The organism is Sandarakinorhabdus sp., assembly GCF_031430775.1.
Taxonomy (GTDB): domain Bacteria; phylum Pseudomonadota; class Alphaproteobacteria; order Sphingomonadales; family Sphingomonadaceae; genus Sandarakinorhabdus.
The window spans coordinates 1-53,173 of the sequence record NZ_JANPCD010000195.1; the positions used below are offsets into that span (position 1 = coordinate 1).

The 53,173-nt window shown below is 64.6% G+C and carries 57 protein-coding genes and 1 tRNA gene; 31 read left to right on the forward strand and 27 right to left on the reverse strand.

Features of this window, described 5'->3' with window-relative positions; translation table 11 throughout:
* Positions 1 to 99: 99 nt before the first annotated feature.
* Complete coding sequence (locus RMQ73_RS12290; RefSeq protein WP_310498544.1) at positions 100 to 402, reverse strand: hypothetical protein; 303 nt, start codon at positions 400 to 402, stop codon at positions 100 to 102.
* 148 nt (positions 403 to 550) lie between these two features.
* On the opposite strand from RMQ73_RS12290, the gene acs reads away from it, so the two are divergent.
* Both acs and RMQ73_RS12300 read left to right on the forward strand, forming a co-directional pair.
* Positions 551 to 2,494: an acetate--CoA ligase gene (acs, locus tag RMQ73_RS12295; protein WP_310498545.1), complete on the forward strand. Its 1,944-nt coding sequence runs from the start codon at positions 551 to 553 to the stop codon at positions 2,492 to 2,494.
* A 136-nt stretch (positions 2,495 to 2,630) separates the two neighbouring features.
* Positions 2,631 to 4,718, forward strand: a complete 2,088-nt coding sequence (locus RMQ73_RS12300) for a TonB-dependent siderophore receptor (protein ID WP_310498546.1) — start codon at positions 2,631 to 2,633, stop codon at positions 4,716 to 4,718.
* Here the strand turns inward: RMQ73_RS12300 and RMQ73_RS12305 are convergent.
* Complete coding sequence (locus RMQ73_RS12305; protein WP_310498547.1) at positions 4,702 to 5,229, reverse strand: GNAT family N-acetyltransferase; 528 nt, start codon at positions 5,227 to 5,229, stop codon at positions 4,702 to 4,704. The genes RMQ73_RS12300 and RMQ73_RS12305 overlap by 17 nt on opposite strands.
* Positions 5,230 to 5,303: 74 nt before the next feature.
* On the opposite strand from RMQ73_RS12305, the gene RMQ73_RS12310 reads away from it, so the two are divergent.
* Genes RMQ73_RS12310 through RMQ73_RS12320 form a run of 3 tightly spaced genes read left to right on the forward strand, consistent with a single transcriptional unit; the run spans position 5,304 to position 8,013 of the window.
* Positions 5,304 to 5,801, forward strand: coding sequence for a GNAT family N-acetyltransferase (locus tag RMQ73_RS12310; RefSeq protein WP_310498548.1), 498 nt, complete (start codon positions 5,304 to 5,306; stop codon positions 5,799 to 5,801).
* The gene (locus RMQ73_RS12315) at positions 5,798 to 6,814 is read left to right on the forward strand and encodes a phosphotransferase family protein (RefSeq protein ID WP_310498549.1); all 1,017 of its coding nucleotides are present in this window, start codon (positions 5,798 to 5,800) and stop codon (positions 6,812 to 6,814) included. The genes RMQ73_RS12310 and RMQ73_RS12315 overlap by 4 nt, the downstream gene beginning before the upstream one ends.
* Positions 6,811 to 8,013 (forward strand): acyl-CoA dehydrogenase family protein, encoded by a 1,203-nt coding sequence (locus RMQ73_RS12320; RefSeq protein ID WP_310498550.1) that lies wholly within the window; start codon positions 6,811 to 6,813, stop codon positions 8,011 to 8,013. Before RMQ73_RS12315 ends, RMQ73_RS12320 begins: the two co-directional genes overlap by 4 nt.
* A 3-nt stretch (positions 8,014 to 8,016) precedes the next feature.
* Here RMQ73_RS12320 and RMQ73_RS12325 read toward each other — a convergent pair whose 3' ends face one another.
* Genes RMQ73_RS12325 through RMQ73_RS12335 form a run of 3 tightly spaced genes read right to left on the reverse strand, consistent with a single transcriptional unit; the run spans position 8,017 to position 10,948 of the window.
* Entirely contained in the window at positions 8,017 to 8,655 is a 639-nt protein-coding gene (locus RMQ73_RS12325; RefSeq protein ID WP_310498551.1) for an HAD-IA family hydrolase, read from the reverse strand.
* Positions 8,652 to 10,193, reverse strand: coding sequence for an ABC transporter permease/substrate-binding protein (locus tag RMQ73_RS12330; protein ID WP_310498553.1), 1,542 nt, complete (start codon positions 10,191 to 10,193; stop codon positions 8,652 to 8,654). Before RMQ73_RS12330 ends, RMQ73_RS12325 begins: the two co-directional genes overlap by 4 nt.
* Positions 10,190 to 10,948, reverse strand: a complete 759-nt coding sequence (locus RMQ73_RS12335) for an ATP-binding cassette domain-containing protein (RefSeq protein ID WP_310498554.1) — start codon at positions 10,946 to 10,948, stop codon at positions 10,190 to 10,192. The genes RMQ73_RS12330 and RMQ73_RS12335 overlap by 4 nt, the downstream gene beginning before the upstream one ends.
* A gap of 78 nt (positions 10,949 to 11,026) precedes the next feature.
* Between RMQ73_RS12335 and lnt the strand changes: the two genes are divergently transcribed.
* Positions 11,027 to 12,586 (forward strand): apolipoprotein N-acyltransferase, encoded by a 1,560-nt coding sequence (gene lnt / locus RMQ73_RS12340; RefSeq protein ID WP_310498555.1) that lies wholly within the window; start codon positions 11,027 to 11,029, stop codon positions 12,584 to 12,586.
* Positions 12,587 to 12,670: 84 nt separating this feature from the next.
* A complete protein-coding gene (gene metK, locus RMQ73_RS12345) occupies positions 12,671 to 13,891 on the forward strand; it encodes a methionine adenosyltransferase (RefSeq protein ID WP_310498556.1) in 1,221 nt (406 codons plus the stop codon).
* A 39-nt stretch (positions 13,892 to 13,930) separates the two neighbouring features.
* Here metK and RMQ73_RS12350 read toward each other — a convergent pair whose 3' ends face one another.
* The 3 genes from RMQ73_RS12350 to RMQ73_RS12360 all read right to left on the reverse strand — a co-directional run bounded on the left by RMQ73_RS12350 (position 13,931) and on the right by RMQ73_RS12360 (position 16,281).
* Entirely contained in the window at positions 13,931 to 14,218 is a 288-nt protein-coding gene (locus RMQ73_RS12350) for a putative quinol monooxygenase (protein WP_310498557.1), read from the reverse strand.
* 79 nt (positions 14,219 to 14,297) lie between these two features.
* On the reverse strand, positions 14,298 to 14,687 hold the full coding sequence (locus RMQ73_RS12355; protein WP_310498558.1) for a cytochrome c: 390 nt from the start codon (positions 14,685 to 14,687) through the stop codon (positions 14,298 to 14,300).
* Positions 14,688 to 14,691: 4 nt separating this feature from the next.
* A complete protein-coding gene (locus RMQ73_RS12360; RefSeq protein WP_310498559.1) occupies positions 14,692 to 16,281 on the reverse strand; it encodes a flavin monoamine oxidase family protein in 1,590 nt (529 codons plus the stop codon).
* Positions 16,282 to 16,478: 197 nt separating this feature from the next.
* On the opposite strand from RMQ73_RS12360, the gene RMQ73_RS12365 reads away from it, so the two are divergent.
* A complete protein-coding gene (locus RMQ73_RS12365) occupies positions 16,479 to 18,542 on the forward strand; it encodes a P-loop NTPase fold protein (RefSeq protein WP_310498561.1) in 2,064 nt (687 codons plus the stop codon).
* Positions 18,543 to 18,548: 6 nt separating this feature from the next.
* Here RMQ73_RS12365 and RMQ73_RS12370 read toward each other — a convergent pair whose 3' ends face one another.
* From RMQ73_RS12370 to RMQ73_RS12385, 4 genes are all read right to left on the reverse strand, one after another.
* Positions 18,549 to 19,112, reverse strand: coding sequence for an HD domain-containing protein (locus tag RMQ73_RS12370; protein ID WP_310498562.1), 564 nt, complete (start codon positions 19,110 to 19,112; stop codon positions 18,549 to 18,551).
* A gap of 32 nt (positions 19,113 to 19,144) precedes the next feature.
* A complete protein-coding gene (locus RMQ73_RS12375; RefSeq protein WP_310498563.1) occupies positions 19,145 to 20,872 on the reverse strand; it encodes a class I adenylate-forming enzyme family protein in 1,728 nt (575 codons plus the stop codon).
* A 103-nt stretch (positions 20,873 to 20,975) separates the two neighbouring features.
* A complete protein-coding gene (locus RMQ73_RS12380; RefSeq protein ID WP_310498564.1) occupies positions 20,976 to 22,112 on the reverse strand; it encodes an acyl-CoA dehydrogenase family protein in 1,137 nt (378 codons plus the stop codon).
* A gap of 3 nt (positions 22,113 to 22,115) precedes the next feature.
* Positions 22,116 to 23,303: an acyl-CoA dehydrogenase family protein gene (locus RMQ73_RS12385; protein ID WP_310498606.1), complete on the reverse strand. Its 1,188-nt coding sequence runs from the start codon at positions 23,301 to 23,303 to the stop codon at positions 22,116 to 22,118.
* Positions 23,304 to 23,402: 99 nt separating this feature from the next.
* Between RMQ73_RS12385 and lgt the strand changes: the two genes are divergently transcribed.
* From lgt to pgeF, 4 genes are read left to right on the forward strand one after another with little or no spacing between them, the layout of a single operon-like run.
* Entirely contained in the window at positions 23,403 to 24,260 is an 858-nt protein-coding gene (lgt, locus tag RMQ73_RS12390; RefSeq protein ID WP_310498565.1) for a prolipoprotein diacylglyceryl transferase, read from the forward strand.
* A 10-nt stretch (positions 24,261 to 24,270) separates the two neighbouring features.
* Positions 24,271 to 25,281 (forward strand): SAM-dependent methyltransferase, encoded by a 1,011-nt coding sequence (locus tag RMQ73_RS12395; RefSeq protein WP_310498567.1) that lies wholly within the window; start codon positions 24,271 to 24,273, stop codon positions 25,279 to 25,281.
* Entirely contained in the window at positions 25,278 to 25,787 is a 510-nt protein-coding gene (locus RMQ73_RS12400) for a GNAT family N-acetyltransferase (protein ID WP_310498568.1), read from the forward strand. The genes RMQ73_RS12395 and RMQ73_RS12400 overlap by 4 nt, the downstream gene beginning before the upstream one ends.
* Before the next feature lie 5 nt (positions 25,788 to 25,792).
* Positions 25,793 to 26,545 (forward strand): peptidoglycan editing factor PgeF, encoded by a 753-nt coding sequence (pgeF, locus tag RMQ73_RS12405; protein WP_310498608.1) that lies wholly within the window; start codon positions 25,793 to 25,795, stop codon positions 26,543 to 26,545.
* Between the two features lie 8 nt (positions 26,546 to 26,553).
* On the opposite strand, the gene RMQ73_RS12410 is transcribed toward pgeF, so the two are convergent.
* Positions 26,554 to 27,276 (reverse strand): methyltransferase domain-containing protein, encoded by a 723-nt coding sequence (locus tag RMQ73_RS12410; RefSeq protein WP_310498569.1) that lies wholly within the window; start codon positions 27,274 to 27,276, stop codon positions 26,554 to 26,556.
* A 182-nt stretch (positions 27,277 to 27,458) separates the two neighbouring features.
* Between RMQ73_RS12410 and RMQ73_RS12415 the strand changes: the two genes are divergently transcribed.
* The 5 genes from RMQ73_RS12415 to RMQ73_RS12435 all read left to right on the forward strand — a co-directional run bounded on the left by RMQ73_RS12415 (position 27,459) and on the right by RMQ73_RS12435 (position 29,917).
* Complete coding sequence (locus tag RMQ73_RS12415; protein ID WP_310498570.1) at positions 27,459 to 28,289, forward strand: ComF family protein; 831 nt, start codon at positions 27,459 to 27,461, stop codon at positions 28,287 to 28,289.
* Positions 28,276 to 28,533 carry a glutaredoxin 3 gene (gene grxC, locus RMQ73_RS12420; RefSeq protein WP_310498571.1) on the forward strand — a complete coding sequence of 86 codons (258 nt, stop codon included), beginning with the start codon at positions 28,276 to 28,278 and terminating at the stop codon, positions 28,531 to 28,533. Before RMQ73_RS12415 ends, grxC begins: the two co-directional genes overlap by 14 nt.
* Positions 28,534 to 28,535: 2 nt before the next feature.
* Complete coding sequence (locus tag RMQ73_RS12425; protein ID WP_310498609.1) at positions 28,536 to 29,360, forward strand: carbon-nitrogen hydrolase family protein; 825 nt, start codon at positions 28,536 to 28,538, stop codon at positions 29,358 to 29,360.
* Complete coding sequence (locus RMQ73_RS12430) at positions 29,357 to 29,770, forward strand: DUF1178 family protein (protein ID WP_310498573.1); 414 nt, start codon at positions 29,357 to 29,359, stop codon at positions 29,768 to 29,770. The genes RMQ73_RS12425 and RMQ73_RS12430 overlap by 4 nt, the downstream gene beginning before the upstream one ends.
* A 70-nt stretch (positions 29,771 to 29,840) precedes the next feature.
* Positions 29,841 to 29,917 (forward strand) — tRNA-Arg (locus RMQ73_RS12435).
* A 58-nt stretch (positions 29,918 to 29,975) separates the two neighbouring features.
* Here RMQ73_RS12435 and RMQ73_RS12440 read toward each other — a convergent pair.
* From RMQ73_RS12440 to hemE, 3 genes are read right to left on the reverse strand one after another with little or no spacing between them, the layout of a single operon-like run.
* Positions 29,976 to 31,118, reverse strand: coding sequence for a histidinol-phosphate transaminase (locus RMQ73_RS12440; RefSeq protein WP_310498574.1), 1,143 nt, complete (start codon positions 31,116 to 31,118; stop codon positions 29,976 to 29,978).
* Positions 31,119 to 31,153: 35 nt separating this feature from the next.
* Positions 31,154 to 31,603, reverse strand: a complete 450-nt coding sequence (locus tag RMQ73_RS12445; RefSeq protein WP_310498575.1) for a CopD family protein — start codon at positions 31,601 to 31,603, stop codon at positions 31,154 to 31,156.
* Between the two features lie 3 nt (positions 31,604 to 31,606).
* Positions 31,607 to 32,641, reverse strand: a complete 1,035-nt coding sequence (hemE, locus tag RMQ73_RS12450) for a uroporphyrinogen decarboxylase (protein WP_310498577.1) — start codon at positions 32,639 to 32,641, stop codon at positions 31,607 to 31,609.
* 397 nt (positions 32,642 to 33,038) lie between these two features.
* Between hemE and RMQ73_RS12455 the strand changes: the two genes are divergently transcribed.
* The 10 genes from RMQ73_RS12455 to RMQ73_RS12500 all read left to right on the forward strand — a co-directional run bounded on the left by RMQ73_RS12455 (position 33,039) and on the right by RMQ73_RS12500 (position 39,506).
* A complete protein-coding gene (locus RMQ73_RS12455) occupies positions 33,039 to 33,893 on the forward strand; it encodes a pyruvate, water dikinase regulatory protein (protein ID WP_310498579.1) in 855 nt (284 codons plus the stop codon).
* A complete protein-coding gene (locus RMQ73_RS12460; RefSeq protein ID WP_310498580.1) occupies positions 33,890 to 34,483 on the forward strand; it encodes a nucleoside triphosphate pyrophosphatase in 594 nt (197 codons plus the stop codon). The genes RMQ73_RS12455 and RMQ73_RS12460 overlap by 4 nt, the downstream gene beginning before the upstream one ends.
* Complete coding sequence (aroE, locus tag RMQ73_RS12465) at positions 34,480 to 35,301, forward strand: shikimate dehydrogenase (protein WP_310498581.1); 822 nt, start codon at positions 34,480 to 34,482, stop codon at positions 35,299 to 35,301. Before RMQ73_RS12460 ends, aroE begins: the two co-directional genes overlap by 4 nt.
* Positions 35,298 to 35,894 carry a dephospho-CoA kinase gene (gene coaE / locus RMQ73_RS12470; protein ID WP_310498582.1) on the forward strand — a complete coding sequence of 199 codons (597 nt, stop codon included), beginning with the start codon at positions 35,298 to 35,300 and terminating at the stop codon, positions 35,892 to 35,894. The genes aroE and coaE overlap by 4 nt, the downstream gene beginning before the upstream one ends.
* Positions 35,895 to 35,946: 52 nt before the next feature.
* Positions 35,947 to 36,621, forward strand: coding sequence for a DNA polymerase III subunit epsilon (dnaQ, locus tag RMQ73_RS12475; RefSeq protein ID WP_310498583.1), 675 nt, complete (start codon positions 35,947 to 35,949; stop codon positions 36,619 to 36,621).
* Between the two features lie 77 nt (positions 36,622 to 36,698).
* Positions 36,699 to 37,358, forward strand: coding sequence for a ribosome hibernation-promoting factor, HPF/YfiA family (hpf, locus tag RMQ73_RS12480; RefSeq protein WP_310498584.1), 660 nt, complete (start codon positions 36,699 to 36,701; stop codon positions 37,356 to 37,358).
* Positions 37,359 to 37,366: 8 nt separating this feature from the next.
* Positions 37,367 to 37,846: a PTS sugar transporter subunit IIA gene (locus RMQ73_RS12485; protein ID WP_310498585.1), complete on the forward strand. Its 480-nt coding sequence runs from the start codon at positions 37,367 to 37,369 to the stop codon at positions 37,844 to 37,846.
* Positions 37,843 to 38,166 carry a DUF1491 family protein gene (locus RMQ73_RS12490; protein WP_310498587.1) on the forward strand — a complete coding sequence of 108 codons (324 nt, stop codon included), beginning with the start codon at positions 37,843 to 37,845 and terminating at the stop codon, positions 38,164 to 38,166. Before RMQ73_RS12485 ends, RMQ73_RS12490 begins: the two co-directional genes overlap by 4 nt.
* Positions 38,167 to 38,353: 187 nt before the next feature.
* Positions 38,354 to 38,962 (forward strand): cell wall hydrolase, encoded by a 609-nt coding sequence (locus RMQ73_RS12495; RefSeq protein WP_310498588.1) that lies wholly within the window; start codon positions 38,354 to 38,356, stop codon positions 38,960 to 38,962.
* Between the two features lie 61 nt (positions 38,963 to 39,023).
* The gene (locus RMQ73_RS12500) at positions 39,024 to 39,506 is read left to right on the forward strand and encodes an MmcB family DNA repair protein (protein ID WP_310498590.1); all 483 of its coding nucleotides are present in this window, start codon (positions 39,024 to 39,026) and stop codon (positions 39,504 to 39,506) included.
* 21 nt (positions 39,507 to 39,527) lie between these two features.
* Here RMQ73_RS12500 and RMQ73_RS12505 read toward each other — a convergent pair whose 3' ends face one another.
* The 3 genes from RMQ73_RS12505 to RMQ73_RS12515 all read right to left on the reverse strand — a co-directional run bounded on the left by RMQ73_RS12505 (position 39,528) and on the right by RMQ73_RS12515 (position 42,072).
* On the reverse strand, positions 39,528 to 40,073 hold the full coding sequence (locus RMQ73_RS12505; RefSeq protein ID WP_310498591.1) for an ActR/PrrA/RegA family redox response regulator transcription factor: 546 nt from the start codon (positions 40,071 to 40,073) through the stop codon (positions 39,528 to 39,530).
* Positions 40,073 to 41,365 carry an ActS/PrrB/RegB family redox-sensitive histidine kinase gene (locus RMQ73_RS12510; protein WP_310498592.1) on the reverse strand — a complete coding sequence of 431 codons (1,293 nt, stop codon included), beginning with the start codon at positions 41,363 to 41,365 and terminating at the stop codon, positions 40,073 to 40,075. Before RMQ73_RS12510 ends, RMQ73_RS12505 begins: the two co-directional genes overlap by 1 nt.
* Before the next feature lie 98 nt (positions 41,366 to 41,463).
* Positions 41,464 to 42,072: an ankyrin repeat domain-containing protein gene (locus tag RMQ73_RS12515; protein WP_310498610.1), complete on the reverse strand. Its 609-nt coding sequence runs from the start codon at positions 42,070 to 42,072 to the stop codon at positions 41,464 to 41,466.
* 64 nt (positions 42,073 to 42,136) lie between these two features.
* Here RMQ73_RS12515 and RMQ73_RS12520 point away from each other — a divergent pair, with 64 nt between their 5' ends.
* From RMQ73_RS12520 to RMQ73_RS12530, 3 genes are read left to right on the forward strand one after another with little or no spacing between them, the layout of a single operon-like run.
* Positions 42,137 to 42,736 carry an SCO family protein gene (locus tag RMQ73_RS12520; protein ID WP_310498593.1) on the forward strand — a complete coding sequence of 200 codons (600 nt, stop codon included), beginning with the start codon at positions 42,137 to 42,139 and terminating at the stop codon, positions 42,734 to 42,736.
* Positions 42,726 to 43,163, forward strand: a complete 438-nt coding sequence (locus RMQ73_RS12525; RefSeq protein WP_310498594.1) for a YcgN family cysteine cluster protein — start codon at positions 42,726 to 42,728, stop codon at positions 43,161 to 43,163. Before RMQ73_RS12520 ends, RMQ73_RS12525 begins: the two co-directional genes overlap by 11 nt.
* A gap of 31 nt (positions 43,164 to 43,194) precedes the next feature.
* Complete coding sequence (locus RMQ73_RS12530; RefSeq protein ID WP_310498595.1) at positions 43,195 to 43,947, forward strand: SprT family zinc-dependent metalloprotease; 753 nt, start codon at positions 43,195 to 43,197, stop codon at positions 43,945 to 43,947.
* A gap of 57 nt (positions 43,948 to 44,004) precedes the next feature.
* Here the strand turns inward: RMQ73_RS12530 and RMQ73_RS12535 are convergent, their stop codons facing one another.
* From RMQ73_RS12535 to lptB, 8 genes are all read right to left on the reverse strand, one after another.
* Entirely contained in the window at positions 44,005 to 45,813 is a 1,809-nt protein-coding gene (locus RMQ73_RS12535; RefSeq protein ID WP_310498596.1) for a M2 family metallopeptidase, read from the reverse strand.
* A gap of 57 nt (positions 45,814 to 45,870) precedes the next feature.
* Positions 45,871 to 46,623 carry an alpha/beta hydrolase gene (locus RMQ73_RS12540; protein ID WP_310498597.1) on the reverse strand — a complete coding sequence of 251 codons (753 nt, stop codon included), beginning with the start codon at positions 46,621 to 46,623 and terminating at the stop codon, positions 45,871 to 45,873.
* Positions 46,620 to 47,354 carry a hypothetical protein gene (locus RMQ73_RS12545; RefSeq protein ID WP_310498599.1) on the reverse strand — a complete coding sequence of 245 codons (735 nt, stop codon included), beginning with the start codon at positions 47,352 to 47,354 and terminating at the stop codon, positions 46,620 to 46,622. Before RMQ73_RS12545 ends, RMQ73_RS12540 begins: the two co-directional genes overlap by 4 nt.
* The gene (locus RMQ73_RS12550) at positions 47,351 to 48,124 is read right to left on the reverse strand and encodes a DsbA family protein (RefSeq protein ID WP_310498600.1); all 774 of its coding nucleotides are present in this window, start codon (positions 48,122 to 48,124) and stop codon (positions 47,351 to 47,353) included. Before RMQ73_RS12550 ends, RMQ73_RS12545 begins: the two co-directional genes overlap by 4 nt.
* A complete protein-coding gene (locus RMQ73_RS12555; RefSeq protein ID WP_310498601.1) occupies positions 48,121 to 49,467 on the reverse strand; it encodes a M48 family metalloprotease in 1,347 nt (448 codons plus the stop codon). The genes RMQ73_RS12550 and RMQ73_RS12555 overlap by 4 nt, the downstream gene beginning before the upstream one ends.
* A gap of 77 nt (positions 49,468 to 49,544) precedes the next feature.
* Positions 49,545 to 49,967 carry a hypothetical protein gene (locus tag RMQ73_RS12560; protein WP_310498602.1) on the reverse strand — a complete coding sequence of 141 codons (423 nt, stop codon included), beginning with the start codon at positions 49,965 to 49,967 and terminating at the stop codon, positions 49,545 to 49,547.
* A complete protein-coding gene (gene rpoN / locus RMQ73_RS12565) occupies positions 49,964 to 51,463 on the reverse strand; it encodes an RNA polymerase factor sigma-54 (RefSeq protein ID WP_310498603.1) in 1,500 nt (499 codons plus the stop codon). Before rpoN ends, RMQ73_RS12560 begins: the two co-directional genes overlap by 4 nt.
* 29 nt (positions 51,464 to 51,492) lie before the next feature.
* Positions 51,493 to 52,263 (reverse strand): LPS export ABC transporter ATP-binding protein, encoded by a 771-nt coding sequence (gene lptB, locus RMQ73_RS12570; RefSeq protein WP_310498604.1) that lies wholly within the window; start codon positions 52,261 to 52,263, stop codon positions 51,493 to 51,495.
* A gap of 159 nt (positions 52,264 to 52,422) precedes the next feature.
* Between lptB and RMQ73_RS12575 the strand changes: the two genes are divergently transcribed.
* Entirely contained in the window at positions 52,423 to 53,157 is a 735-nt protein-coding gene (locus tag RMQ73_RS12575) for a sulfite exporter TauE/SafE family protein (RefSeq protein WP_310498605.1), read from the forward strand.
* Positions 53,158 to 53,173 lie beyond the last annotated feature (16 nt).

Below are 53,173 nucleotides of genomic sequence, written 5' to 3' on the forward strand. Positions count from 1 at the left end.
CATCAAAGCAGAGGCTGGAAAAGCCGATGCAGGACTCTGGGGCATCCCTCGCCATTGGGCGAGGGATGCCATCAGATCAAGCCCGCAGCGGCCCGCGTGCTATTTGCTGCTCTCGGGATCGCCCACCGGCTCGACATCCACGGTCGGCACCTTGATGGTTTCTTCCTTGGTGCCGACATCGATCTTGGCGGTATCGACGTCGAACGACGGGGTCTGGCCACCCTTGGCCGAGACGTTGACGTCCGGCAGCTTGGTGGTGCGCGTCTGGTCGATATCAACCAGACCAAAGGCAAAGGCGGCGACGACGATGCCGACCAGCACGAGTACGCCGATCAACCAACCGGACGTGCCGCTGCGGGCGGGGGGAAGGCGGCCATCGGGCCGGGGGGTGTCTTCTGCCATGATCGATTCCAATATTGGGGCCACGGACCATGTGGCCCGAATTCAAATAACGCGTGCGGCCTGCCCATGGTTCCCCTGCGAGACTGTGGTTGATAGAGTGGGCCATCACCTTTGGCGCCCGAGCGCCGGGCCGGAAACTGGGGAAACCATGTCCGACACTGTCCATCCCGTCACGCCAGCCGCCCTGGCCCATACCCGCACCACGGCCGCACAATATCAGGCACGCCATGCCATGAGCCTATCGGACCCGGATGGCTTCTGGCGCAGCCAGATCGACCGGCTGGACTGGCTGAAGCCGCCGACACTCATGGGCAACTGGTCCTGGGATCCCGTCGATATCCGCTGGTTCGAGGACGGCGTGCTCAACGCGGCGGCCAACTGCCTCGACCGGCACGACCGGGATGCGATCGCCATCGTCTGGGAGGCCGACGACCCGGCCACGCCCGGCCGCACCATCAGCTACGGCGAGCTGACCGACGAGACCTGCCGCATGGCCAATGCGCTGGTGGCGCTGGGCGTCGAAAAGGGTGACTGCGTCACCATCTACATGCCGATGATCCCCGAAGCGGCGATGGCAATGCTGGCCTGTGCGCGTATCGGCGCCGTCCACAGCGTCATCTTCGGCGGCTTTTCGGCCGAGGCCATTGCCGGCCGGCTGGATGACGCACAAAGCCGTTTCATCATCACCGCCGACGAAGGCCGCCGCGCCGGCAAGGCCGTTACCCTGAAAGCCATGGTCGACGCTGCGCTGGAGAAACACCCCGAGGTGGAAGCGGTGCTGGTCATCCGCCACACCGGCGGCAAGGTGACCATGCATCCTGAGCGCGACCATTGGTGGCATGACCTGCGCCCGCAGCTGCCGGTGACCTGCACGCCCGAGCCAATGAACGCGGAAGACCCGTTGTTCATCCTCTACACCTCCGGTTCGACCGGCAAACCCAAGGGCGTGCTTCACACGACCGGCGGCTACCTGCTTTGGGCGAACCTGACGTTCGAGACGGTGTTCGATTATGCCCCGGGCGAACTCTTCTGGTGCACCGCCGATGTCGGCTGGGTCACGGGACACAGCTATATCGTCTATGGCCCGCTGAGCGCCGGGGCCAGGGTGCTGATGTTCGAAGGCGTGCCAAGCTGGCCGGCCAGCGACCGTTTCTGGCAGGTGATCGCCAAGCACAAGGTCAACATTTTCTACACCGCGCCCACCGCGCTGCGCGCCGTCATGCGCGACGGCGACGCGCCGGTGGAAAAGCATGACCTGTCGTCGCTGCGGCTGCTCGGCACGGTGGGGGAGCCGATCAATCCCGAAGCCTGGAACTGGTATCACCGCGTTGTCGGCAAGGGCGCGCTGCCCATTGTCGACACCTGGTGGCAAACCGAAACCGGCGGCGCGATGATGACACCGCTGCCCGGCGCAACACCGCTCAAGCCCGGATCGGCGGCCATGCCCTTTTATGGGGTCGAGCCGGCACTGGTGGATACCGAAGGGACCGTGATCGCTCGCGCCCAAGGCGAGGAAATCAGCGGCAATCTGGTCTTGCTGCGGTCATGGCCCGGCCAGGCGCGCACAGTATATGGCGACCATGAACGGTTCACCCAGACCTATTTCACCGCCTATCGCGGCAAATATTTCACCGGCGATGGCGCCCGGCAGGATGCCGATGGCTATTGGTGGATTACCGGCAGGGTAGATGACGTCATCAACGTGTCGGGGCACCGGATGGGCACTGCCGAAGTCGAATCGGCACTGGTCGCGCACCCGCATGTCGCCGAAGCCGCTGTTGTCGGATTTCCGCATGATATCAAGGGACAGGGCATCTATGCCTATGTCACGCTCAACGCCGGCATCGTGTCCGATGACGCGCTCCTGGCTGAGCTGAGGCAGACCGTGCGCCGCGAAATCGGCGGCATCGCCGTGCCGGACCATCTCCACATCACCCCGGCCCTGCCCAAGACACGCAGCGGCAAGATCATGCGGCGCATCCTGCGCAAAATCGCCGAGAATGACTTTGGCGCGCTGGGGGACACGAGCACCCTGGCGGACCCGGGCGTGGTCGATGCGCTGGTGACCGGCCGGCTCAATCGTCCGGATTGAGCCGTGATGTCGGCGCGCGCGCCGGATGGGCGCTGCAAGCGGAGGTTTTTTGTTCCACTGCGACAGATTCGCACTTGTGCTGATGCAAATCATTCGCAATAAGAACGGCGATTGATAATCATTCGCAGGTGTTCTGATGCGTATCCGCTCCATTCTTGTCATTGCCCTCATGGGCGTCAGCCAATCAGCGTTGGCCGAGGAAATGCTGGAGGCCGACGGCCTGATCACGGTGACCGCCACGCGCGATGCCGGTTATCAGGTCAAATCGACGGGAACGGCCACCCGAACCGATACCCCGCTGCTCGATGTGCCGCAGGCGATCAACGTGCTGACGCGGCAGCGGTTGGACGACCAGGCGCTGCTGAGCGTGCAGGACGCGCTGCGTTATGTGCCGGGCGCGGTCGGCGCGCAGGGCGAAGGCAACCGCGACCAGATCGTGCTGCGCGGCAACAACAGCACGGCCGATTTCTTCGTCGATGGCGTGCGCGATGACGTGCAGGTCTTCCGCGACTTCTATAACATCGAACGGCTGGAAATCCTCAAGGGTTCCAATGCAATGACTTTCGGGCGTGGCGGCGGCGGCGGTGTTGTCAACCGAGTCACCAAGACCCCCGGCGACACGGCCTTTTACGCTGGCGACGCGTCTGTCGATACCTGGGGCGGATGGCGGATGGGCGGCGATATCAACCAGCCGCTGGGCGGCGGCGTGACGGCGCGGCTGAACGCCTTTACCGAAACCGGCTTCAACCACCGCGACACCTATCGCCTCGACCGCTGGGCCGTGAACCCGACGCTGGCCTTTGCGCTGGGGACGCGCGGCACATTGGTGCTGGGCTATGAACATGCCCGCGACGACCGAACGGCCGACCGCGGCGTACCGTCCGTCGCCGGGCGGCCCGTCACCGGCTTTCGTGACACATTCTTTGGCGACGCCGTGATCAACAACAGCCTGTACAATGTCGATGCCCTCACGCTGGCGGCGAACTACGACCTGGGCGAAAATGTCACCATTCGCCACCGCACCCGCTTTGCCGATTACGACAAGACCTACAGCAATGTCTTTGTCGTCTCGGCGGTGAATGCAGCAAGCCAGGTCGCCATCGAGGCCTATCGCGACGATATCCAGCGCCAGAACCTGTTCAGCCAGACCGACATCGTCTGGAAGGTTTCGACAGGCAGCATCGACCATGTCGTGCTCGGCGGCGTGGAATTCGGCCGCCAGACCAGCGACACCCAGCGGATCAACGGGTTCTTTGACCCGGTCATCAATACGGCGCGCATCAATGTCGGCCTTGCCGACCCGTTCGTGACACCGCCGGTGTTCTTCCGTTCCGGCCTGGGCAGCGGCGCCCGCGACAATCGCGGCCGCGCCGACATCGCCGCCGGCTTCATCCAGGACCAGATCAACATCGGCGACCATGTCCAGATCCTCGCCGGGCTGCGCTACGACCGCTTTACCCTGACGGTGGACAACAGGCTGACGGCCACGCGCTTTGCACGCACCGACAATCTCTGGTCGCCGCGCCTCGGGCTGGTGCTCAAGCCCGCCTCGTCCGCGTCGATCTATGCCAGCTACAGCCGTTCCTATCTGCCGCAATCCGGCGACCAGTTCACCAATCTTGATCCCACTCTGGCCGCGCTTGAGCCGGAACGTTTTGAAAATATCGAAATCGGCGCAAAATGGGACATCACGCCGGCACTGAATGCCAGCATCGCCGTCTATCAGTTGACTCGTGACAACACGCGCGCGCCCGGCCCGGTGGCCGGGCAGACCGTGCTGACCGGCACCCAGCGCAGCCGGGGCATCGAGCTTTCGCTTGACGGCAAGATCACCGATCACTGGCAAGTTCAGGGCGGACTGGCGCTGCAGGAGGCGCGCATCCGCACCACGACGGTGAACGCGCCCGCCGGTCGCCATGTGCCGCTGGTGCCGGAATTCCAGGCCAGCCTGTGGAACCGTTACGACGTATCGGACCGGCTGGGCGCCGGTATCGGCATCGTCCATCAGGGCAAGAGCTTTGCCGGCATCAGCAACAGCGTTGTCAAGCCGGCCTATACCCGCCTCGATGGCGCGCTGTTCGTGCGGCTGACCGAAAACCTCGATGCGCAGGTCAATGTCGAGAATATCTTCAATACCGGCTATTTCCCCACCGCCCACACCGACAACAATATCTCGACGGGCGGGCCGCGCGCGGCACGGTTCACGGTCAGGGCGCGGTTCTGACCCGCTGCCAAAGCCCGACCGGCGCGGCCTTGTAGAACGCGCTGCCGTAAAGCGAAAATCCGGCGCGGCGCGCGAGCGCGATGGAAGGCGCGTTGGCGGGATTGATCATGGCGGTGATGCGCGCAAACCGCTGCTCGCCCCAGGCAAGGGCACAGGCAACCGCTTCGCCGGCAAGGCCTTGGCCGTGCACAGCGGACTGAAAGCTCCAGGCTGCTTCCGGGCCGCCCAAGGCCGGCACGCCGGTGCGCTGGCCATCCAGAAAGCCGACATCGCCGATGTGCCTGTCACCGTCCGCGCGCGTCACCGCCCAGATGCCGAAACCGAGCAACTGCCAATGGCCCGCATAGCGCAACAGCCTGTTCCAGCTGTCTTCCCGGCTGAACGGCCGGCCGCCGAAATGGGCAACAACGGCCGGGTCAGACCATTGCTGCACGATCGATTCGAAATCATCGAGACGGTGGGGCCGTAGCCGCAGCCGCGCGGAAACCAGGGTCGGGGGCTCTGTCGTCACCGCAGCAGACTATGCCGGGTGCCGCGCGCGGCGCAATGGCCAGCCGACAATCGCCGTGATAGCGCACCACCACAATGATTCGCCGTGCCCACCCCGATGATCTTGCCGCGCTGGCCGCCGTCGAAACATCAGCGGCGACGCGTTTTGCCGGCACGGCCATGGCCTTTGTGATGGACCATGGCACGACGCCGGCCGACGCTCTGGAAAGCGCGATGCACGCCGGTTGCCTGTGGGTGGCGGATGACGGTCAGCTACAGGGTTTCCTGCTTGCCGAGGCGATAGCGGAATGGCTGCATATTCTTGAATTGTCGGTTTCCCGCCCGGCGCAGGGCCGCGGGCTGGGCCGAGCAATGCTGGCAGCAGCAGTTGCGGCAGCGCCGGCATTGGGGTGCGAACGGCTCAGCCTGACAACCGACCGGTTTCTGGAATGGAACGGGCCATTTTATGCGCGGCAGGGCTTTGCCGAAGTCGGCAAGGACGGCCTGCCCGACTGGCTGGCGGCGCTGCCGGCGCGCGAAGCGGCATCAGGCCTTGATCCGGCGCGGCGCTGCATCATGATGCGAGCGCTGTGAACGACACGCTTGAACGATTGGCACGCTGGCTGCCCGGCGCCGGCCTGATGCTGGCGCCGCATTCCGGGCTGGAGCGGCTGGGCGGCGGCATCGCCAATCGCAACGAAGCAATCGTATTGACGAGCGGTCTGGCCGTGCTGCGCCGTCCGCCCCCCGGCGTGCTGGCGGCCGGCGCCAGCGACATGGGGCGCGAGGCCCGCGTATTGACCGCGCTGGCGCCGCATTTCGCGCTGGCGCCGCGTTGCCTGGCCTTTTGCGCCGACGCCGATGTGCTGGGCACACCGTTCCTGATCCTGGAACGCCGACCCGGCGTGGCGATTGGCGGCGATTTGCCAGAAGGTGTCGCGAACGGCCAACCACTCGTCGAAGCCACGCTGACCGCCATGGCGGCACTGCACGCGCTCGATCCGGCTGCCATCGGTCTTGGCGATCTCGGCAAGCCGCAGGGGTTCTGGGCGCGGCAGCTCAAGGGCTGGACAGCGCGGGCCGAGGCGACCTGGCCAGACGGGATGCCGCACGATGCCCGGGCGCTGATCGCCGCGCTGGTACGCGGCCTGCCGGCGGACAATGACGAAGCCGTACTGTTGCACATGGACCTCAAGCCAGACAACCTGCTCGTCGATCACGTGACGCTCCAGCCGCATGCGATGATCGATTGGGACATGGCGACGCGCGGGCCGCGCGCGTTCGACCTGGCAATTCTGCTGTCCTATTGGGTGGAGCCCGGCGATCCTATGGCCGTGCAAATGCTGGGCGCCGTGCCATCGCTGCTGCCGGGCATGCCGGACCGGTCTGCGATTGCCGCGCGCTATACCGCCATCGCCGGGCGTGACCCCGGTGGGCTGGTCTGGCCGCTGGGACTGGCGCGGCTGCGGCTGGCAACGGCCTGGATGCAGCTTTATCGCAAATGGCAGCGCGGTGAGGTCAGCGGAACGCGCTATGCGGGGTTCGAGAGCCTGGCCGCCGCGATTCTGGGCCATGGACGTGACACATTTGAAAAGGGCCTGATGTGACCGATTTTACGCTTTCCCCCGAAACCCAGGCCTTGGCCCGGCGCGTCCGCCAGTTCGTTATCGATAAAATTGTGCCGTTCGAGCGCGACCCGCGGCTGACCCAGCATGGGCCGAGCGACAGTTTGCGCGATGAACTGGTGGCGCTGGCCCGCGCCGAAGGCCTGCTGACGCCGCAGGCACCCGTGGACCTCGGCGGCATGGGGTTCGACCATGCCACGCAGGCTGCCGTGTTCGAAGCCGCCGGCTGGTCGACGCTTGGCCCCGTCGCCATGAACTGCGCGGCGCCCGACGAAGGCAATATGTACATTCTGGGCCGCATCGCCCGGCCAGACCAGATCGCGCAGTTCCTGGCGCCTATGGTGCTTGGGCATCGGCGATCGGTGTTCGCCATGACCGAGCCGGGCGGCGCCGGCAGCGACCCGTCGCAACTGTCCACCACCGCCGTGTTCAACGGCAACGACTATGAAATCAATGGCCTGAAATGGCTCATCACCGGTGCCAATGGCGCGAAAACCTGGATCATCATGGCCAATGTGCCTGAAAATCCCCATGGCGCCCATGGCCCGACGCTGTTCCTGTGCGAAGGCGACACCCCGGGAATCCAGATCGAGCGCGTCATGGATTCCATGGACCGCAACTATGTCGAAGGCCATGCCGTCGTGCGCTTTGCCGGACTGCGGCTTGGGCCGACGCAGGTGCTCGGCGAGGTCGGCTCGGCGCTGCGCTATGCCCAGATGCGGCTGGCGCCGGCGCGCCTTACCCATTGCATGCGCTGGCTGGGCGCGGCCGCACGCTGCCAGGATATCGCCATTGCCCATGCCCGGACGCGTACGGCGTTTGGCAAGGCGCTGATCGAGCATCAGGGCGTCAACTTCATGATCGCCGACAATGAAATCGCCATGCATCAGGCGCGGCTGGCCATCCGTCATGTCGCCTGGCTGCTCGACAACGACGTCCGCTGCCGGCACGAAAGCTCCATCGTCAAGGCCAGCATCTCCGAAGACCTGTTCAAGGTTGCCGATCGCTGCGTGCAGATTCTGGGCGGCATCGGCGTCACCAGCGAGACGGTGGTGGAGATGATCTTCCGCGATATGCGCGGCTTCCGGCTTTATGATGGCCCGACCGAGGTGCACAAATATGCCATCGCGGTCCAGATCATGCGGCAGGGCAGCGCCTTTGCGGATCCGGTTGGCTGGTAGGGTTCAGGCCCCGATTGCTGCCAGCAGGTCCAGGCCCGTTGCCGCCGACAAGTCGGCAAGCGCCTGTGCCTCGCCGGTCACCTTGATGGCGGTCATGCCAAGCGCGGCAGCCGGTTTGCAGTTGATGCCAAGGTCATCGAGATAGACACAGTCGTCCGGCGCCACACCCAGCGCCGCGCACATCATCAGGTAGATGCGCGGATCGGGCTTGCGAAGCCCGGCCTTGGACGATTCGATGACATGGTCGAACAGCGCCAATATGTCATGGACGCTGCTGCCCCAGCCGATGTCGTCATCGCTGGCGACGTTGTTGGTGATGCAGCCCGCCTTGAACATGCGCTTGCAGGCCTTCAGCGCCGCGACCATGCCCGGCCTGACATCCCCGGCCAGCAGCGGCAGCACATCACGGCCCGGCACCGGATGGCCAAGCGCGGTCGATTCCGAAAGGAACATCGCATCAAAGCCGGCCAGGCCGATTTCTGCACGTTCGAGCAAGGCCCAGGCGTTGCTGTCGGGGTTGGTGGCATTGACCGTGCGGATCAAGCCAACCGGCAAGCCGTGCGCGGTTTCGTAACGGGCAAATGCCTCGAACGGCGACGACGTGATGACCCCGCCGAAATCGAAAATCACGGCCTTGATCATGGTGTGTCCCTTGTGATTCCGATGCGCGCCGCCAGCCAGGCTGCGGCCTCCTCGGGTGACTTCTTGTCGGTTTGTCGATCGGCCTGCCAATTGGCCTGCCGCATCGCCTCGACCGGAATGCGCCCTTCGAACAGCTTCAGCTTCGCCGCCAGATCATCGCGCCCCGGCGCCACCAGCAAAAGCGCATCATAGGCCGGCAAGGCGCCGCGATCATCGGTCAGCAGAACCAGGTCGGACCCGGCAATGGTGCCATCGCTGGAATAGGCCGTGACGACTTCGGCCGAACCGTCGTTCAGCGCCGCCATCATCAGCACTGGCGTATAGGCGTTTATGCCGGAAAAACGCAGCCCATAGGCTTTTTGCAGCGCGGCCCATTCCACGCGCTGCTGGAATTCCAGGTCGGTGGCGAGGCGCAGGCTCCGCCCGCTGGCGACAAGATCGCTGATGCTGCGGATGCCGAGCCGCTCGGCCTCGCTGCGCTTCATCGCCAGCGCATAGGCATTCTCGAACCCCAGCCGCGCCGCGACCGTAACCCCGTACCGGCGCTTGAGTTCGCGCGTCAGGACCGGCAGCATGACCGCGCGCGGCACGATATCGCTGCGCCCCAATGCTTGCGTCCACAGCGTGCCCGAATAATCGATGGCAATGTCGATACCCCCCGAAGCCAGGCTGCGAAAGGCGATGCCGGACCCCAGGCCTGTGCGCACGCTGACCGGAATCCTGTCGGCCCGCAGCCTGTCGGCAACCAGCTCGGCAAGGATGAACTGTTCGGAAAACGTCTTGACGCCGATGGCAACGGGCCGGGCGGTCTCGGTGGGCCGGGTGTGCCACCACCAGCCGGCGACACCGGCAACGAGCACGCCGATCAGTACGATCCCGCGCGCCGCTGGCGCCCATCGCCGCTCCGACATGCCTTGCTGGCACCAGCCCAGCGCCGCATCGACCGTCAGCGCCAGCCCGGCAGACGCGATGCAGCCCGTCAGCACCAGCGGCCAGTCCTGCAACTGCAACCCGGCAAAGATGAGATCGCCCAGGCTTTTCTGGCCCACCATTGTCGCCAGCGTCGCGGCGCCGATCGTCCACACTGCGGCTGTCCGAAGTCCGCCCATCACCACCGGGGCGGCCAGCGACAGCTCGATATGGAACAGCACCTGACGCCGCGTCATGCCCATCGCCAGCGCCGAATCGCGCACGATGTCCGGCACGCTCGCCAGCCCGCCGGCACCGCCGCGCAGCAGCGGCAGCAGGGCATACAGGGTCAGTGCCAGCAACGACGGCAACAACCCCAGTGCCGGCACTTTCAGCCCTGTGGTCTGGCCAATCAGCAACAGCATCGGATAAAACAGCGCCAGCAACGCCAGCGCCGGCACCGTCTGCACCGCCGATGCCACCGCCATCACCGATCTGCGCAGCCAGGGCCGCGAAGGCATCGCCAGCACCAGCGGCGCTGCCACAAGCACGCCGATGCCCAAAGCAGCGGCGCTCACGGCCAGATGCGCGGCCATGGCCGATGGCAAGGCGGCAATCGGATCGCTCATAGCGCCGCCAGCCGCCGCGCCTGGTCCATCGGCGCAGCAATCAGGGTTTCCACAGCGGGATGGGCGCTGGTGGCGATATCATGCGGGCTGCCATCGGCGGCAATCCGGCCCCGGTCCATCACGACGATCCGGTCGGCCCGCAACAATGCATCGGCCAGGTCATGCGTGACGAGCAGCGTCGTCAACCCTTCGGCACGGTGCAGCGCCTCCAGCCGGTCACCCAGCGCCATCCTTGTGTCCGGGTCCAGCGCGCCAAAGGGTTCGTCCAGCAGCAACAGCCGTGGACGCGCCGCCAGGGCGCGCGCCAGCCCGACGCGGCTGGCCTGCCCGCCCGACAATTGGGCCGGCCAGCGCCCCGCAAGGCTGCGCGGCAATTCGAGCATGTCGAGCAGATCATCGACGCGCGCTGCCGTCTGCGCCTTGTCCCATCCCATCATCCAGGGGACTGCCGCGATGTTTTCGGCCACGGTCCAGTGCGGAAACAAGCCGGCGCCCTGCACCGCATACCCCATGCCGCGCCGCAGCGTCACCGGGTCGATCGCGGCAATATCCGTGCCGTCCAGCAGAACCGTGCCGCGATCCGGCCGGTTCATGCGGTTGATGATCCGCAGCAGGGTCGTCTTGCCGGCCCCCGATGCGCCGACCAGCGCCGTAAATTGCCCCGCCGGTACCGCTAGCGATACGCCGTCCAGCACCTGTTGCTCGCCGCGCAACAGGCTGACGTCATCCAGACATAAAAAGGGCGACCCCGGCATCGTCCCTGTGTGGCCCGGCCCGCTGGCAGGGGCAAGGGGGCGCAGTCATGCAATTGTCGCTGGCGCCGGCCTGCAGCCATGACTAACCGGAACATCGTGAAGCTCTTGCGCATGTCCCTTGCTGCCGTTCTTGCCGGCGCCATATCGGCGTTGGCGTTTGCGCCATGGGATTGGTGGCTGCTGGCTGCCCTGGGGATCGCCGTCCTGCTGGCACTGTTGCATGCCAGCACGACCGCCCTGCGCGCAGCCGGCATGGGCTGGCTGTTTGGTGTCGGGCATTTCTGCGTCAGCCTGTCGTGGATCGCCAAGGCCTTCACCTTCCAATCGGCAATGCCGCCGGCCATGGGCTGGGTCGCGGTTGCCGGCTTGTCGATGTTCCTCGCGCTCTATCCGGCGCTGGCTGCTGGCGCGGCAAGGCTGGGGGCACAACGCCGAGCGCCCATGGTGCTGGTGCTGGCGGCAAGCTGGATGCTGGCCGAATGGTTGCGCGGCTGGGTGCTGACCGGCTTTGCCTGGAATCCTTTGGGGGCGGCCTGGCTGCCGGTGGCGGACATGGCGCGGCTGGCGGCGCTGATCGGCAGCCTCGGCCTGTCGGGCCTGATGGTTCTGGCCGGCGGTGCCTTCTGGTTGCAGGCACCCGGCACGACACGGCGCGAGCGGCTGGCCGGCACCGGCATCGCTGGCGCCCTGCTGCTCGCCGGCTTGCTGGCACCCACTGCCGGCCCCGCCAAAAACGCTCCTGCCCGCACGCCTGGCCCGACGCTGATCGTCGTGCAGCCCAATATCGGCCAGGACGAGAAATACGACCCCGCAGCAGCGGATCGGCATTTGCGGCAGTATATCGACATGTCGGCGCGTGCGCTGGCCCGGCTTGGCCCCGCCGTGCCCGGCCGCGGCGCCATCGTCATCTGGCCCGAAGGGGCCGTGCTCGACCCCATGGAGCCGGACGAGGCGCTGCGCCGCCGTCTGGCCACGGCGCTGCGCCCCGGCGACCTGCTGCTGACGGGCGGCACCGGGCTGGTGGCCAACACCGAAGGCCGGCTTGTCGCCTATGCCAACAGCCTGTTTGCCATGGACAGCATGGCGCGGCTGGTTGGCCGCTATGACAAGGCGCATCTGGTGCCGCTTGGGGAATATGTCCCGGCGCGTGCGCTGATGGCACGGCTCGGCCTGGCGCGGCTGGTGCCGGGCAATTATGATTTTGCCGCCGGTCCGGGGCCTCGGACCCTTGGCTTGCCCGGCTTTCCGGCGACCGGCCCGATGGTCTGCTATGAAATCATCTTTCCGGGCGCGGTGGTCGACCCTCGCAACCGCCCGGCGTGGCTCGCCAATGTGTCCAATGATGCCTGGTATGGCCCGACTGGCCCGCCGCAACATCTGGCACAGGCGCGGCTGCGCGCCATCGAGGAAGGGCTGCCGATCGTCCGGTCCACCCCGACCGGCGTGTCAGGCGTCATCGATGCAGCCGGCGTGGTCCGCGCCACTATCGGGCTGGGCGTGGCCGGCACGGTCACCGCCGCGCTGCCGCCGCCGCTGCCGCCGACGCCATTTGCCCGCTCCGGCCATGTGCTTCCAGGGCTGCTGGGCCTGTTGCTGCTGTCGCTGGGCATCGCCGCCGACCGCCGCAAAATCATATAAAGCAATCTTTATACCCCTTGCGTGGGTGCGCCGGTCCGCTTAACAGCCGCGCAGGCCTTATTTGCAGCGACGGACTTTGGCATCATGGCGCGTTCCAGCTTTCTCTTCACCTCCGAATCGGTTTCCGAAGGTCATCCCGACAAGGTCGCGGACCAGATTTCCGACGCCATCGTCGATCTGTTTCTCGGCAAGGACCCCGAAGCCCGCATCGCCTGCGAAACCCTGACGACAACGCAGCTTGTCGTGCTGGCCGGAGAAATCCGCTGCAAGGGTGTCTATGTCGATGGCGAATGGGCGCCCGGCGCCCGCGAAGAAATCGAGGCGGCTGTGCGCGCCACCGTCAAGCGCATCGGCTATGAACAGTCGGGTTTCCACTGGAACGAATTCCGGTTCGAGAACAACCTTCACGGCCAGTCCGACCATATCGCGCAGGGCGTCGACGAAAGCGGCAACAAGGACGAAGGCGCCGGCGACCAAGGCATCATGTTCGGCTATGCCACCGACGAAACGCCGGACCTGATGCCGGCGACACTGTATTATTCCCACAAGATCCTCGAACGCATGGCCGCCGACCGTCATTCGGGCGCGGCACCGTTCCTCGAACCCGACGCCAAGAGCCAGGTCACGCTGGCCTATGAAAACGAAGTGCCGGTACGCGCCACCGCGCTGGTGGTGTCCACCCAGCATGCACCGGATTATTTTTTCGACGGCACGCACGGCGATGCCGCCAAGGCCAAGGTGCTGCGCGACTATGTCCTGTCGGTGTTCCACGACGTGCTGCCGGCCGGTTTCATCACCGAGGACACCGTCATCCATGTCAACCCGACCGGGCGTTTTGAAATCGGCGGCCCCGATGGTGACGCCGGGCTGACCGGCCGCAAGATCATCGTCGATACCTATGGCGGCGCATCACCCCATGGCGGCGGCGCCTTTTCCGGCAAGGACCCCACCAAGGTCGATCGCTCGGCGGCATACATCACTCGCTATCTGGCCAAGAACATCGTCGCAGCCGGCCTGGCGCGGCGCTGCACCATCCAGCTGAGCTATGCCATCGGGGTTGCCGAGCCGCTGAGCATCTATGTCGATCTGCACGGCACCGGCACGGTCAGCGAATCCGCGCTTGAGGCAGCGCTGCCCAAGCTGGTACGACTGACGCCCAAGGGTATCCGCACGCATCTGGGCCTCAACAAGCCGATCTACCAGCGCACTGCCGCCTATGGGCACTTCGGCCGCCAGCCCGATGCCGATGGCGGCTTCAGCTGGGAAAAGACCGATCTGGTGGACGCGCTCAAAGCCGCGATCTGATTGGCCGGGCAGCGCCCTGGCCGCACAGGCGCGGCGGTTTCACACGCAGTCGAGATATTCCACGTCTGGCCGGCCAGCGAGCACGCCGCCCAGGGCGGGCCCCGCAGCCTTGAAATGGTCGCTGGCACCATGTGCCTTGAGGGCATCGGCATCGGCATAGATTTCCAGCACCTTGTAGGTGCCCGGCTCGGTGCGGCTGCGGCACAGTTGATAGGCGATGTTGCCTGGCTCAGCCGCGCGCACCTGCGCTGCCAGCGCGGTGAACACGCCTTCGAATTCCTCGGTCTTGCCGTCCTGGATACGCAGTGTCGCGATCACGCCGATCATGGCCTTGTCCCTTCCGTTGCTGGAATGCCGCGACCTTAGGCGCGGGCCGCCGCTTGCGCCGCAGACGGAAATGTTAGGGTCAACGATCGTCGGCGCCCTTGGGGGTCGGCACGCCAACCTCGGCCACGCGCGCAGCCGTCACAGCACCCTTGTACTTGTTGAAATGGCTGCGAACATAAGCGACGACATCGGCGATCTGCTGGTCTGTCAGGCTGCCGCGAAACCACGGCATCGCGCCCTTGCCGCCCGTCACGACCATGATCGGATAATCCGCATCTTCGAGCGATTCGTTGCCGGCCAGAGCAGGAATGCGCCCTGCACCGATACCGCCGCCGGCATTGGCCATGTGGCAGGCCTGGCAGACTTCGCGATAGACCTGCTCGCCGGGATGCGGGCTTGCGGGTTTGACAGGCTTGGCGGCCAGCGCCGGGGCCGCGATCAAGGCAATGAGCAACAACAGCTTGTTCACGGAATCAGGCCTCCAGCGCGCGTTTGTGCAGGCGGGTGATGGCATCAAGCGACGACAGCAGCGCCCCTTCCATCCAGCAGCCGATATAGCTGGCATGTTCGCCGGCCAGCACCAGCCGGTTTTCGACGGACACCAGCTTTTGATAGTGCGTCTTGCGCGTATCCTCGTTCCAGCGCGCGCAGCAGCCCAGCGTGAAGGGCACGCGGCTCCAGGCCACCGACGCGCCGTTGCTGAACTCTTCCTTGTAGCGGCCGGGATGAAAGACACTGCCCATTTCCAGCGCGGTCTTGATGCGCTCCTCGGGCGACATGGCGGCAAATTTGTAACTGGCCGGGCCGAACGTATAGGCACCCAGAATGACACCCGGCCCGGATGAATGCAGGCCGCCAGAGGGGTAGGAAATCATCGAGATAGGCCGGTCGGTAAAGCTGATGCCGCCATAGATGGCCTCCTCCTCCTCCCAGAAGCGGCTGCGCATTTCCAGGCCCACCTTGACCGAATTGGAATAAGGCACCGCCGCAATGGCGCTGAGCATTTCCGGCGAAGCATCAACCTCGATCTGCGACAGGATGCCGAGCGGGATCGTGCAGACGCAGTAATCGGCCTTGGTGGTTTTTTCGGTGCCGGTCGTGACATCGGTCCATGTGACGGTGACGCCGCCAGACTGGTCGATCTTGGTGACCTTGGCGCCATAGGTGATTTTGCCCGTGATTTGCCGGGCAAAGGCCTTGCCGATCATGTCCATGCCGCCGACCGGCTGGAACATCGCGGTCTGGTGATCCATGGTCATGTGCTGGGAAATCGTGCCCCAGATCCGGCTGTCGAGCACGTCCTTGAACGGCAGTGGATCCGACGGAATAGGCTCGCCGAGGACGCCGCCGCCTGCCGCCCGCTCGAACCCGCGCCGCCGCGATGACTTGATCCCGCGCACATAGCGCATGTCCTTGTCGAGCAGGCCCCATTCGCGCAGCGCGACCTTCAGCTTGTCGCGGTCCTCGGCGCCCATGGCGGTATCAAGGCCCTTGTTGTCGATGGCCTTGCCCAGCAGTTCGGCGACATTGCCGTCCCAGTCCGCCGCCAGTTCGCGATACCGCTGCGGCTTGCCGCCAAACGCCTTGCTGTTATGGACCAGCGCCTGGTGGTTCAGCTGAATGAACGGTTCGAGCGCCACGCCGAACGCCTTGCAATAATGCAGCAATGTTCGGTGGTGATAGGGAATGCGCCACGGGCCGGGGTTGAGGAAATTGCCCGGCGCATAGCCGACCTTCTGCGTCTCGCCGCCAAGCTCGGTATAAGTATCGCCGCCGCGCAGCGACCAGTTCCGGCCACCGGGACGATTGTTGTATTCGAGGATTTCCACGACATATCCGGCCTTGGTCAGCTCATGGGCCGCCAGCATCCCGGCAAGCCCGGCGCCAAGCACGACGATGCGCGTGCCGGGGCGGGCACCTTGCAAGTTCGGCGGACCGGCAAACTGGGTTTCCGACGCATGGCCCAGCGCTTCCATGGCGTTGTACAGCACCGACGCGCCGCCGATCATGCCGATGGCATGCAGCACCTCGCGGCGCGTCGGCAGCCTGTGTTCCCGTTGCATCAAACCCCTGCCCCTACTGCGATATGCGCCCGACACACTGTGCAACCGTCCTGCCGCTGCCGCAATGGCGGTTTGCATAGGTCGTGGTGCGCCGCAGCGGGGGCGGGGGATAGTGGGAGAATGGCGGATGCCCGTCCGAATGGCATGGGCCGTGCCATAGTATTGGCGGTAGCGGTCGGGCATGTCATGTTGGACACATGGCGGAACAGGATGGCAGCTTTGCGTTGGGGGACGGGCTGGGGCGCGACCCTTCGGGCGATTTGGTCGCCCATGCCGGTCGCTTTGTCATGCTTTGCGCCGAAATTCTCGGGCCGCTGTCGGACAATTTCGGTACCGCGATCAGCCTGGCTGGACTGAATGCCGTACCGGACACCAACGCCGGCGAGCTCGTGCTCGACATCGAAGCCCTGTTGCGGGGCATGATTGCCATGCCGTCTCGCAGCAAAAGGCTTCGGCACGCCGGCCAATGGCTGGGGGACTGGCTTGGCGGTCGCCGCTTCGCCGGGCCGCGCTTTCAGGCAGACGCGGGCACAGGCCTGACCCCGGTGATCTCGGACACATTGCGCAACAGCGTTTTCAGGCGCGCAGTGGACGTGCGCGATGCGACGATGAATGAGCCGTCCCAGGTCGGGCTTCGCCATGTGCTTTTCGCGCTAGCAGAATTGTCGCCTGGTCGCTGGCCCAAGGAGTTACAGCCCTTAGCCCCGGCTGACCTGAAGGCCCTGCGCGAATCGATCGTGGACGAAACCAGCCGGACCCCGCTGAAGGGTGAGGACATGGCAGCGTGGGACGCGCTGCTGAAAGGCAACACACCCCCGCCGCAGCAGGACGAACACACGCCCATTCTCGAGGACAATCCCGCCACCATCGACCTGCTGGGGCGCAAACCCGTGGCCGAAGCGCTGGCGATGCGGCTGCGGCGGCTTTACCCGGACTTGGTGCGGGACCGGCAGGCGCTGCTGGTGCATCTGGACGGGCCATGGGGATCGGGCAAATCGTCCATCGTCAATTTCTTGCGAGCCGAGCTGGAACAAGGCCGCGACGGCTGGCTGGTCGTGGATTTCAACGCGTGGCGAAACGCGCGCGTGAAACCGCCGTGGTGGAGCCTGCTTACAGAATTGCGGCGCCAGATTGCAGCACGCCAGGGCTATCCGGGGCGCCTGCTGCTCGATCTGGAATGGTTCTGGTGGCGGGCAACCCGCGAATCATTGCTGCTCGTGGCTTCCGTTGTTCTGATGGCGGCCGGTCTGTGGTTCGTCACCAGCCGGGGCATCGACCTGGCCGGCACCTTCAAGAGCTGGGAAGATACCATCAAGCTATTCGGCGGAGTGGCCAGCGGCGTTGGCGGCCTGCTCGTGTTCAGCCGTTCCACCTTTTTCGGCTCGGTCAGCAGCGCCGATGCCTTTGATGCGCTGCGCACCGATGCCTTTGCACCGGTCATCCGGCTGTTCGAGCGGCTGGTCAACACGCACAGTGCCCGCCCGATCCTGATCGTGCTCGACGATCTCGACCGCTGCGATGCCGGAACGGTGACGGAACTGCTCGAAGGTGTGCAGACCTTGTTTCGCAGTGCGCCGGTGGTTTTTCTCGCTGTCGCCGACCGGCGATGGATAACCGCCAGCTTTGGCGACAGGTTCAAGCTGTTCGAAAGCGTCATCGGCGACCCGGCGCGGCCGCTGGGAGATCTGTTCCTCGACAAGATGTTCCAGCTGTCGGTCGCGGTGCCTGCGGTGACCACCGGGGTACGCGCTGCCTATCTGGCGCACCTGCTGGGACGGGCGCCAATGGCCGCCCTGCCCGAATCGGTGCCCGCATGGCAGGCCGGCGACACGCATGAAACGATGCAGGCGCGCATCAAGGCCGCGCCCGAAGCGGACAAGCCAGCGCTGCGGGCGGCAGCGGTGCGAGCGCTGGCAACGCCAGCAGCAGACCGCGCGGCACAGCACCGGCTGATGGCCTTTGCCGATATGATCGAACCCAACCCACGCGCCATGAAGCGGCTCGTGAATGCCGTGGGGCTCAACCAGGCACAGGCGATCATCGAAGGGCGCGAGGCGGATTTCGACCTGATTGCACGCTGGACGCTGTTTGCGCTGCGCTGGCCGCGCGCTGCCGGCGCGGTTTCAGGCAATCCGGCGCTGATTGCGTCTGCCGATCATGCTGCGATCACATCGGCGCGGACCGACCCGCTGTTTGCGCAGCTGGTCGGTGCCGATGGCGGCTTGATGAACGAAGCCGCCCTGCGACGGTTGCTGGGATAAAGTGCCTCAGATGCTGCGTTTGGGCGCAGCAAACACCCTGCCCACTTCAGGTGCAAAGCTTTCGAGGCTGTCGATGGGGAAGTCCGGGTCAAAGGCCGGGGCGTCCCAATGATCGACGATCTTTTCGGCCATGGCGAACCATGTCTCGCCCCGGAACTGTTCGCGGGCGTTTTTGTCCTTGCCGAGGTGCTCGTAGTAATACAGCCCCTGGAAATCCTGATGAAATTTGATGGCGTGATAGATGTCGTCGCCGACATAGGGCTTGAGCATTTCGGCCGCGATGGCGCCGTGGTTGGGGATGCTGAACAGTTTGCCGAGATCATGACAGAGCGCCGCCACCACTTCTTCATCGCTGGCGCCGTCACGGCGGGCGAGCGTGGCGGTCATCAGACTGTGCACCAGCTGGTTGGCGCCAAACCCCACCTCGATGGCCTCAAGCCTTGCCAGCGATTCCATGATTTGCTGCGCAGCGGCTGATTGCTGATGCTGCATGTGCGCCGCAGCAATGTGCATCCAGTCGTCGCGGGTGCCTTCGAGCATGGTGGTGAACATCGGTGTTCTCCGTTTCAAGCGTATGTGGCGTTTCAAGCGTATGTGGCGTTTCAGGCGGCCTTGGCGGCCCAGACGTCGCGATAATGCTTCCTGAGCGTGACTTTGTCGATCTTGGCCGATCCCAGCTTGGGCAATTGCTCCGCGACGATCCAGACTTTGGCTGGAATCTTGTAGGTGGCCATGCCGGATTTCAGGAAATCGACCAGCGCATCGGGATCAAGCTGGGCACCGGCCTTGGGGTAGACCACGGCGCCGACGATCTCGCCGAGCCGCTCGTCTGGCAGGCCGAACACCGACACTTCTGCCACCGCCGGATGGGCATAGATGGCGCTTTCGACTTCCTGGCAGCTGATGTTCTCGCCGCCGCGAATGATGATGTCCTTCTTGCGATCAACGATGAACAGATAATCATCCTCGTCGAGAAGACCCAGATCGCCGCTGCGGAACCAGCCGTCACCGACAAAGGCGCCGGCGGTGGCTTCGGGCTTGTTCCAGTATCCACGGCAGTTGCAGACGCTGCGGATGCACACTTCACCGACCGTGCCGGCGGGCAGCGCCGGTCCGACCGCGCCATCGCCATCGGCAATGCGGATCTCCACCAGCGGCGGCGCCGCGCGGCCGGTCGATGATGGCTTGGTGCGATAATTCTCGCGGAAATTGCCGGCGCCGACACCATTGGTCTCGGTCAGACCATAGCCCTGAACCGGATGCTTGCCTTCGAATTCCGCCGCCAGACGCGCGACATGTTCGGGCGGGCGCGGTGCGCCGCCACTGGCAATATCGACCAGGCTGGAAAGGTCGTATTTGTGCCGTTCGGGATGCTGCATCATCTCCAGGCTCATCGTCGGCACGCCGACAAAATACGTGCAGCGTTCCTTTTCGATCAGGCGCAGCGCCTCGCCGGCGTCCCATTTGTGCATGATGACCATCTTGCGTCCGATGGCGATGGACACCAGCAGCACCGGCACCAGGCCCGTGATGTGGAACAGCGGCACATTGAGCAGCATGACCTGCTGGTCTGGCGCCGTCGCCCCGGTGCGCGCCGACAGTTCGAGCAGTGCGAGGCCGGAGACCAGATAGTTCAGCGTGGCGCTGACCTGCGCGCGGTGCGACGACACGGCGCCCTTGGGCGACCCGGTGGAGCCCGAGGTGTACATGATGGTGCAGTCATCTTCGGGAGACAGCTGCGGCACATGCCACATCGCCGGCGGGCTGGCGGCCAGCTCATCCTCGGCGCAGACAAAGCCGAAGCCGGCGGCCACTTCGGTGCTGGTGCGCACGGTGATGACGCTTGCGATGCACGACAGGGTCGCGAGCCGCCGGGCGCGTTCTTCATCGGCGACAACCAGGCGCGCCCCTGAATCCTTCAGCGCGTAATCCATCTCGTCGGCGGTCCACCAGGCGTTCATCGGAATGCAGATGGCACCGGCGTACAGGATGCCGACATAAGCGATGATCCATTCGGGATAGTTGCGCATGGCAACGCCGACGCGGTCGCCCTTGGCAATGCCGCGCCGGTGCTGGAGCATGGCGGCAAACTTCAGCGCACGGTCATGGATATCGGCAAAGGTCAGCCGCTCCTCGCCGAACACCAGGAATTCCTTGGGGCCTTGCGCGCCGAAAAACATCGCGAAAAATTCGCGCATGGTCGGCGGCGCGGCGGCAAAAACCGGCAACGTCGCTCCGTTCACCGACGCCGTTCCGACCGCCAGCGCACCGCCGGGAGCGGTGATCGCCGCCACAACTTCATCAAGGGCAGTGTCGAGCGGCGATTTCATATGGTGTCCTCCAAGGCTTTTGGCCGGCTGCCCCCGGCTCTGTTGTGTCATTCATGCCACGCCCGCCAATCCATGCAAGCGCAAGGATTGGCGGTGTGCGCGATCAATATCCCAGGGTGCGGGTCAACCGGTCGCTGTGAAAGGCGGCGTCACCAAAGGTTTCCTGGGCCGCGCGGGCGCGCTTCATGAAGAAGCCGATGTCGAAATCGTCGGTCATGCCGATGCCGCCGTGCATCTGCACGCCTTCATTGGTGGCAAGGATGGCCACTTCGCCGGCCTTGGCCTTGGCGAGGCTGACATAGAAGGACGCACGATCGTCGCCGGCATCAAGCGCCTGGCAGGCCTTGAGCGTGGCCGAACGCGCCAGTTCCACCTCGCAGAACAGATGCGCCGCGCGGTGCTGCAACGCCTGAAAGCTGCCGATTTTCTGCCCGAACTGTTCGCGTTGCTTGAGGTAGTCAACGGTGCGCACAAACGCCTCCGACGACACGCCCAGCATTTCGGCCGCAAGACAGGCACGCCCGGCATCGAGCACGCGTTCGAGGATCGCCAGGCCCTCGCCAACGGCGCCGAGCACATCGGCCCCGTCGACCTGCACATCGGCAAGCGTGATGCGCGCGGCATTCCGGTTGTCCACCATCGACCGACGCGCGGCCGCCACACCATCGGCTCGGGCATCGAGCAGGAACAGCGTAATGCCATCCCGGTCATTGTCGTCGCCCGAGGTGCGGGCCGCAATAATCAGCGTGTCCGCGACATGGCCATCAAGGACGAAACCCTTGATGCCGTTCAGCCGAAAGCCGTTACCTGAAGGGGTCGCCGTTGTCGTGACATGCGCCGGCTTGTGCCGCGCCGCTTCATCGGCGGCCAGCGCGAACAGCCGCTGGCCTGCTGCAATCAGCGGCAAATACTTCGCCTGTTGCTCGGCTGTGCCATATTGCAGGGCGGTGGCACCGAGCACGGCGGTAGACAGCATCGGCGCGGCAGACAGGTTGCGCCCCATCGCCTCCAAGATGATGCCGGCAGCAACATGGCCGAACCCGGCGCCGCCATGGCTTTCGGGTACCAGCACGCCGGCAAAGCCCATTTCGGCCATTTTCGCCCAGGTATCGCGCGAAAAGCCGACCGAATCGGCGGTGTCGCGCAGGGCGCGGTGCTGGCTGACCGGCGCTTCGGCCTTGAAGAAACCTTCAGCCGAATCGCGGATCATCTGCTGATCATCATTGAGGGTCAGTGGCATGGTTCAAGCCCCCGGCAGTTCGAGCACGCGCTTGGCGATGATGTTCAACTGCACTTCGGACGTGCCGCCTTCGATGGAATTGGCGCGGCTGCGCAGCCATGACCGGGCCAGATCGCCATCGCGCGGCTCGTCCCCTTCCCAGGTCAGGCCGTCGCTGCCGCGAATCGACATCAGCAGCTCCATGCGTTCCTTGTTCAGCTCGGTGCCATAATATTTCAGCATCGACGACAGGGCGCCGCTGCCCTGACCGGACTTGGCCTCGTCCTTGACCCGCTCCATGGTCAGCGCAAACGCCATGGCGTTGATCTCGTGCCGGGCGATATCGGTCCTGAGCGCGGTGTCGGCAAGGATGGCGGCATCCATGCCTATCTGGCGCCGGGCAATCTGGCCGATGGAATCGCGGCCACCACCACCGGTGGAATCGCTACCGCCGATCATCTCGCGTTCGTGGGTCAGCAGATATTTGGCAATGTCCCAGCCCTTGCCGGCGATGCCCATAAGGTTTTCCTTTGGCACCTTCACATTGTCGAAGAACGTCTGGCAAAACGGCGATGCGCCGGAAATCAGCCGGATGGGGCTGGTCGAGACACCTTCGGATGCCATGTCGAACAGCAGGAACGAGATGCCCAGATGCTTGGCGGCGATCATGTCGGTGCGAACAAGGCAAAAGATCCAGTCGGCCTTGTCGGCATAGCTGGTCCAGACCTTCGATCCGTTGACGAGGTAATGATCTCCCATGTCCTCCGCCGAGGTGCGCAGTGCCGCAAGGTCGGAACCGGCGCCGGGTTCGGAATAGCCCTGGCACCAGCGAATCTCGCCGCGCGCAATCTTGGGCAGATGCTCCTTCTTCTGGGCCTCGTTGCCATATTTCAACAGCGCCGGACCCAGCATCCAGATGCCGAAACTCGATAGCGGCGAGCGCGCCTTTATCGCCCGCAGTTCTTCGGCCAGAACCTTGGACTCGTCGCGCGACAGCCCACCGCCGCCATACTCCGCCGGCCATTCCGGCACCGTCCAGCCCTTGGCACCCATGCGCTCCAGCCACAACCGCTGCGCATCGCTGGCAAACTTCACCTTGCGGCCACCCCAGCAGACATCATCATCGTGGCGGATTGGCTCGCGCATTTCGGCCGGGCAATTGGCTTCGAGCCAGGCCCGGGTTTCGGCCCGGAAGGCCACCAGATCAGACATCATGCGCTCCCATTGGTAAACTGCTTCGCTACCCTTATGGTGCGCCGCGACTGGTCCGCCAAGCTGGCAGATGCGCCAAGACAATTCCAAGGGTGACACGTGTTCGAATTCTATCAGGCTGCGATCAATTTTGCCGATCTGCCGCTCAGCCCCGAGCTGTTCTCGGTGCCGGCATTCGAACTGCTCGGCAGCAGCTGGGGGCCGTTCGCGCTGCGCTGGTACAGCCTGTCCTATATCGCCGGCATCATCTTTGCATGGTGGATGCTGCTGCGCATGGCCCGGCTTCCGGCAGCTCCGATGACGGCACCGCAAACCGATGACTTTATCACCTGGGCGACATTGGGCGTCATTCTGGGCGGCCGGCTCGGCTATGTGCTGTTTTACAATCTGGCGAAGTTCATGGCCGATCCGATCCAGATAATCCGTGTCTGGGATGGCGGCATGTCATCCCATGGCGGCGCGCTGGGCGTCATCCTGGCGTGCTTGTTCTATGGCTGGAAGCATCGGCTTTCGGGCCTGCGCATCCTCGATCATGTCGCCGTTGTCACGCCGGTCGGGCTGGGGCTGGGCCGATTGGCAAACTTCAACAATGGCGAGCTTTGGGGCCGACCCACGGGCACCGATTGGGGCGTGATCTTCCCGGGCGCCGGCCCCGAACCGCGCTATCCCAGCCAATTGTTCGAAGCCGGGCTGGAGGGCGCCGCGCTGTTCATTATCCTGTTCTGGCTGTTCTGGCGCACCGATGCGCGGCTGCGCCCCGGCCTGCTCGCCGGTGTTTTCGGGGTCTGCTATGGCGTGTTCCGGTTCATCGTCGAATATTTCCGCGAGCCCGATGTGCAGCTTGGTGTGCTGTCCACAGGGCTGACCATGGGCCAGACGCTCACGGTGCCGCTGATCCTGGCCGGCGGCGTGCTTGTGGCCCGCGCGTTCTCACGAAAGCCGGTGGTAGCAGCGTGAGCGCAGCAACATGAGTTTGGCCGACACGCTGCGCCAGTCTATCATGGCGGACGGCCCGATGCGGCTCGATGCCTGGATGACTGCGTGCAACGGCCATTATTACGCCAGCCGTGACCCGTTTGGCGCAGCCGGAGATTTCACCACTGCCCCGGAAATCAGCCAGATGTTCGGCGAAATCATCGGGGGGTGGATCGGCGATATCTGGACCCGCGCCGGGGCGCCGGCTGTGCATTTGGTGGAACTGGGACCAGGTCGCGGCACGCTGATGGCCGATGCACTGCGGGTGTTGGGAAGGCTGCCTGGATTTGCAGAGACGGCGACATTGCATCTGGTGGAAACCAGCCCGGTGTTGCGCGCGGCGCAGGCCCAAACACTGGTGGCATCACCCCTGGCGCCGCACTGGCATGATGATCTGGAAGCGATTCCGGATACGGCGCCGCTGATCGTTGTCGCCAACGAGTTTTTCGATGCCCTGCCCGTCCGCCAGCGCAAGGCTGCTGCCGAGCTGCATATCGGCGTGACCGATGACGGGTTCGCGCCTGTCTGGATAGCGTCAGCAGGCCCGGACAGGGAATGGAGCCCGGCAGGAGAGGCGCTGGCGGCGCAGATCGGTGCCAGGCTGGACCGACACGGCGGCGCGGCGCTGGTCATCGATTATGGTCATGACGGCAGCCGCACAGACGAGGGACTGGACAGCCTGCAAGGCCTGCGTCACCACATGTCGCACGATCCGTTCATTGATCCGGGGGAGGCTGATTTGACCGCCCATGTCGACTTTGGCGCGCTCGCCGCGACGGCCGGTGTCCCTGCGCATGGCCCCATGCCGCAAGGTGTGCTCCTGACCCGGTTGGGCATCGAGCCGCGCGCGGAAAAGTTGAAGGCCGGGCGTGATACGGCGGCGGCGGCACGCGTGTCCGCCGCTCTGGTGCGGCTGACGGCGCCAGTTCAGATGGGCGCGCTGTTCAAGGTGCTGGCGTTTCAGGGGCGCGGCTGGCCGCAGCCGGCGGGATTTTCAGAATGATCGACTACCGTGATGCCGTCGTGGAAGACGGCCCCTTGCTGGGCGGAATTGCCCGCGCCACGTTCATAGAAACCTTCGGCAAGCTTTATAAACTGCCGGACCTTGAGTGCTTTCTCGAACAAGGCAGCGACGCGGCTTATGCCGCCGAGCTGGCAGACCCCAATATTGCCGTGCGCTTTGCCTGTGTGGGCGCAGTGCCGATCGGCTTTTGCAAGGTATCGGGACTGAAACTGCCCGCGACAGACCCTGCGCCCGGCGCAATGGAGCTGCGGCAATTGTACGTGTTCGGCCCGTGGCAGGGGCTGGGCATTGCCGATGTTCTGACACGCTGGGCGCTGGACCGCGCGCGGGCACGCGGCGCACCCGAAATCTGGCTGTCGGTGTTCACGCACAACCCGCGCGCCCGGCGGTTTTATGCGCGCCATGGCTTTGCCGAGATTGCCCCCTACCATTTCATGGTGGGCGATCAGGCCGACGAGGATATCCTGTGCAGGGCGATACTGTGACCGGCATGACCATCATCAAGGTCCCGGAACTGGCCGGTGTCGCGCACGGCTTTGCCGGCCGGCAAGGCGGGGTATCGACCGGGCTCTATCACAGCCTGAATGTCGGGCTTGGCTCCAGCGACGACAGCGCTGCCGTGGCGGAAAACCGCCGCCGTGCCGTGGCCGCTGTGGCGCCCGGGGCGCGGCTTGTGACGCTGCACCAGGTGCACAGCGCCGCCGTTGTGCCGGTGTCCGCGCCCTTTGCCGACAGTGCTCGGCCGCATGCCGATGCCATGGTTACGGCCACCCCTGGCCTGGCACTGGGGATTCTGACCGCCGACTGCGCACCCATCCTGCTTGCCGACCGCGAAGCCGGCGTCATCGGTGCGGCGCACAGCGGCTGGAAAGGTGCGCTTGCCGATATCGGCGGCGCCGCAGTGGCTGCGATGGAGGCGCTGGGCGCGCGCCGGGACCACATCATTGCCGCAGTCGGGCCGTGCATCGCCCGCGCCAGCTATGAAGTCGATGAGGCCTTTTATCGGCGCTTCATTGCGGACGATCCCGCGCATGACCATTTCTTCAGCGCCGGCAAGCCCGATCATTGGCAATTCGATCTCGAAGGCCTGGTAGCCGCGCGGCTGGCAAGGGCGGGCGTGGGCAAGGTGATTGCGTGCGGCATCGACACCTATCCCGATGCCGCGCGCTGGTTCAGCTTTCGCCGCACCACGCACGGGGGCGAACCGGACTATGGCCGGCAATTGTCGGTCATAGCGCTTTAGACCGTTTCTCAAATCCGGCTGCCCAGCGCCTTTGCCAGGCTGGTCGTCGCACTGCCGGGCGCCAGCGGCACCGGCTGGCCGGGACCCGGCGCCCATCCCGTCACATAAATGATTTCGGCTGTCACCGATGTCTTGCCGTCCGGGTCGGCTGCCTCGGCGAATCGCGCCGCTGCCGAGGCCAGCACATCCCGGCGCAGGGCAGAACGGCTATGCAGCACCGAGCGCGCGCCCATCGCCGTCACATCGTCCAACAGCGCGAAAAGCCCGGCATAGCGCACGCAGACCCGTTCCACATCTGCGACGGGCATGGCAAATCCCGCCCGCTGCAACAGACCAGCCGCAGCGCTGGCCTCGACCATCGGCGCAAGCCGCGCCGCCGCGCCGCCGGTGATATCGGCTTCTGCCGTCAAAAGCGCAGCCCGCAATTCAACAAGCGTCATCCCGCCGACAAAGGCCGCGACAAACAATCCGTCCGGCCTGAGCACCCGCCGAATCTGCGCAAGGGCGCCGGGCAGGTCGCTGACGGTTGCCAGATTGCCCGCACACATCACCAGCTCGAAACTGGCATCGGCGAAGGGCAACCGGTCCTCGTCTGCCACTATCCCGCCTGGCTCTGGCGCCAGCGCCGCGCGCACCGCTCCAGGCCAGACCGGCATCGGTCCACCAAGGTCAAGAACGTCGCGAAAATCCCGCGATACGTCGGCGATGCGTTCTCGCAATTCGTCTGCCATGGCGCGGTGCAAGAAATCTGCCGTAGCAAAACCATTCACCGCCCGCCTGTGTCGATGTCGGCGCAGCGCGCGGTCAAAGGGTTCTATCTTGGCCATGATGTGCCATAGCGCGGCGGCGCCCCTTGCGGGAGAGGGCGAGACGAGCGCAAACAGTCCGTATGGATGGTGCATCATCAAGGATCGTGTCCAACGGAAAACGCGCCGCGACCGTCCTGTTCATGCCATTGCGCCAGCTATTCGATCTGGTGCTGCCGCCGCGTTGCCCTTCCTGCCGCGTCATCGTCGACGGCGATGACCGTTTCTGCTCGGCCTGTTATGCCGCACTGCAATTCATCTCGGCGCCCTTGTGCGCCTGCTGCGGGATACCGCTTGTCCATGACGGCGGACCTGACACGCTATGCGGGGGTTGCCTGGCAGAGCCGCCAAACTATGCCACGGCACGCGCCGCCTTTGTCTACGCCGGACCGGCCCGCAGCGTCGTGCTTTCCTTCAAGCACGGTGATCGCCAGCATTTGGCGCGGCTGATGGCGCCGCATCTGCTCCGTGCCTCTGTCGGAGGGATTACGGCTGACAGTCTGGTCGTTCCGGTGCCGCTGCACCGTTGGCGATTGTGGGAGCGCGGCTTCAACCAGGCTGCCCTCATGGCTACGCAACTGGCCCGGCTGTCGGGCGCCAAGACATGCCTGGACGCAATGCAGCGCGTGAAGCCCAGTCGAAAAGGGCCAATGGACCGCGCCGCCCGGCGAAAGAATGTCGCAGGTGCCTTTCGCGTTCGTGATAAAAGCGTCATTGCAGGCCGTCATATCCTGTTAATTGACGATGTGATGACGTCGGGGGCAACGGTAGCGGCCTGTGCCAGAGCGTTGAAACGGGCTGGCGCGACACGAGTCGATGTCCTGACCTGGGCGCGTGCGGTTCGGGTCGGCGACGACGTTTCCGGGCGAAATGCGGGCCGGTCCGCTACGCACGACAGCCGGGAAGCCGATGAGAAGGACAGTTATGGCCAAGGTTGAAGTCTACACCAAGTTTCTCTGCCCGTTCTGCACACGTGCCAAGGCGCTGCTCACCAAAAAGGGCGCCGCCTTCGAGGAACACGACATCACACTGGGCGGCGCTGGCCGATCCGAAATGATCGCCAGGTCCGGCGGGCGCCAGACCGTGCCCCAGATATTCATCGACGGTGTCCATGTCGGCGGCAGCGATGACCTTGCCGCGCTTGACCGTGCCGGCCAGTTGGATCCTATGCTGGCGGCATGATGCTGCGACTCGGCCTTGTCCAGACCAACACCGGCATCGATCCGGCGCAGGAGGCAAGGCAGCTTGCGGCTGCCATAAGTGACCTGGCTGCACAGGGCGCCCAGATCATCTTCACACCGGAAATGAGCGGGCTACTGGACAGGGACCGCACCCGCGCCAGCGGCAATGTGAGAGCAGAAAACAAAGATATCGTACTTGCGGCAGTGCGCCAGGCCGCGGCCGCCCACAAGGTCTGGGTGCAGTTGGGCAGCCTTGCCCTTCGCGATGACGACGGCGGGCCATTATTGACCAACCGGGGTTTTCTCATTGATGACACCGGTGCCATTCGTGCCCGCTATGCCAAGATCCACCTTTTCGATGTTGTGCTTGGTGATGGCGAAACCTACCGCGAATCTGCGGCTTATACCCCGGGGGAACAGGCTGTTGTGGCTGGCACGCCTTGGGGAGCGCTCGGCATGACCATTTGCTACGATGTGCGCTTTCCGGCGCTCCACAGGACACTTGCAGAGGCGGGTGCCGTCATGATTGCAGTGCCCGCCGCCTTTACCCGGCCGACCGGCGCGGCGCACTGGCACGTCCTGCTGCGCGCGCGCGCCATTGAAACCGGCTGTTTTGTCATCGCTGCGGCCCAGACCGGTGACCATCAGGATGGCCGTGCCACTTTTGGCCACAGTCTCGTTGTCGGGCCCTGGGGTGATGTCCTGCTCGACATGGGCACCGTGGTGGGCAACGCCGTGATCGATATCGATCTGGGCGCGGTCGCAGATGCCCGCCAAAGGGTGCCGGCACTTGCGAATGCCCGAACCTTTTCGTTGCCCCGAGCATGATTGTTTTCGACCTGCGCTGCGGTGTAGCCCATGTATTCGAAGCTTGGTTTGGCAGTTCCGACGACTATGAGTCCCAGCGGATACGCGGCCTCATTGCCTGCCCGGTCTGCTGCAATACCAGTATTGAAAAGGCCGTCATGGCACCCGCTGTCTCTGCCAAGGCCAATCGCCAGGCCGATGCTTCACCCACTGACGCTGCAACCCGGCTGCTGGCCTTGCAGCGCCAGCTTGAAGCCGGTTCCGATTATGTCGGCGACCGTTTCGCCCAGGAAGCGCGTGCGTTGCACGAAAATGGCCAAGCCCGCAGCATCTATGGCGAGGCCAGCCAAGAGGATGCAGCAGCGCTTGTTGCCGAAGGCATTGCATTGCTGCCCATGCCGTTTCGCCCGCTGATCAGGTCAGACGCCTGAACCGCCAGCACGTCTTTCACGACGAATTTTGCTTGAACTCGCCCGCGTCACCGGCAAAGGCAGATGCAATGCACCCGTAGCTCAGCAGGACAGAGCGACGGTTTCCTAAACCGCAGGTCGCAGGTTCGAATCCTGCCGGGTGCACCATATTTCGTTTGCCCTCACACGCCGGCTGTATGGCTCCCACCCTAGGCCTTTGGACCCATCAGCTGCCGAGCAGCATCGGTAATGCATCGGCGTATCGTTGCACGTCGGCAATACGACCAGTCGAAACCCGCGACCAACGGGCAAAGGCCGGACCATAGCTGCTCCTGATGCGAATTCCCCGTGTTGCCATGGCCGCTTGCAGACGGTTGGCATCCGGCACTTCGATGAGCACAAAGCTTGCCTGGGAAGGCAGTGCGCGCACTCCAGCCTTGGCGGCAGCACCCAGCAGGATCTGGCGAGCAGCGATAATCCGGCCGCGAGAATAACGCACGAAATCCAAGTCATCATAGCTGGCAATAGCCGCGGCAAGGCCTGCGCTGGACAAGCCGATGGTGGTGCGGGCAGCTTTCATCGCGGCAATGAGGGGCGCCGGCCCCAGCGCATAACCGATGCGCAAACCGGCAAGTCCGTGCAGTTTGGAAAAGGTGCGTGTCAGGATCAGGTTGGCACCGGATCTGACGAGATCATCAAGGCCATGGGCTTCAGGATTGTCGGCCAATTCGAGATACGCCTCGTCGACAAGCACGGTGGAGTACGGCGAGACATTGGCAATGAACCCGCGCAGCGTCGCCGGCTCCAACATCAGGCCGGTCGGGTTGTTGGGATTGCACAGATAAACCAGACCGGCGCTGCCGGATGCTGCCGCCATGGCAACCAGATCAATGCCCATGTCGGGTGCCAGTGGCACAGACTGAAAGGCAATACCTTGTGCGGCAGTCAGCAACAAGACTTCGTCAAAGGTCAGGGCAGGCGCAAGAATCGGGCCTTTGCGGCCGGCGACGATGTGCGCGGCTGCAAGCAATTCGCTGGAGCCATTGCCGAGCACGACCTGGTTCGGCGCAACACCATGCCGGCTGGCAATCATCGCAATCAGCTGTGGTTCGATGTCGTCAGCATAATAGCAGCCCTGCGCAGCCCCATCGGCCATGGCACGCAGGGCAGATGGTGCAGGGCCATAAGGGTTTTCATTGTAGACAAGATGTGCGTCGCCTGGCGCAGGACCAAATCGCGGAAGCAATTTGCGTGTCTTTATTGCCGCTGATGCTGGACCGGCCACAACCGCGGCCGCCATTGCTGTACCGCCCAGCATACCCCTGCGTGTGACCATGGCCTGTGTTCCCCTTTGTCCCGAGGCTGGCATGACGCTGCCGCCTCGGCAAGCGGCCAGATGCCGGGTCAGAATGGCTTCACGACGACCAGGATGACGATGGCAAAAGTGGTGAGCGACGGCACTTCGTTGAGCAGACGCAGGGCTTTCTCGGTTAACGGGCGCTCGCCAGCGGCAAAACGCCTTGTCATGCCGACAGTCCAGCCATGAAAACCGGTAAGACCCAGAACGATGACGAATTTGGCCATGAGCCAGGCTGGCCAGCCCAGATGGAAGGCAAGCAGCAGTCCTGCAACCCATGACACCAGCATGGCCGGCGTCAGGATGATGCGCCGCAACCGCTGGCAACGCGTATCCCACAGGAGCGCTTCCGGCTCACCGGCACCAACCGGATGCCAATAAACCAGAAAGCGTGGCACCATGAACAGGCCGGCCGTCCAGAAAATCACGAAGCTGACGTGCAGCGCCTTGACCCACAGATAGGTCTCTCCCAGCCAGCCGACAGCGAATTCCAGCATGGGTCAAAGCGGCTTGTGCAGCAGGTCGAGCAGTTCCTCGACATGATCCACCGGCGTATCAAGCACGATGCCATGGCCCAGATTGAAGATATGCGGGCGGCTATCGAACGCTGCACGAATACGTGTCACCGCCGTCTTGAGAGCATCGCCGCCCGCAATCAGCGCGAGCGGATCCAGATTGCCCTGCACCGGCATGCCGACGGGCAGCATCATGTCTGCCCAAACAGGATCGATGGTTTCATCCAGGCCGACGGCATCGACGCCTGTTTCCGCGGCATATGCCGCCAGTTTTGCGCCGGCACCCTTGGGAAAGCCGATGATGGGGACATCACCGTGAAGCTGCATCAGCCGGCTGACGATGTCGGCTGTCGGCGCGATCACCCAACGTTCGAACTGGGCAGGTGACAGGCTGCCGGCCCAGCTGTCGAACAATTGCACGGCCTGCGCACCAGCATTGATCTGGCCCGACAGATAGTCGACGGTGACAGTGACGATACGGTCGATCAATGCCTGGAACGCTTGCGGATCGCGATAGGCCAGTCGCCGCGCCTCGCTCTGGTCCTTGGATCCTTGTCCAGCGACCATGTACGTCGCAATCGTCCAGGGCGAACCGGCAAAACCCAGCATGGTCACCTTGGGATCAAGCGCGGCACGCACCTTGGTCACGGTCTCGTAGATTTTCGCCAGATGACCAGGTTCGGGTGTCAGATGCGAAAAATCGCCGTCCGACAGCGCCGGCGACAAATGTGGGCCCTCGCCGACACCGAATGTCAGGTTCTGGCCCATCGCATGCGGCACGATCAGGATGTCGGAAAACAGGATGGCACCGTCCATGCCAAAGCGCCGCAACGGTTGCAAGGTGACCTCGCAGGCGGCATCGCTGTCGTAGACCAGTTCCAGAAAACCGCCCTTTTCAGCGCGCAAGGCCCTGTATTCCGGCAGATAACGTCCTGCCTGCCGCATCAGCCAGACTGGCGGCGGGTCACGATGTTCCCCTTTGAGCACGGCGAGCAGCGGCGGATCGGAAGCGATGGTCATGCCTCCCTTTCATGCCCCCCGGATGGCTGGTCAAGAGGGCTTGGCCCGCGCAACATTTCAACAAACAAAGATTCTTGAGAAATGATTGTGATTGATAGTTGGGGGGCTGAATCATGGGGATTAAACGCCATGAGTCCCTTTTTGCACAATCGCCATTCCCCGCAACCGGCAGCAAACACGCGAGTCGCAGGACTTTTCCCCGTTATCCACAGGCATGCCTGTGGAATCATTCCCAGCCACAACAACATGCCCATGCTTTGCCCGGGGCTGGGTGCAATTGCGGCTTGTCGGCTTGTCCACCATTGGCCTAACGCTTGGTCCCTATGCTTATCCCCAGATTCATGCCCGGCTTTTCGTGCGCCCCGTCGCGCTGCGGCGTCTGTTTGGAGCTGATGCCATGACTGCGGACGCCGCCAGAGACGCAGGCAAGCTGCATCTGCACCTGATCAGCGATTCGACTGGCGAGACGCTCGAATCGGTGGCCAAGGCCGGCCTCGCCCGGTTCGAAGGCGCACAAGCCATACGGCATTTCTGGCCGATGGTGCGCTCCGAAGGCCATCTCGACCGCGTCATCGAGGAAATTGCCCGGCGGCCGGGACTGGTCATCTACACGCTGGTCGATGGCGGCGTGCGTGACCGGCTTGAACAACGCTGTGCTACGCTCGGCCTGCCGCTGGTGTCGCCGCTTGACCCGACGATCAGCGCGCTGTCCGAACTGCTCGGCCAAGCAGCGACGCGGCGACCGGGCCGCCAGCATGTCATGGACCAGGCCTATTTTCGCCGTGTCGATGCCATCAACTACACGATGGTGCACGATGACGGCGCCGGGCATGATGACTGGGAAGAGGCTGATATCGTGCTTGCCGGCGTCTCGCGCACGTCCAAGACGCCGACCTCCATCTATCTGGCCAATCGCGGCTACAAGACCGCCAATATCCCGATCGTGCCGCAATCGCCGCCGCCGGCCAGCCTGTTTCATCTGAAGAACCCGCTGATCGTCGGGCTGACCACTGCGCCGGACCGCCTGATGATGATCCGCCGCAATCGCTTGCTGACCCTGGGACAGACGGCCGACACGGAATATGTCGATATCAGCCGCATCGAGGCCGAGGTTGCCTATGCCCGGCGCATGTTTGCTGACCACGAAATCACGGTCATCGATGTCACGCGGCGATCCATCGAGGAAACGGCTGCGGCGATCATCAATCTGTATCAAGCGCGCGAGGACGCAGGCGAGGGCAAATCGGAATGATCATTTTGGCCAGCCAGAGCGCGGCGCGCAGAGCCATGCTGGATGCAGCCGGCGTGGCGCATCTGGCGCTGCCGGCCCATGTCGATGAAGAAGGCGTCACCGCCTCTCTGCTCGCTGAAGCCGCCAGCCCCGAACGCATTGCCGACGCACTTGCGGAACTCAAGGCCATCAAGATTTCGCGGCAGCACTCGGACGCGCTGGTACTGGGCGCCGATTCCGTCGTTGTCACCCACGACGGACGGCTGCTGTCGAAGCCTGGCACTCTTGCCGGTGCGCAGGCTCAGCTTCGCGACCTGTCGGGCACCAGCCACCGGCTGATCTCTGCGGCGGTGATCGCGCAAGGCGGCCAGCCGGTATGGCGCGCCGGCGGTGCGGTGCGGCTGACCATGCGGCCGCTATCGGATGCGTTCATCGCGGACTATCTGGCGCGCGAGGGCGCCGATGTGCTCGGCTGTGTCGGCTGCTACCGCATCGAAGGGCTGGGCGCGCAACTGTTCAGCCGCATCGATGGCGATCAATTTACCATTCGTGGCCTGCCGCTGCTGGCGGTGCTCGATTATCTGCGCACGCGCGGGGTGATGGCGTCATGACTGCCAACCCGATGGCCGCTGTCATCGGCTGGCCGCTGGACCATTCGAAATCGCCGCTCATCCATGAATTCTGGCTGGAAAAGCTGGGTCTGGAAGGCGGGTATCGCGCCTTGCCGATACCGCCGGAGACGCTCCGGTCATTCATCATGGCGCTGTCGGCGACGGGGCTGGTGGGTGTCAACGTGACCATTCCTCACAAGGTGGCGGTGATGGACCTTGTCGACACGCTCGACGATTCGGCGCTGGCCGTGGGGGCAGTGAATACCATCAAGGTTTTCCCCGATGGACGCACCGGCGGCGCAAACACCGATGTCGACGGCATTTGCGAGCCTTTGGCCGGTCATGACCTGCGCGGCCGCGAGGTCATCATCCTGGGCAGCGGCGGCGCTGCGCGGGCCGCCGTCACCGCAGCGGTTGTCATGGGCGCCGATTGGGTCACCATCGTGGCGCGGGACCTCGACAAGGGCGCGGCGCTGCTACGCGGTGCAGGCCAGCAGGGCACGGTTCTGCAATGGGGTGGGCCTTTACCTGAATCTCCCGAAGTCGGCCTGTTATTCAATGCGACCAGCCTGGGCATGGCTGGCCAGCCGCCACTCGATATCGATCTGTCGGTGCTGCCGGATGATGCTCTGGTGTTCGATGCGGTTTATGTGCCGCTGGAAACGCCATTGCTGCGGGCGGCGCGGGTGCGAGGGCTGGGCACAATCGACGGGCTTTCGATGTTGATCGGCCAGGCGGCAACTGCGTTCGAGATTTTCTTCGGGTATGCGGCGCCGCGCGAACACGACGCCGAACTGCGGGCGCTGCTGACACGATGAGGGGACGCGCGACCATCATCGGCCTGACCGGATCGATCGGCATGGGCAAATCGACGGTGGCAGCGATGTTCCGGGCGCTGGGGGCGCCGGTGTTCGATGCCGATGCCGAAGTGCGGCGCGTGCAGGGCCCCGGCGGCCGGGCGCTGGCCGCCATCGAGGCGGCGTTTCCGGGCACGACTCATGCCGGCGGGCTGTACCGCGAAAAGCTCGGCGCCCATGTCTTTGGCGACCGCGCCGGGCTGAAACGTCTTGAGATGATCCTGCATCCGTTGGTGGCCGAGGCCCAGTCGGCGTTCCTTGGCGCCCATCGTCAGAAGGACGCCGTGGTGCTGGATGTGCCGCTGTTGTTCGAAAAGGGTGGCTGGCGGCATTGCCATGTGACTGTTGTGGTGTCGGCTCCGGCACGGGTGCAACGGGCGCGGGTCCTGGCGCGGCCGGGCATGACGGCCGACAAGCTGGCTGGAATCCTCAAATCTCAGATGCCCGATCGCGACAAGCGCCGCCGCGCTGATGTCGTCATCGAGACCGGCCGGGGCCGGCGCCACACCCTGCACGCCGTCAGGAAACTCGTCGCTGCGCTGCGCCGGGGCTGACACGGGCGCGCAAGGCCTTCTCTTGGCGGCGGCTCGGCGCTACATGCCCGCCATGGCCCCGCTTCGCGAAATCGTCTTCGATACCGAAACCACCGGAATTTTCCCCGGTGACGGCCACCGCATCGTCGAACTTGGCGCCGTCGAGATGATCGACCGGGTCGTGACCGGCCGCACTTTCCACAGCTATGTCGATCCGTGCCGGCCAATGCCCAAGGACGCCCAGGCCGTGCATGGGCTGTCTTCGGATTTTCTCACCGGCCAGCCCATCTTTGAATCGATCATCGATGAATTCCTCGCCTTTATCGGCGACGCGCCCCTGGTTGCGCACAATGCAGTGTTCGACATGGAATTCCTGAACTGGGAGCTGAAGCGCGCCGGCATGCCGGTCATTCCCCACAGCCGCGCCATCGACACGCTGGAAATTGCCCGGCGCAAGCACCCCGGCGGCAAGAACACACTGGACGGGCTGTGCAGCCGCTACAATGTCGATCTTTCGGCGCGCACCAAGCATGGCGCCTTGCTTGATTCCGAACTGCTCGCCCGTGTCTATGTCGAGTTGACCGGTGGCCGACAGATCGGTTTCGACCTTGCCAGCGAGGCAAGCGAGGAGGACACTGTCATCGAGCGCGTGAGTCTGGCGGTGCGTGCCCATTCAGCCAGCCCGGAGGAGCTGGAGCGTCATGCCGCTTTTGTCGCCGGTCTCAAGGACCCGCTCTGGTTGCAATAACGTTTGCAGCCGTGAACGTTCTGCCGTCTCGGCGATTCCTGCTGCGGCGCCAGGACAAGACCCAAGGAGACAATTGCATGGATATCCGCATCTCGGGCCATCAGGTCGATACCGGGGCTGCTTTTGGCGCGCATGTGCGCGACCGGCTCAGCGCCATGGTGACCAAGTATTTTCCGCGCGCAATCTCGGCCCATGTCACACTGGGGCCAGCGCCGCACGGCCATTTCGGATGTGATATCGTCATGCATGTCATGGCCGACCTGATCCTCAAGGGAAGCGGACGTGCCACAGATGCCAACCCGGCCTTTGATGCCGCCGCTGATCGGATCGACAAGCAGCTGCGCCGCTACAAGCGCCGTCTCAAGGACCGGCACTCGCCAAGCGCCATGCGCGGCACCGAACCGATGCCCGCTCTGGACGCTGGCCCGGAGTCTGGCCCGGGCACTGGTCTCGACAATGCCGGCTACATGATCTTTGCGGCCAATGCCGAGGACGAGGGAGATATCGGCGATGCACCGCTGGTGATTGCCGAGACCCGTGTCGATATCCCGCAGGCCAGCGTCAGCGATGCCGTGATGATGCTCGACTTGCGCAACACCAATGCCCTGTTGTTCATCAACAGCGCCTCGGGTATTCACAATATGGTCTATCGGCGTGAAGACGGCACCATCGGCTGGGTTGAACCCCGGGCGTCGGGTTCCGGTGTCACTCCCGGTGTCGCAATCGCAGCACAGTAAGAAGAACCATGCCGTATTCCAGTGGCTTTGCAGATCTTGTCGTCGCGGACGGCTTCCTTGTCGACCTGGCTGTCGCCAGCAAGGACGCCGCCTTGCGCGCCCTTGCTGGCGCTGCCGGTGAAGCGCTCGACATTGCGCCCCTGACCATCCTTGAGCGCGTTCGCATGCGCGAAGCGCTGGGTTCGACCGGCTTTGGCAGCGGCGCAGCGATTCCCCATGCCCGCATCGAGGGTCTGGACCGCTGCGCCGTCGTGATTGCTCGGCTCGGGCGGCCATTGGAATATGATGCGCTGGATGCCAGCCCCGTGGATGTCATCGTGTTGCTGTTGTCGCCCGAAACCGCCGGCGCCGATCATCTCAAGGCGTTGGCCCGCATCAGCCGGTCGTTGCGGGACCCGTCCACACTGGCGGCCATTCGCAGCGCGCAAAGCGTCGCGGCGATGGCCGAAGCGATCAAGTCCGTGGCATCGGTGCGCCAGCTGGCGTGATCCCCCGGCTTGCCAGCGGGATCAAGATTTCGGCCTTGTTGCGCGGCGTCGCGGCGGCCGGCGGCTTTGGCGTGGTCGTCGCGCGCGGTGACGACACGGCAGGCGCCATTGCCATCGTGACGCGTGAACGCGGTGAAACCGCCCTGATAGCGCCGATGCCCGCCAGTAGCGGCGGTCATGAATGGGTCGTCCTTGCCAGGGACGAATCGGTGTCCGACTGGATCGAACGGGCCCGCCGCCGAGATCCTGACCTGTGGATAATCGAACTGGACATCCCGGACGCCGCACGCTTCGTCGCGCGCACGCTCGGCGATGATTGACGTGGTAGCCGGTTATCTCGTTTAGCTGAGGTTCAGGTGAATGCGCGGCCCGTGGGCGGGCGGCGCGGTGTTTCCCCTCAGCGGACCGGACCGGGCTTCAGCCCAGCGGTCGATGGCGTTTCCCGAGAGTTTCCGGGCCAGCATCGACAAGCGGACTCGGACAAGGCCGTGCGCGACGACAGGTTTCATGCAGGCAATTTTTTCCTGGGTACACGGCACATCTCCCGGCCAATGGCTGCGGATCATCCTGTTGCCGATCGCCGCCGGGCTGTTGCTCGCCGCGGCAAATGCCTCTGATTCGTTGCCTGTACAGATCGTCACGCCGCCACAACCCGCCACCGCCGTGCTTCAGGTCGCGGGCGACGATATCGTCACTGCCGAATCCGACCCGATGCCGCTGCCCTTGCTCGTTCGCACGGCCGCCAGCGATACCGATACGGTCGACCGCCAGCTTGGCTGCCTTGCCACCGCCGTCTATTTCGAATCGCGCGGCGAGCCGCTCGAAGGCCAGCTTGCCGTCGCCCAGTCTATTCTGAACCGGGTGGACTCCGGCCGATACGCAGACACGATCTGTGCCGTCATCAAGCAGCCGGGGCAATTTGCCTTTGGCCGCGCCCGCGCACCGCGCAGCACTGATGACTGGCGCACCGCCGTCGCCGTCGCCCGTATTGCCCGCGACAACCTCTGGCCCGAAATGGCGCAAGGGGCGATGTCCTTCCACGCCAGCCGGGTGTCACCGGGCTGGCCGCGCCGCGATCGCATCGCGCGCATCGGCAACCACATCTTTTATCGCTGATCGGGCGGCGCTGCTCGCCGCCTCTTGATGTTCCCATAATGTTCCGACATGCTGGAACATCATGGCATCAGAAACACCCATCGCCGCGCCACTTACCGCCGCTGATGTTCTGCGCGGTACTTGCCGTTGGCTGGTGCGTGCCGGCGTCGCTCCGCTCGCGGAAGTGCCGCTGGCCAATGGACGGCGCGCCGACATCCTGGGCGTTGACGATGCTGGCCGGCTGACTCTGGTCGAGATCAAGGTCAGCCTGTCCGATCTGCGCGGCGACCGCAAATGGCCGGACTATCTGGACTATTGCGACCGCTTCTTCTGGGCAGTGCCCGCCGGCTTTCCACTGGCTGATTTCGAGACAACGGGTTTTGCCCCGGCGCGCACAGGCCTCATCGTCGCCGACCGCTTCGACGCCGAACCTGTGCGCGAGGCGCCCTGGACCCAGATTGCCGCCGCGCGGCGCAAGGCCATCACCCTGTCTCTGGCGCGCCGCGCCGCGCAGCGGGTTCTGGCAATCAACGATCCGGAAGCGTTGGGGGCCTTGCTCGCCTGAACTGGCTCAGCCCTTCCTGGATTAGCGCGGGCTGCGCTTCGCCAGGATCCGCTGCAAAGTGCGGCGGTGCATCTTCAGCCGCCGGGCGGTTTCCGACACATTGCGTTCGCACAGTTCATAAACGCGCTGGATATGCTCCCACCGCACCCGGTCGGCCGACATGGGTTCGGGCGGCGCTTCGGCGCGGCTCGACCCATCGGCTGACAAGGCGCGAACAATGTCCTCGGGCTCGGCCGGCTTGGCGAGATAGTCCACTGCGCCCGCCTTCACGGCGGCCACGGCTGTGGCCAGGTTGCCATAACCCGTCAGCATGACGATGCGGACATCCGGGCTGTTGGCGCGAAGCTCGGCTACCAGATCAAGGCCGTTGCCGTCCGTCAGCCGCATGTCCACAACGGCATGGGTCGGTTTGGAACGCGCCGCCTCGACACGGGCTTCGGCAAGGCTGCCCACGGCAGTCACCGCAAAGCCCTTGCGCGCCAGCAGCAGCGCCAGACGTTGGCGAAATGGCACGTCGTCATCAACGAGCAGCAGCGGCTTCGCTTCACTTTCCGGGATTGTGGCCATCACAGGTCTTCCTCTTCGTGGTGCACTTGCACCGTTTCTATATTTGCACGTGCCCAGCGCACGTCCACCTTGCCGCCACCCTCCGGACGATTGCCGAACGTGAGACGACCGCCGGTGCGTTCAATAAGCGTGGTCGCAATGAAAATGCCAAGGCCGGTGCTGCCAGACCCTGACCGCGACGGCCCAAGCATGGGCTCGCCCAGGCGAGGCAGCAAATCGGGCGGGAAACCGAAGCCGTCGTCAAGGACTGAAACGCATACGTCCTGCGCCGTGGCAGTGATTTCGATCACCACCTCGGTGCCGGCATGACGCACGGCGTTGGCGACCAGATTGTTCAGCCCGTGCAGCAGTTCGGGAGACCGGCGGACCAGCGGCAGCGGTGATGCCGCGGCCACGCGCACCGGCACCCGGGTGGGCGCCACCGACTGGGCCACTTCATGCAGAAGAATGTCGATGCCGAGATTGGCGAACGGGTCTTCGGCTTCGGCCCTTGTGGCGATGCCCTTCATGATGCGCCGGCTGCGAGCGGCTTCGGACGCCAGCAGGCGGATGTCATCGCCAAAGTCCGGATCGTCGCCCAATTGCTCCTCAAGGCTATGTGCAATCAGCGAAATCGTACCCAGGGGCCCGCCCAGTTCGTGCGCCGCCGCTGCGGCCAGACTGCCAAGCGCGGCCATGCGCGATTCGCGGGTCAGCGCCGCTTCGGTTGCTACCAGCGCCCGGGCCCGGTCGCGCGCTTCGGCTGATACCATCCACAGATAAATCGCCAGAAATCCGATCGCCAAGGCCAACGAGATGGCGACACCGATTTGATAAGTAACCGGAAAGGTTGGAGGCGGACCGTCCCAGGGCAGCGGCCGCGCCCAGAACCATTGCACGATCAGAATCAGCGCCGCCAACACCGCCAATGGGCCCATGGCACGCGCATGCAGCAAAGTGGCTGCGATGGTGATCGGCACAATCAGGAGGACGGAGAAAGGATTCGCGATCCCGCCGGTCAGGAACAGCAGCACGCCAGCCTGGATCAGGTCAAAAGCCAGATGCAGCGCCAATTCCCGGCCGGTCAGGCGCGCAGACCGCTCGTAAAGCGTGACAAGACCGATGTTGATGATACCGGATGCCGCAATGGCGGCAATCAACGAGGCCCATGGCAAAGGGTACTGCATGAGCAACCCGACCACGACGAGCGTCGAGGTCTGCCCGATGATCGCGATCCAGCGCAGCGCGGCAAGGGTGCGCACGCGCACGCCCGGCCGGTCAAAGGCCGCCGAGGCAATTGAAGGCCGTTCCATAATGACGGTCTAGTCGCTGCGCTGCGCGGCAGCCATGCGGCGCATGGTTACAGGGCCAATCAATGGTCCGGTCGCTGGTTCAGTCTCTGGAGCCCCGCTCAGAGCGATGGTCCTTGGACATTGCGGGCAGCGCGCACCGGCACATCCTTGAGCATCCGGACGATGGCGGCGGCACGCGGATCATTGCTGGCAGCGGTGCGGGCGCTGACACCACTGTTGTCGGCCAGATCCGGATTGGCACCGCTTTCGATCAGCAGTTTTGCCATATTGGCATCGCGGCCCTGCACGGCCTTGAGCAAGGCGGTTTCGCCCAGCCGGTTCTGGGCATTTATCTGTGCCTTCAGCTGGATGAACAGCGATGCGCCGTCCTGCCAGCGGGCAAGGCTGGCGAGGATCAGCGGCGTGTTTCCCTGACCGTCCTTGGCGTTGATATTGCCGCCCTTTTGCACGATCAGGCCGACCCAGCCGATATCGCCCCGCTTGGTGACAATGTGAATTGCGGCGTCGCCGGTATCGAGGTCGCGCGTGTTGACGACCGTGGTGCCCGGCTTGTCGGCCATTTCGATCGCCTTGCCGACATCCTTGTCCTTGACTGCCTTGAGCCAGGTATAGCTTTCGGAAAACTGCGCCGCGGCCGGCGTCGCCGGCAGGATCAGCGCTGCCGGGCCAGCGGCCAGCAGCAATGCCGCAAAAGCCATGCGCCACATCGACAAGGGAACACCTCCAGCCTATTTGAACAACGATGTCCCCGCATAGCGCCCATACCGCCCGATGAACAGACGCCTGTGGCTCCTGGTTCTGGTGCCCGTGCTGCTTGCCGGCCTGCTCGGATACATGCACTTTGCCGCCGCGCCGCCGGGCAATCTGGATGGTGCATCGATTGGCGGCGCCTTTTCGCTGATCGACCAGACAGGCCGCAAGGTCACGGACAAGGATTTCGCCGGGCAGTACCGGCTGATCTATTTCGGATACACATTCTGCCCTGACGTGTGCCCAACCGATGTCGCCATGATGACCAAGGGCCTGAACGCGTTTGCGGCCAGCAACGCTTCAGACGCGGCCAAGGTGCAACCGATCTTCATCACCATCGATCCCGTGCGCGATACCCCGGCGGCCCTGGCGCCGTTCGTGGCCGCCTTCCACCCGCGCCTGATCGGCCTGACCGGCACGCCGGCCCAGATCGCAGCCGTGTCCCGCACTTTTGGCGTCTATGGCAAGCGCATGCCCGGCGGCGATGACCAGAATTACCTGATGGACCATAGCGCCATGTTGTATCTGTTCGGCCCCGACGGCGCCCCCATTGCCTTTCTGCCGCATCAGGGCCTTGATGCCGCACAGGTGCGGGATATGCTGGCGACATATGTCCGATAAACCGTTCTGGGAAACCGTTCCGCTGGACAAGATGGACGCCGCGCAATGGGAAAGCCTGTGCGATGGCTGCGGCCAATGCTGCATCCACAAGCTTGAAGACGAGGACACCGGCGAAGTGTTCCGCACCAATGTCGCATGCCGGCTGCTCGATACCGGCACCGGCCGCTGCCGCGATTATGCTAACCGCAAGTTTTTCGTGCCGGATTGCGTGCGGCTGACACCGGCGGTGCTGGATACCATCGACTGGCTGCCTTCGACCTGCGCGTATTTGCGCCTGCACCGGGGCCAAGGCCTGCTGGATTGGCACCCGCTGATCTCCGGCGATCCCAATTCGGTCCACCGTGCCGGCATTTCCGTTGCCGGCCGGGTGATTTCCGAAACGGATGCCGGCGATCTGGAGGATCATATCATCGGTGGTGCTCTGTAATGTGCCGCCAGTCGTGATTCTGGCCTGAGCCATGGGCTTCTTCTCCCGGCCGCGCCTTTCTGAAACGCCGCGCCTGCCTGAAACGCTGGTCATTGCCGGTCGCACCGTGCAGCTGGTGGCCAATCGGCGCGCCCGCAGCCAGGCGATCAGACTGCGGGTCAATCCTGTTGCCGGTGCCGTCGAGATCAGCCTGCCGCCGCGAGGCGGCCTGCCGCAGGCGCTGCGGCTGCTCGAAACGCATCAGGACTGGCTGGCGACGCGCATCAAGGCCTTTCCGGCGCCACGGCCATTGCTTCCGGGCGCGTGCCTGCCGTTCGATGGCCGAGATATCTGCATCGACTGGCACGCCGGCCATCCCCGCGCACCGGTGCTGGACGGCGATCGGTTGCAGCTTGGCGGGCCGGTATCGCTGGTGCCGGGCCGCGTGCTGCGCTGGCTCAAGGCGGCAGCACTGGCGGACATGACGTCCGCGACCCATGACATCGCAGCGATGGTCGGGCGGCCGGTGGCACAGGTTCGCATCGGCGATCCGCGGGCGCGCTGGGGCAGCTGTGCCGGGTCAGGCGGGCCGGACGCGCGCATCGCCTACAGCTGGCGGCTGATCCTGGCGCCATCCCATGTCCGCCGCAATGTCGTGGCCCATGAGGTCGCACATCTGGTTCACGCCGACCATGGGCCGGGCTTTCACGCACTGCTGGCCCGGCTCGACCCGCACGCCGGCGAAACGCGCCGCTGGCTGGCCCGGCATGGCCCGGCACTGCATTGGGTCGGGCGCGAGGCGTAGCGTCCGGCGCGTCTCCTCAGCCGGACAGGCGGCCGGGTGCAGGGCCGCTGGCCCGGGTCAACTCCAGCCGCATTGCTGCCCCTTGTTCTGCTTTTTCAGCCATGCGTGCAGCGGCGCGAAATAGGCGGTCATGGCCTTGCCGCTCATCTCGCCAGTGCCGGCAAAGGCCTTGAGCGCTTCGGGCCATGGCTTGGACATGCCCATTTCCAGCATGGCATTCAGCTTTGCGCCCACCGCCTTGTCGCCATAGATCGAGCAGCGGTGCAGCGGCCCCTTCCACCCGGCCTGCGCACAGGCGGACTGGTAGAACTGGAACTGGAGCACCCGCGCCAGGAAATAGCGCGCATAGGGCGTGTTGCCGGGAATATGATATTTCGCGCCCGGATCGAAATCGGCTTCGCTGCGCGGACCCGGCGGCGTGATGCCCTGATACTTCAGGCGCAGATCGGTCCAAGCCTTGTTGTACTGCGCCGGTGTCGTCGCGCCCGAAAACACGCCCCAGCGCCATTTGTCCACCAGCGCTGTCCATGGCATGCCCGGCACCTTTTCCAGCGCCTGGCGCAGCAGGAGCCCGATGTCCTTGGACGGGTCCGGCACCTTGGCGGCATCCAGCAGCCCAACCTTGACCAGATATTCCGGCGTGACGTTCAAGGCGGCAAAATCGCCGATGGCTTCATGAAAGCCGTCATTGGCGCTGTTCAGATACAGCAGCGGCTGGGCCTTGTAGGCGCGCTGGTAATAGTTATGGCCAAGCTCGTGATGGATGGTGACGAAATCGTTCGCGTTCACCTTGATGCACATCTTGATGCGGATATCGTCCTTGTTATCCAGGTCCCAGGCCGAGGCATGGCAGACGACTTCGCGGTCGGCGGGCTTGGTGAACATCGACCGTGACCAGAAACTGTCCGGCAGCGGCGCAAAACCGAGGCTGGAATAAAATGCCTCGCCGTAACGCACCATCTTGATGGGATCGGCGCCCTTGGCGGTCAGCAGGTCGCCGATATCATAGCCGATATCGCCAGCGCCGGCGGGCGCGACCACGTCATAGATGCCGGCCCATTCCTGCGCCCACATGTTGCCAAGCAAGTCGGCGCGGATCGGGCCTGTCTTGGCCTGCACCCCGTCACCGTATTTTTCGTTCAGCTTGGTGCGGGTGTAGCAGTGCAGATCGACATACAGCGGCTGCACCTGCGCCAGCAGCTTGTCGATCAGCTTCTCGAAATCCGCCGCCGGCATGTCATAGCCCGCGCGCCACATGGCACCGGTATCGGCAAAGCCCAGTTCGCGCGCACCGGCGTTGGCGATCTCGGCCATGCGGATGTAATCGGCGCGCATCGGCTGGCCGACCTTGTGCCAGCTTTCCCACATTTCCTTGAGCACGGCAGGGTCGCGCTCGGTGCCCATCAGCGCTTCGATATCGTTGCCGCCCGTCGCCACGCCGCGCACGGTGCCCTTGCCCTTGCCATAGGTTGATTGCAGGCGCGTCGTGATGGTGGCCAGTTCCTCGGCAGCGCCCTGCGTGTCCGGCGCCGGCAACACGATGGCTTGGCGCAGCAGGAACAGCTTGCGGCTCGTATCTGCATCAAGCCCGGTAACGCTGTTGAAGCGCGCGGCTTCCTTGGCCAGCCTGACCTGCAAAAGCGTGCCCTCGGCGCCGGCATCGGCAGACATCTGGTCGGTATCGTCGGTCAGATAAGTGGCATTGACCCAGAATACGCGCTGCACGCGGTCCGAATAGGCCGACATCTGCTTTTCGGCGCCGGCTACAAAGGCTTTTGCCTCATCGGCGGTAGGTGCTGCCTGCGCAGATGCGCCAGCCGGCGCCAGCAACAGCGCGGCGGTTATGCTGAGGGTGGACGTCTGCATGGAATCTCCCCTTTTGTCGGATTTATGGCCCGGCGATGAGCCTGTGCAAAGCCGGCGTCAAGGATGATGCGCCAGCCACGCCGACAGGGCGGTGCCGAAATCGGGCTTGGTCACCGCGCTCATGTGGTTGCCGGGAATCTCGATCAGTGCTGCCTGCGCCATTTCCAGCGCCAGTGCCGGCGCCGAGCCGTTGTCCTGGTCGTCGCGCCCGCACAGCACCAGCGTGCGAACCGGCACCGCGGCAATGGCCGCAAGCGGCGTGCCGACTTGCGATTTCAGCAGCAACGACACTGCCGACGCGTCCACCTTGTTCTGCTTCATGAAGGCCGCGACAAAGCTCTCCCGGCTCCCTGCCGGCCAGCCATCGGGCTGCTCCAGGATTTTCATGAAGAACGCCGCCCGTTCGGCCCCGCCGACCAGCCCTTCAAGGCCCATGCCCGACAGGATGGCCCGGCCCGGCCGCATGCCGCGCACCATCAGGCGCATCGCGGTGCGCGCGCCCAGCGAATAGCCGCCAAGGTCAAAATCGATCAGCCCAAGATGCGCGACCAGCGCTTCGACGTCCATCGCCAGCACATCTGGCGGATATGCGGCCGGGTCATGCGGCGCATCGCTTTGGCCGTGGGCGCGGTGATCCGGCATGATAACCCTGTAGCCGGTGCCGGCGATTTCGGCAGCAGCGCCGTAACGGCGCCAGTTCATCTCGCCGCTGGAAAACAACCCGTGCAGCAGCACGATGGGGCGCCCGGTGCCGATCTGGGTCCAGGCAATGCGCGTGCCATCAAAGCTGCGAAACTCGTGGTTCGTCATGGCACGCCCTTCAATTCGGCATAAACGGCTGCCGGCACCAGCGCCGCCAGGCTCCAGGCCAGCAGCTCGATAGCGGCGATGACCCAGGCAGCGACCGTTCCTGCCATACCCGTTCCTGCCATACCAAGTGCCAGTGCCAGCAGCGGCGCCAGCGCAAGGCCGACCACCAGCGCCAGCGCCAGCACGCGGTTGCGATTGCCATCTGTCAACGCCGCTGCCCGGCGAAAAGCGGCTGCAGGCGGCAGGTTCTCCATCACTGCTGCCGGCACGGCGGGCAATGCCGCGCACAGCCCCCACAGGCCCGCCGCCAACAAAGCGGCATCAAGCACCAGCCCCGCCAGCGTGCCATGGCGGGCAAACAGCTGCACGATCAGCCCCGTGACAACTGCGCAGCCCATCAGCAATGCCACCTTCAATCCCGGTAACGCCCGCGCCAGACCCTGACGCCAATAATCCGGCGGCGGCAACGAACGACCTGATGCGCGGGCACCCGCACCAAAACTGACCAGCGCGACAAACAGCATGGCAAGCACGCCGCGCAGCGTTGTCAGCACGATATCGAAATCTGCAGATGGCGCCATCGCCCGCGCGGCCATTCCCGGCAGGGTCACCAGCACCAGCCCGGCCAGAATGACAGCCGCCCAGTCACCAGCCAGCAGCCGCAGCGCCCGGCGCAGGGCCTGCACCACATCCAGCCGCACCTGCGGTTCAGCGCGGCCCGGCGGGATCACCCCTGCCGCGCTGCCCGTGCAGCATCAACGGCTTCCTTGAGCCGATCAAAGCCAACCGCGCCCGAAAGGATGCGGTCGCCGACGATGTAGCTCGGTGTGCCGGTCAACCCCAACGCCCGGCCCAGGGCCAGATTGCGGGCCACTTCGGCCTTGAGGGCGGGCGCCGTCAGATCGGACGTTGTGCGCGCCACGTCCAGCCCCGTCGCCCCCACCAGGCCCAGCGTGCGATCATGGCCGACCTTGCCGGGGCTGTCGAACATCGCGTCATGAAAGGCGCGATACCGACCCTGTGTCGCCGCCGACAGGCTTGCCATGGCCGCTTCCTCACTGGCTGGCGAAAGCACCGGAAAATCACGATAAACGATGCGGACGCCCGGATCGCTGGCCACCAGCTGCTTCACATCGGCATGGCCCTTGCGGCAATATGGGCAGGCATAGTCAAAGAACACCACCAGCGTGACATCTCCGGTGGGATTGCCGGCGGTGGTGCCCGGAAAGCCCGCCTCCAGAATCGACCGGTTCGCGGACAGCAGCCGGGCATTTTGCCGGTCCTCCAGCCGCTGCATGGCTTCGGGCAGGATTTCGGGGTGCGAGAGGATGTACTCGCGCACGATCTTTTCGATTGCAGCCCGTTCCGGGGCAGGCGCGGCACCGCCAGCTGCGCCTGCAGCCGCAGGCACTAGAAAAAACCCGCCCAGCCCGGCAGCCACAACAGCCGCCATTGCCCAGATTGCCCGCACCCGCGTCTCCAACATTGTCCTGACGTTCATCGCCGCTTCTTCTTCTTATCAAGGGCATCGCCGGCCACCAGATAAATATCGTCTGCCCTGATGTAATCCGGCGTGCCCGCGGCCAGCCCCGCCCGCGCCATGCGCGCGTTGGCGGCAGCACCAGGCGCATTGCCTTCCAGGCTGAAGCGTTCGGCAGAGGCCAGCGCGGCACGCGGCTTGTCACCGCGCCGATCATAGATGACGCCAAGCTGGTACCAGGTAAACGGGTTTTCGCGGTCGAGCGCCACGGCGCGCTTGAGCAGCGTTTCGGCCTCGCCCGCCAGCGCCGGATCCTCGCTGGTGACCAGCGCATGGCCAAGCAGTGTCATGATCATCGGTTCGCGCGGCGCCTGTGCCACGGCGCGGCGCAAGACCGGGATAGCGGCATCAACCTTGCCCGATTCCAGCAGGATCTGGCCATCCAGCTCCAGAAAATACGGATCTGCCGGGCCAAGCGCCACAAGCTTGGTGGTTTCGGCCATGGCCGCCTCGGGAAAGCCGGAACGATGCCAGGCATAGGCCCGGGCATAATGCGCGGCCACGGACTGGTCGCTTTCGGGATAGACCTGCATGACGCGAGGCGGCTCCTCGACGAACCCGATCAGCTTGCCCTTGATGCGCTGGAACCGCTTGTCGAGCGCCGGGTCGGGCGGCGTGTTCCAGGCCGGGTCCGCCTTGTACACAGCCTCCAGATTGGCAACGCGGGTCGAGCTGAGCGGGTGGGTACGGGCGTATTCGTTGTTCTGCGGGATGGCGAGGCGGAACTCCTGCGCCTGCAACCGCCGAAAAAACGCGATCGAGCCCTTGCCCGAAAGGCCCACCGTACCCAGGAATTTCGCACCGGCCTGATCGGTGCGGCTTTCCTGGTCACGGGTAAAGGCCAGGAACTTGCCCTGCGCCGCTGCCGTGCCAAGCCCCAGAATGGCCATGCCGGCCTCACCGGCGCCTGCTGCAACGGCTGCCGCCGCCACGACGAGGGACAGGAGCGAGATCTTGGTGGCAGGGCCGGCGCCTTCACCGAAACGCACATTGTGGCCGCCGGCGATATGGCCGATTTCATGGGCGATGACGCCCTGCAACTCGTTCACATTGTCAGCCGATGTGATCAGGCCCGAATGAATGAAGACATTCTGCCCGCCCGTCACAAAGGCATTGATGCTCGGGTCGCCGACCAGAATGAATTGCACGTTGCGCGGGTCCAGCCCGGCGGCCACGACCAGATCGCGGGAAATATCGCGGAAAAACGCTTCGGTCTCGGCATCACGCAAAATGGACTGGGCAGCCGCGCGGCTGACCGGCAGCAGGACAAGGCACAGGGCCATCAGGAGTCGGATCACGCGCATCACAGCCGCTTTTGCCTAGCAGAGTTGAACGCGGTGTGAAGCCTGCCCATTGCCGCGCCCGGCAGGGGTGCGGCAGGCTATAGATCACGCGGCGGTTTCTTCGGCCGCCGCCGAACCAAAGGCCTGTCTTTGTTTCTCCACCGCCCCGGCTTTTCGAAGTCGAATTCACTGCTGTTAATGATATCGTCCGCCTCACGCATCATCTGGCGATACTCGCGGTCAACCACACCGCCGCAATCGTCCATATCCAGCTCATCATCGACACAGTCGTCAGAGCGTGCATTTGCGCGATCTTCGGCAACTTCATCGTCGATGATGCCGTTCAGAATGACAATTCCTATCACGAGCACCGCGATGCCGGCGACAATCATTCCCGCAGCCTGCCAGGGATTATCCATGGCGTAACCCAAGAATGCCAGAAGCAGGCCAAAAGCGACTACTGCGGACATGCCCAAGCAGCCGCCGCGCGCCAGTCCGCCGATGAAAGAGAATAAGATCACGCCGCCGCCAGCAGCCGTGCCCGCCGCCGCGCCACCGACGATCCCAGCCCCAGCGCCTCGCGATATTTCGCCACCGTGCGGCGGGCGATGTCGAAGCCTTCCCCCTGAAGCAGATCGACAAGCTTGTCGTCCGACAGCGTGTCATCGCCCTCTGCCGCGATCAGCCGGGCGATGCGGTCCTTGACCGCCAGCGCCGACGTCGCCTCGCCGTCGGCGCCTTGCACGCCCGATGTGAAGAAGTATTTCAGTTCGAACAGCCCGCGTTCGCACAGCAGATATTTGTTGCTGGTAACGCGGCTGACAGTCGATTCGTGCATCTCGATGGATTCGGCGATCGCGCGCAAGGTCATCGGCTTGAGCTGGCTGACTCCGCTGTCGAAAAAACCCTTTTGATGGGTGACGATTTCGCTGGCGACGCGAATGATGGTGCGCGCGCGCTGGTCGAGCGCCTTGAGCAGCCAGTTGGCGCTGGCGACACATTCGTTGAGAAATCCAAGCGTCGCCTTGTCGGCGCCCACCGCCAGTTCGGCCTGATATTCCCGGTCGACGATCAGGCGCGGCAACGACGCCTGGTTCAGGCTGATCTGCCAGCCGCCATCGTCGCCGCGCGTCACGAACACATCCGCGACAACCGGAGTCGATGTTTCGCTGGCATAGCGCAGGCCCGGCTTGGGATCATAACCGCGCAATTCCCGCAGCATGTCTGCAATATCCTCGCGGTCCACGCCGCACAGCCGCATCAGGCCCTGAATGTCGCCGCGCGCCACCATTTCCAGATTGCCGAGCAGCGCGGCCATCGCCGGGTCGCAGCGGTCGGCATCCTCCGCCTGGATGCGCAGACATTCGGCCAGATTGCGCGCGCCGACCCCGACCGGGTCAAACCGCTGGATACGCGCCAGAACCGCTTCGGCCTGTGCGAACGATATGCCCAGCCGGTCGGCCACATCGTCCAAAGGTTCCAGAAAATAACCCGCCGGGTCGATGCCATCGATGATGTGGCGGGCGATGATCAGTTCGGCGCCGTCAAATGCCGCGCTGGCCTGCGCTTCCAGCACATCGGCAAGGCATTCGCCAGCAGCGGCAAGCTGCCCCCAGTCGAAATCACTTTCGCCGGCAGGGCCGCCGGCCTCGCCCCAATCGGCACTGCCCGCGCCTTCGGCTTGCGGCGCGTCGATGGCGCAGTCGTGATGAAAGGTTTCCCCGGCGTGATCGACATCAAGCGGCGAATCACCACCGCCGCCGGGTGCCAACAGCTGGTCGAGCCTGGCGCTGTCAGGGTCGGCCACCGGCTCCGGGGCGCGCATTTCCGTTGGGGCGTCGCTGCCAGCCTCAGGGGGGTCGCCCGCCATCAGCAGCGGGTTTTTCTCCAGTTCCTCGCCGACATAGGCTTCCAGCTCGATATTGGTCAGCGTCAGCAGCTTGATCGCCAGCTGCAACTGCGGAGTCATCACCAGTTGCTGGGATTGTCTCAGCTCAAGGCGCGGCCCCAGTGACATGGCTTAGCCGGTCGATGCCCGGGGGCGCATCACAGGCTGAAATCCTCGCCCAGATAGACACGGCGCACGGTTTCATCGGCGACCAGCGCCTGCGGCGTGCCTTCGAACAATACGCGGCCATCATAGATGATGCAGGCGCGATCGACGATTTCCAGCGTTTCACGCACATTATGGTCGGTGATCAGCACACCGATGTCGCGGTCGCGCAATTGCACCACCAACGCGCGGATATCGGCGATGGAAATGGGGTCGATACCGGCAAACGGTTCATCGAGCAGCATGATCGAAGGGCTGGCCGCGAGCGCGCGGGCAATTTCGCAGCGCCGACGCTCGCCGCCTGACAGCGCCATGGCCGGCGCCGCCCGCAGCCGGCCGATATGAAACTCCTCCAGCAATTGTTCGAGGCGCGCGGCCCGGCGCGCGGTGTCAGGCTCGGCCACTTCCAGCACGGCCATGATGTTCTGCTCCACGGTCATGCCGCGAAAGATCGAGGTTTCCTGCGGCAGATAGCCAAGGCCTAATATCGCGCGGCGGTACATCGGCAGGCCGGTGATGTCATGGCCATCCAGCAGGATGCGGCCCTGGTCCGGCATGGCCAGGCCCATGATCGAATAGAAACAGGTGGTTTTGCCGGCGCCATTGGGGCCAAGCAGGCCGACGACTTCGCCGCGCCGCACCGAAAGCGAGACATCGCGCAGCACGACGCGCTTGTCATACCGCTTGCCGATGCCATCGACCGACAGGCCGCGCAGCACGGGCTCGGCCTGCGCCGTGCGGTCGAGAAGGTCGCTGTCAGCCATGGTCTGTCACAAATCCTGAAAACTGGCCCGAATATTGCATGACGGGCCGCAAACTATCCGCAAGCCGGATGTTTTGCCAAGACTTTATGCGGCGTTGGGTGCATTTCGGATGCATTGGCCGGGCTTGCCAAAGGTCACGGGCATGCACAAAAGAATGCGATGCTGATCCTGCTCTTTCTCGTCGGACTATGGGCCGGGGCGCAAAATGCGCTGGCGGGCGGCGGCTCCTTCATCACCCTGGCGGCGCTTGTCGCTGCCGGGCTGGACCCGAAACTGGCCAACATCACCTCCACCATGGCGTTGTTTCCGGGGCAGATCACCACGGGCTGGGCGGGACGTTCGCTGGTGTCGGGCGCTGAGCGACTGTCGTTCCGGTCGCTGGCGCTCATCAGCTTCATGGGCGGCATCGGCGGCGCCTTCCTGCTCATTGCCACGCCCGGCATGGTCTTTGCCGCCATGGTGCCCTGGCTGGTGCTGGCCGCCACCGCCCTTTTCGCCTGGAGCAGCTTTGGCCCCAGGCCCAAGGTCGCCGCCGCCCCGCCGCCGGCCTGGGTGACGGTGCTCACCCAAAGCGCCATCGGTCTTTACGGCGGCTTTTTCGGCGGCGGCGCCGGCATCATGACCATGGCATCACTGGCGCTGGCACGCCTGCCGGTCCGAAACGCCGCCGGTACCAAGAACGTGCTCGTTGCGTTGGCCAATTTGTCAGCCGCAGTCGTTTTCGCTTTGTCCGGCGCTTTTGCATGGCGCGAGGCGCTGATCATCGGCGCCGGCGCGATGCTCGGCGGCTATCTTGGTGCCCATGCCCTCAAAAAACTGCCGGAAATGGTGCTAAAGGTCGGCGTGGTGGTGATCGGGGCCGGGCTGACGGCGGGGCTGTTCCTTCGCGGCTAATGGTCAAAATCTGACG

Coding starts and splice junctions, on each gene's coding strand:
- RMQ73_RS12375 (WP_310498563.1), bottom strand. CDS start 20,872: ATGAAATCGCCGCTCGACACTGCCCTTGATGAAGTTGTGGCGGCGATC.
- metK (WP_310498556.1), top strand. CDS start 12,671: ATGGCGCGTTCCAGCTTTCTCTTCACCTCCGAATCGGTTTCCGAAGGT.
- RMQ73_RS12500 (WP_310498590.1), top strand. CDS start 39,024: ATGGCATCAGAAACACCCATCGCCGCGCCACTTACCGCCGCTGATGTT.
- lnt (WP_310498555.1), top strand. CDS start 11,027: ATGACTAACCGGAACATCGTGAAGCTCTTGCGCATGTCCCTTGCTGCC.
- RMQ73_RS12445 (WP_310498575.1), bottom strand. CDS start 31,603: ATGCTGGAATTCGCTGTCGGCTGGCTGGGAGAGACCTATCTGTGGGTC.
- RMQ73_RS12495 (WP_310498588.1), top strand. CDS start 38,354: ATGCAGGCAATTTTTTCCTGGGTACACGGCACATCTCCCGGCCAATGG.
- RMQ73_RS12300 (WP_310498546.1), top strand. CDS start 2,631: ATGCGTATCCGCTCCATTCTTGTCATTGCCCTCATGGGCGTCAGCCAA.
- grxC (WP_310498571.1), top strand. CDS start 28,276: ATGGCCAAGGTTGAAGTCTACACCAAGTTTCTCTGCCCGTTCTGCACA.
- RMQ73_RS12550 (WP_310498600.1), bottom strand. CDS start 48,124: ATGAACGTCAGGACAATGTTGGAGACGCGGGTGCGGGCAATCTGGGCA.
- RMQ73_RS12460 (WP_310498580.1), top strand. CDS start 33,890: ATGATCATTTTGGCCAGCCAGAGCGCGGCGCGCAGAGCCATGCTGGAT.
- RMQ73_RS12385 (WP_310498606.1), bottom strand. CDS start 23,303: ATGTCTGATCTGGTGGCCTTCCGGGCCGAAACCCGGGCCTGGCTCGAA.
- RMQ73_RS12430 (WP_310498573.1), top strand. CDS start 29,357: ATGATTGTTTTCGACCTGCGCTGCGGTGTAGCCCATGTATTCGAAGCT.
- aroE (WP_310498581.1), top strand. CDS start 34,480: ATGACTGCCAACCCGATGGCCGCTGTCATCGGCTGGCCGCTGGACCAT.
- RMQ73_RS12515 (WP_310498610.1), bottom strand. CDS start 42,072: ATGTGGCGCATGGCTTTTGCGGCATTGCTGCTGGCCGCTGGCCCGGCA.
- RMQ73_RS12440 (WP_310498574.1), bottom strand. CDS start 31,118: ATGCCAGCCTCGGGACAAAGGGGAACACAGGCCATGGTCACACGCAGG.
- dnaQ (WP_310498583.1), top strand. CDS start 35,947: ATGGCCCCGCTTCGCGAAATCGTCTTCGATACCGAAACCACCGGAATT.
- acs (WP_310498545.1), top strand. CDS start 551: ATGTCCGACACTGTCCATCCCGTCACGCCAGCCGCCCTGGCCCATACC.
- RMQ73_RS12330 (WP_310498553.1), bottom strand. CDS start 10,193: ATGAGCGATCCGATTGCCGCCTTGCCATCGGCCATGGCCGCGCATCTG.
- RMQ73_RS12485 (WP_310498585.1), top strand. CDS start 37,367: ATGCCGTATTCCAGTGGCTTTGCAGATCTTGTCGTCGCGGACGGCTTC.
- lptB (WP_310498604.1), bottom strand. CDS start 52,263: ATGGCTGACAGCGACCTTCTCGACCGCACGGCGCAGGCCGAGCCCGTG.
- RMQ73_RS12535 (WP_310498596.1), bottom strand. CDS start 45,813: ATGCAGACGTCCACCCTCAGCATAACCGCCGCGCTGTTGCTGGCGCCG.
- RMQ73_RS12290 (WP_310498544.1), bottom strand. CDS start 402: ATGGCAGAAGACACCCCCCGGCCCGATGGCCGCCTTCCCCCCGCCCGC.
- RMQ73_RS12395 (WP_310498567.1), top strand. CDS start 24,271: ATGAGTTTGGCCGACACGCTGCGCCAGTCTATCATGGCGGACGGCCCG.
- RMQ73_RS12410 (WP_310498569.1), bottom strand. CDS start 27,276: ATGGCAGACGAATTGCGAGAACGCATCGCCGACGTATCGCGGGATTTT.
- RMQ73_RS12525 (WP_310498594.1), top strand. CDS start 42,726: ATGTCCGATAAACCGTTCTGGGAAACCGTTCCGCTGGACAAGATGGAC.
- RMQ73_RS12530 (WP_310498595.1), top strand. CDS start 43,195: ATGGGCTTCTTCTCCCGGCCGCGCCTTTCTGAAACGCCGCGCCTGCCT.
- RMQ73_RS12575 (WP_310498605.1), top strand. CDS start 52,423: ATGCTGATCCTGCTCTTTCTCGTCGGACTATGGGCCGGGGCGCAAAAT.
- RMQ73_RS12365 (WP_310498561.1), top strand. CDS start 16,479: ATGGCGGAACAGGATGGCAGCTTTGCGTTGGGGGACGGGCTGGGGCGC.
- RMQ73_RS12360 (WP_310498559.1), bottom strand. CDS start 16,281: ATGCAACGGGAACACAGGCTGCCGACGCGCCGCGAGGTGCTGCATGCC.
- RMQ73_RS12555 (WP_310498601.1), bottom strand. CDS start 49,467: ATGCGCGTGATCCGACTCCTGATGGCCCTGTGCCTTGTCCTGCTGCCG.
- RMQ73_RS12310 (WP_310498548.1), top strand. CDS start 5,304: ATGATTCGCCGTGCCCACCCCGATGATCTTGCCGCGCTGGCCGCCGTC.
- coaE (WP_310498582.1), top strand. CDS start 35,298: ATGAGGGGACGCGCGACCATCATCGGCCTGACCGGATCGATCGGCATG.
- RMQ73_RS12325 (WP_310498551.1), bottom strand. CDS start 8,655: ATGATCAAGGCCGTGATTTTCGATTTCGGCGGGGTCATCACGTCGTCG.
- RMQ73_RS12335 (WP_310498554.1), bottom strand. CDS start 10,948: ATGCCGGGGTCGCCCTTTTTATGTCTGGATGACGTCAGCCTGTTGCGC.
- hpf (WP_310498584.1), top strand. CDS start 36,699: ATGGATATCCGCATCTCGGGCCATCAGGTCGATACCGGGGCTGCTTTT.
- RMQ73_RS12540 (WP_310498597.1), bottom strand. CDS start 46,623: ATGACGAACCACGAGTTTCGCAGCTTTGATGGCACGCGCATTGCCTGG.
- RMQ73_RS12455 (WP_310498579.1), top strand. CDS start 33,039: ATGACTGCGGACGCCGCCAGAGACGCAGGCAAGCTGCATCTGCACCTG.
- RMQ73_RS12400 (WP_310498568.1), top strand. CDS start 25,278: ATGATCGACTACCGTGATGCCGTCGTGGAAGACGGCCCCTTGCTGGGC.
- hemE (WP_310498577.1), bottom strand. CDS start 32,641: ATGACCATCGCTTCCGATCCGCCGCTGCTCGCCGTGCTCAAAGGGGAA.
- RMQ73_RS12505 (WP_310498591.1), bottom strand. CDS start 40,073: ATGGCCACAATCCCGGAAAGTGAAGCGAAGCCGCTGCTGCTCGTTGAT.
- pgeF (WP_310498608.1), top strand. CDS start 25,793: ATGACCATCATCAAGGTCCCGGAACTGGCCGGTGTCGCGCACGGCTTT.
- RMQ73_RS12520 (WP_310498593.1), top strand. CDS start 42,137: ATGAACAGACGCCTGTGGCTCCTGGTTCTGGTGCCCGTGCTGCTTGCC.
- RMQ73_RS12380 (WP_310498564.1), bottom strand. CDS start 22,112: ATGCCACTGACCCTCAATGATGATCAGCAGATGATCCGCGATTCGGCT.
- RMQ73_RS12350 (WP_310498557.1), bottom strand. CDS start 14,218: ATGATCGGCGTGATCGCGACACTGCGTATCCAGGACGGCAAGACCGAG.
- RMQ73_RS12510 (WP_310498592.1), bottom strand. CDS start 41,365: ATGGAACGGCCTTCAATTGCCTCGGCGGCCTTTGACCGGCCGGGCGTG.
- rpoN (WP_310498603.1), bottom strand. CDS start 51,463: ATGTCACTGGGGCCGCGCCTTGAGCTGAGACAATCCCAGCAACTGGTG.